63 protein-coding genes, 1 tRNA gene and 2 pseudogenes (1 of these 66 only partly in view) are annotated in these 55803 nt (G+C 50.9%); 20 read left to right on the top strand and 46 right to left on the bottom strand.

Translation table 11 applies throughout. The annotated features are described in order from the left end of the window. From V0288_RS11165 to V0288_RS11060, 24 genes and pseudogenes are all read right to left on the bottom strand, one after another. A protein-coding gene (locus V0288_RS11165; RefSeq protein WP_332865172.1) for a phage major capsid protein crosses the window boundary here: on the bottom strand, nucleotides 1–342 show its beginning. It extends 1575 nt beyond the left edge of the window; the window shows 342 of its 1917 coding nt (coding positions 1–342); the start codon lies at nucleotides 340–342; the stop codon falls past the left edge of the window. Between the two features lie 67 nt (nucleotides 343–409). Then, a complete protein-coding gene (locus tag V0288_RS11160; RefSeq protein ID WP_332865171.1) occupies nucleotides 410–1951 on the bottom strand; it encodes a phage portal protein in 1542 nt (513 codons plus the stop codon). 3 nt (nucleotides 1952–1954) lie between these two features. After that, nucleotides 1955–2482, bottom strand: coding sequence for a hypothetical protein (locus V0288_RS11155; RefSeq protein WP_332865170.1), 528 nt, complete (start codon nucleotides 2480–2482; stop codon nucleotides 1955–1957). 44 nt (nucleotides 2483–2526) lie between these two features. Further along, nucleotides 2527–4299, bottom strand: coding sequence for a phage terminase large subunit family protein (locus tag V0288_RS11150; protein ID WP_332865169.1), 1773 nt, complete (start codon nucleotides 4297–4299; stop codon nucleotides 2527–2529). Between the two features lie 58 nt (nucleotides 4300–4357). After that, nucleotides 4358–4864, bottom strand: a complete 507-nt coding sequence (locus V0288_RS11145; protein WP_332865168.1) for a hypothetical protein — start codon at nucleotides 4862–4864, stop codon at nucleotides 4358–4360. Then, nucleotides 4861–5139, bottom strand: coding sequence for a helix-turn-helix domain-containing protein (locus V0288_RS11140; protein WP_332865167.1), 279 nt, complete (start codon nucleotides 5137–5139; stop codon nucleotides 4861–4863). The genes V0288_RS11145 and V0288_RS11140 overlap by 4 nt, the downstream gene beginning before the upstream one ends. A gap of 253 nt (nucleotides 5140–5392) precedes the next feature. Then, nucleotides 5393–5800 (bottom strand): hypothetical protein, encoded by a 408-nt coding sequence (locus tag V0288_RS11135; RefSeq protein WP_332865166.1) that lies wholly within the window; start codon nucleotides 5798–5800, stop codon nucleotides 5393–5395. Continuing rightward, nucleotides 5797–6156 (bottom strand): hypothetical protein, encoded by a 360-nt coding sequence (locus V0288_RS11130; protein ID WP_332865165.1) that lies wholly within the window; start codon nucleotides 6154–6156, stop codon nucleotides 5797–5799. The genes V0288_RS11135 and V0288_RS11130 overlap by 4 nt, the downstream gene beginning before the upstream one ends. Before the next feature lie 412 nt (nucleotides 6157–6568). Then, on the bottom strand, nucleotides 6569–7264 hold the full coding sequence (locus V0288_RS11125; RefSeq protein WP_332865164.1) for a deazapurine DNA modification protein DpdA family protein: 696 nt from the start codon (nucleotides 7262–7264) through the stop codon (nucleotides 6569–6571). Between the two features lie 83 nt (nucleotides 7265–7347). Then, the gene (locus V0288_RS11120) at nucleotides 7348–7956 is read right to left on the bottom strand and encodes a hypothetical protein (protein ID WP_332865163.1); all 609 of its coding nucleotides are present in this window, start codon (nucleotides 7954–7956) and stop codon (nucleotides 7348–7350) included. Beyond that, complete coding sequence (locus V0288_RS11115; protein ID WP_332865162.1) at nucleotides 7949–9025, bottom strand: helix-turn-helix domain-containing protein; 1077 nt, start codon at nucleotides 9023–9025, stop codon at nucleotides 7949–7951. The genes V0288_RS11120 and V0288_RS11115 overlap by 8 nt, the downstream gene beginning before the upstream one ends. A 69-nt stretch (nucleotides 9026–9094) precedes the next feature. Then, nucleotides 9095–9391: a hypothetical protein gene (locus V0288_RS11110; protein ID WP_332865161.1), complete on the bottom strand. Its 297-nt coding sequence runs from the start codon at nucleotides 9389–9391 to the stop codon at nucleotides 9095–9097. 17 nt (nucleotides 9392–9408) lie between these two features. Continuing rightward, nucleotides 9409–9735 (bottom strand): hypothetical protein, encoded by a 327-nt coding sequence (locus V0288_RS11105; protein WP_332865160.1) that lies wholly within the window; start codon nucleotides 9733–9735, stop codon nucleotides 9409–9411. Between the two features lie 2 nt (nucleotides 9736–9737). Further along, nucleotides 9738–10007 carry a hypothetical protein gene (locus V0288_RS11100; protein ID WP_332865159.1) on the bottom strand — a complete coding sequence of 90 codons (270 nt, stop codon included), beginning with the start codon at nucleotides 10005–10007 and terminating at the stop codon, nucleotides 9738–9740. After that, nucleotides 10007–11323: a hypothetical protein gene (locus tag V0288_RS11095; RefSeq protein WP_332865158.1), complete on the bottom strand. Its 1317-nt coding sequence runs from the start codon at nucleotides 11321–11323 to the stop codon at nucleotides 10007–10009. Before V0288_RS11095 ends, V0288_RS11100 begins: the two co-directional genes overlap by 1 nt. Nucleotides 11324–11366: 43 nt before the next feature. After that, nucleotides 11367–11663: a hypothetical protein gene (locus V0288_RS11090; protein WP_332865157.1), complete on the bottom strand. Its 297-nt coding sequence runs from the start codon at nucleotides 11661–11663 to the stop codon at nucleotides 11367–11369. Between the two features lie 28 nt (nucleotides 11664–11691). After that, nucleotides 11692–12078 (bottom strand): hypothetical protein, encoded by a 387-nt coding sequence (locus V0288_RS11085; protein WP_332865156.1) that lies wholly within the window; start codon nucleotides 12076–12078, stop codon nucleotides 11692–11694. A 3-nt stretch (nucleotides 12079–12081) separates the two neighbouring features. Further along, nucleotides 12082–12513: pseudogene (locus tag V0288_RS25125) on the bottom strand (DNA N-6-adenine-methyltransferase); the annotation flags it as partial. A gap of 460 nt (nucleotides 12514–12973) precedes the next feature. Continuing rightward, complete coding sequence (locus tag V0288_RS25120; RefSeq protein WP_422661960.1) at nucleotides 12974–13801, bottom strand: DNA cytosine methyltransferase; 828 nt, start codon at nucleotides 13799–13801, stop codon at nucleotides 12974–12976. Between the two features lie 389 nt (nucleotides 13802–14190). Beyond that, nucleotides 14191–14472 (bottom strand): annotated as a pseudogene (locus V0288_RS25115) (DUF3102 domain-containing protein); the annotation flags it as partial. Nucleotides 14473–14561: 89 nt separating this feature from the next. Beyond that, a complete protein-coding gene (locus V0288_RS11075) occupies nucleotides 14562–15002 on the bottom strand; it encodes an ASCH domain-containing protein (RefSeq protein ID WP_332865154.1) in 441 nt (146 codons plus the stop codon). Beyond that, nucleotides 14999–15277, bottom strand: a complete 279-nt coding sequence (locus V0288_RS11070) for a hypothetical protein (RefSeq protein WP_332865153.1) — start codon at nucleotides 15275–15277, stop codon at nucleotides 14999–15001. Before V0288_RS11070 ends, V0288_RS11075 begins: the two co-directional genes overlap by 4 nt. Next, entirely contained in the window at nucleotides 15274–15477 is a 204-nt protein-coding gene (locus tag V0288_RS11065) for a hypothetical protein (protein WP_332865152.1), read from the bottom strand. Before V0288_RS11065 ends, V0288_RS11070 begins: the two co-directional genes overlap by 4 nt. Next, nucleotides 15474–15785, bottom strand: a complete 312-nt coding sequence (locus tag V0288_RS11060; protein WP_332865151.1) for a hypothetical protein — start codon at nucleotides 15783–15785, stop codon at nucleotides 15474–15476. Before V0288_RS11060 ends, V0288_RS11065 begins: the two co-directional genes overlap by 4 nt. Before the next feature lie 151 nt (nucleotides 15786–15936). Between V0288_RS11060 and V0288_RS11055 the strand changes: the two genes are divergently transcribed. From V0288_RS11055 to V0288_RS11025, 7 genes are all read left to right on the top strand, one after another. Beyond that, nucleotides 15937–16308: a helix-turn-helix domain-containing protein gene (locus V0288_RS11055; protein ID WP_332865150.1), complete on the top strand. Its 372-nt coding sequence runs from the start codon at nucleotides 15937–15939 to the stop codon at nucleotides 16306–16308. Between the two features lie 27 nt (nucleotides 16309–16335). Beyond that, entirely contained in the window at nucleotides 16336–16704 is a 369-nt protein-coding gene (locus V0288_RS11050) for a helix-turn-helix domain-containing protein (RefSeq protein ID WP_332865149.1), read from the top strand. A gap of 18 nt (nucleotides 16705–16722) precedes the next feature. Beyond that, a complete protein-coding gene (locus V0288_RS11045; protein ID WP_332865148.1) occupies nucleotides 16723–17232 on the top strand; it encodes a BRCT domain-containing protein in 510 nt (169 codons plus the stop codon). Further along, a complete protein-coding gene (locus V0288_RS11040; protein ID WP_332865147.1) occupies nucleotides 17233–18300 on the top strand; it encodes a site-specific integrase in 1068 nt (355 codons plus the stop codon). Between the two features lie 54 nt (nucleotides 18301–18354). Further along, nucleotides 18355–20499: a phage tail protein gene (locus V0288_RS11035; RefSeq protein WP_332865146.1), complete on the top strand. Its 2145-nt coding sequence runs from the start codon at nucleotides 18355–18357 to the stop codon at nucleotides 20497–20499. Between the two features lie 79 nt (nucleotides 20500–20578). After that, complete coding sequence (locus tag V0288_RS11030; RefSeq protein WP_332865145.1) at nucleotides 20579–20902, top strand: hypothetical protein; 324 nt, start codon at nucleotides 20579–20581, stop codon at nucleotides 20900–20902. After that, nucleotides 20903–21742 (top strand): hypothetical protein, encoded by an 840-nt coding sequence (locus tag V0288_RS11025; protein ID WP_332865144.1) that lies wholly within the window; start codon nucleotides 20903–20905, stop codon nucleotides 21740–21742. Here the strand turns inward: V0288_RS11025 and V0288_RS11020 are convergent. The 6 genes from V0288_RS11020 to V0288_RS10995 all read right to left on the bottom strand — a co-directional run bounded on the left by V0288_RS11020 (nucleotide 21739) and on the right by V0288_RS10995 (nucleotide 25761). After that, nucleotides 21739–23334 (bottom strand): DUF2460 domain-containing protein, encoded by a 1596-nt coding sequence (locus V0288_RS11020; protein ID WP_332865143.1) that lies wholly within the window; start codon nucleotides 23332–23334, stop codon nucleotides 21739–21741. The genes V0288_RS11025 and V0288_RS11020 overlap by 4 nt on opposite strands. Next, complete coding sequence (locus tag V0288_RS11015; RefSeq protein ID WP_332865142.1) at nucleotides 23331–23801, bottom strand: NlpC/P60 family protein; 471 nt, start codon at nucleotides 23799–23801, stop codon at nucleotides 23331–23333. Before V0288_RS11015 ends, V0288_RS11020 begins: the two co-directional genes overlap by 4 nt. 2 nt (nucleotides 23802–23803) lie before the next feature. Then, a complete protein-coding gene (locus tag V0288_RS11010; protein WP_332865141.1) occupies nucleotides 23804–24655 on the bottom strand; it encodes a DUF2163 domain-containing protein in 852 nt (283 codons plus the stop codon). Beyond that, nucleotides 24642–24830 (bottom strand): hypothetical protein, encoded by a 189-nt coding sequence (locus tag V0288_RS11005; RefSeq protein ID WP_332865140.1) that lies wholly within the window; start codon nucleotides 24828–24830, stop codon nucleotides 24642–24644. Before V0288_RS11005 ends, V0288_RS11010 begins: the two co-directional genes overlap by 14 nt. Beyond that, nucleotides 24827–25489: a M23 family metallopeptidase gene (locus V0288_RS11000; protein WP_332865139.1), complete on the bottom strand. Its 663-nt coding sequence runs from the start codon at nucleotides 25487–25489 to the stop codon at nucleotides 24827–24829. The genes V0288_RS11005 and V0288_RS11000 overlap by 4 nt, the downstream gene beginning before the upstream one ends. 185 nt (nucleotides 25490–25674) lie before the next feature. Then, nucleotides 25675–25761, bottom strand: a tRNA-Ser gene (locus V0288_RS10995). Nucleotides 25762–25843: 82 nt separating this feature from the next. On the opposite strand from V0288_RS10995, the gene V0288_RS10990 reads away from it, so the two are divergent. From V0288_RS10990 to V0288_RS10980, 3 genes are read left to right on the top strand one after another with little or no spacing between them, the layout of a single operon-like run. Beyond that, a complete protein-coding gene (locus V0288_RS10990) occupies nucleotides 25844–26770 on the top strand; it encodes a homogentisate phytyltransferase (RefSeq protein WP_332865138.1) in 927 nt (308 codons plus the stop codon). Beyond that, nucleotides 26767–29007, top strand: coding sequence for a hypothetical protein (locus tag V0288_RS10985; protein ID WP_332865137.1), 2241 nt, complete (start codon nucleotides 26767–26769; stop codon nucleotides 29005–29007). Before V0288_RS10990 ends, V0288_RS10985 begins: the two co-directional genes overlap by 4 nt. Nucleotides 29008–29030: 23 nt before the next feature. Then, a complete protein-coding gene (locus tag V0288_RS10980; RefSeq protein WP_332865136.1) occupies nucleotides 29031–29939 on the top strand; it encodes an ion channel in 909 nt (302 codons plus the stop codon). On the opposite strand, the gene V0288_RS10975 is transcribed toward V0288_RS10980, so the two are convergent. From V0288_RS10975 to hemC, 9 genes are all read right to left on the bottom strand, one after another. Further along, complete coding sequence (locus V0288_RS10975) at nucleotides 29927–31570, bottom strand: CocE/NonD family hydrolase (protein ID WP_332865135.1); 1644 nt, start codon at nucleotides 31568–31570, stop codon at nucleotides 29927–29929. The two genes, V0288_RS10980 and V0288_RS10975, sit on opposite strands and share 13 nt — an antisense overlap. Next, nucleotides 31567–32046 (bottom strand): cupin domain-containing protein, encoded by a 480-nt coding sequence (locus V0288_RS10970; RefSeq protein WP_332865134.1) that lies wholly within the window; start codon nucleotides 32044–32046, stop codon nucleotides 31567–31569. Before V0288_RS10970 ends, V0288_RS10975 begins: the two co-directional genes overlap by 4 nt. A 49-nt stretch (nucleotides 32047–32095) precedes the next feature. Beyond that, nucleotides 32096–32938: a dihydropteroate synthase gene (gene folP / locus V0288_RS10965; protein ID WP_332865206.1), complete on the bottom strand. Its 843-nt coding sequence runs from the start codon at nucleotides 32936–32938 to the stop codon at nucleotides 32096–32098. A 7-nt stretch (nucleotides 32939–32945) separates the two neighbouring features. Beyond that, nucleotides 32946–33551 (bottom strand): cob(I)yrinic acid a,c-diamide adenosyltransferase, encoded by a 606-nt coding sequence (gene cobO, locus V0288_RS10960; RefSeq protein ID WP_332865133.1) that lies wholly within the window; start codon nucleotides 33549–33551, stop codon nucleotides 32946–32948. A gap of 194 nt (nucleotides 33552–33745) precedes the next feature. After that, nucleotides 33746–34204 carry a type II toxin-antitoxin system VapC family toxin gene (locus tag V0288_RS10955; RefSeq protein WP_332865132.1) on the bottom strand — a complete coding sequence of 153 codons (459 nt, stop codon included), beginning with the start codon at nucleotides 34202–34204 and terminating at the stop codon, nucleotides 33746–33748. Beyond that, complete coding sequence (locus tag V0288_RS10950) at nucleotides 34204–35040, bottom strand: hypothetical protein (protein ID WP_332865131.1); 837 nt, start codon at nucleotides 35038–35040, stop codon at nucleotides 34204–34206. The genes V0288_RS10955 and V0288_RS10950 overlap by 1 nt, the downstream gene beginning before the upstream one ends. Before the next feature lie 99 nt (nucleotides 35041–35139). Beyond that, nucleotides 35140–37209: an AAA family ATPase gene (locus tag V0288_RS10945; protein ID WP_332865130.1), complete on the bottom strand. Its 2070-nt coding sequence runs from the start codon at nucleotides 37207–37209 to the stop codon at nucleotides 35140–35142. After that, the gene (locus tag V0288_RS10940; RefSeq protein ID WP_332865129.1) at nucleotides 37206–37379 is read right to left on the bottom strand and encodes a hypothetical protein; all 174 of its coding nucleotides are present in this window, start codon (nucleotides 37377–37379) and stop codon (nucleotides 37206–37208) included. The genes V0288_RS10945 and V0288_RS10940 overlap by 4 nt, the downstream gene beginning before the upstream one ends. A 141-nt stretch (nucleotides 37380–37520) precedes the next feature. Then, nucleotides 37521–38483, bottom strand: coding sequence for a hydroxymethylbilane synthase (gene hemC, locus V0288_RS10935; protein ID WP_332865128.1), 963 nt, complete (start codon nucleotides 38481–38483; stop codon nucleotides 37521–37523). Between the two features lie 206 nt (nucleotides 38484–38689). Between hemC and V0288_RS10930 the strand changes: the two genes are divergently transcribed. Continuing rightward, nucleotides 38690–39625 carry a hypothetical protein gene (locus V0288_RS10930; RefSeq protein ID WP_332865126.1) on the top strand — a complete coding sequence of 312 codons (936 nt, stop codon included), beginning with the start codon at nucleotides 38690–38692 and terminating at the stop codon, nucleotides 39623–39625. Nucleotides 39626–39762: 137 nt separating this feature from the next. Here V0288_RS10930 and ileS read toward each other — a convergent pair whose 3' ends face one another. Beyond that, nucleotides 39763–42621 carry an isoleucine--tRNA ligase gene (gene ileS / locus V0288_RS10925; RefSeq protein ID WP_332865125.1) on the bottom strand — a complete coding sequence of 953 codons (2859 nt, stop codon included), beginning with the start codon at nucleotides 42619–42621 and terminating at the stop codon, nucleotides 39763–39765. 120 nt (nucleotides 42622–42741) lie between these two features. Here ileS and V0288_RS10920 point away from each other — a divergent pair, with 120 nt between their 5' ends. From V0288_RS10920 to V0288_RS10890, 7 genes are all read left to right on the top strand, one after another. Next, nucleotides 42742–43314 carry a Uma2 family endonuclease gene (locus tag V0288_RS10920; protein WP_332865205.1) on the top strand — a complete coding sequence of 191 codons (573 nt, stop codon included), beginning with the start codon at nucleotides 42742–42744 and terminating at the stop codon, nucleotides 43312–43314. 30 nt (nucleotides 43315–43344) lie between these two features. Further along, complete coding sequence (locus V0288_RS10915; protein ID WP_332865124.1) at nucleotides 43345–43488, top strand: hypothetical protein; 144 nt, start codon at nucleotides 43345–43347, stop codon at nucleotides 43486–43488. A 3-nt stretch (nucleotides 43489–43491) separates the two neighbouring features. Next, nucleotides 43492–43941, top strand: coding sequence for a hypothetical protein (locus tag V0288_RS10910; RefSeq protein ID WP_332865123.1), 450 nt, complete (start codon nucleotides 43492–43494; stop codon nucleotides 43939–43941). A gap of 48 nt (nucleotides 43942–43989) precedes the next feature. Then, nucleotides 43990–44226, top strand: coding sequence for an exodeoxyribonuclease VII small subunit (xseB, locus tag V0288_RS10905; protein ID WP_332865122.1), 237 nt, complete (start codon nucleotides 43990–43992; stop codon nucleotides 44224–44226). Between the two features lie 96 nt (nucleotides 44227–44322). Continuing rightward, nucleotides 44323–45825: a hydroxysqualene dehydroxylase gene (locus V0288_RS10900; RefSeq protein ID WP_332865121.1), complete on the top strand. Its 1503-nt coding sequence runs from the start codon at nucleotides 44323–44325 to the stop codon at nucleotides 45823–45825. A 105-nt stretch (nucleotides 45826–45930) separates the two neighbouring features. Next, complete coding sequence (locus V0288_RS10895; RefSeq protein ID WP_332865120.1) at nucleotides 45931–46266, top strand: hypothetical protein; 336 nt, start codon at nucleotides 45931–45933, stop codon at nucleotides 46264–46266. A 3-nt stretch (nucleotides 46267–46269) separates the two neighbouring features. Continuing rightward, nucleotides 46270–47814: an FAD-dependent oxidoreductase gene (locus V0288_RS10890; protein WP_332865119.1), complete on the top strand. Its 1545-nt coding sequence runs from the start codon at nucleotides 46270–46272 to the stop codon at nucleotides 47812–47814. A 36-nt stretch (nucleotides 47815–47850) separates the two neighbouring features. Here V0288_RS10890 and V0288_RS10885 read toward each other — a convergent pair whose 3' ends face one another. The 3 genes from V0288_RS10885 to V0288_RS10875 all read right to left on the bottom strand — a co-directional run bounded on the left by V0288_RS10885 (nucleotide 47851) and on the right by V0288_RS10875 (nucleotide 49277). Beyond that, nucleotides 47851–48132, bottom strand: coding sequence for a type II toxin-antitoxin system RelE/ParE family toxin (locus V0288_RS10885; protein ID WP_332865118.1), 282 nt, complete (start codon nucleotides 48130–48132; stop codon nucleotides 47851–47853). After that, nucleotides 48129–48344: a hypothetical protein gene (locus tag V0288_RS10880; protein ID WP_332865117.1), complete on the bottom strand. Its 216-nt coding sequence runs from the start codon at nucleotides 48342–48344 to the stop codon at nucleotides 48129–48131. Before V0288_RS10880 ends, V0288_RS10885 begins: the two co-directional genes overlap by 4 nt. A gap of 84 nt (nucleotides 48345–48428) precedes the next feature. Then, nucleotides 48429–49277, bottom strand: a complete 849-nt coding sequence (locus tag V0288_RS10875; RefSeq protein ID WP_332865116.1) for a PIG-L deacetylase family protein — start codon at nucleotides 49275–49277, stop codon at nucleotides 48429–48431. Between the two features lie 112 nt (nucleotides 49278–49389). Here V0288_RS10875 and rsmI point away from each other — a divergent pair, with 112 nt between their 5' ends. Then, the gene (gene rsmI / locus V0288_RS10870) at nucleotides 49390–50226 is read left to right on the top strand and encodes a 16S rRNA (cytidine(1402)-2'-O)-methyltransferase (protein ID WP_332865115.1); all 837 of its coding nucleotides are present in this window, start codon (nucleotides 49390–49392) and stop codon (nucleotides 50224–50226) included. A gap of 75 nt (nucleotides 50227–50301) precedes the next feature. On the opposite strand, the gene V0288_RS10865 is transcribed toward rsmI, so the two are convergent. Together V0288_RS10865 and V0288_RS10860 are read right to left on the bottom strand one after the other, a co-directional pair. After that, the gene (locus V0288_RS10865; RefSeq protein WP_332865114.1) at nucleotides 50302–50574 is read right to left on the bottom strand and encodes a LapA family protein; all 273 of its coding nucleotides are present in this window, start codon (nucleotides 50572–50574) and stop codon (nucleotides 50302–50304) included. Continuing rightward, nucleotides 50571–52067 (bottom strand): endo-1,4-beta-xylanase, encoded by a 1497-nt coding sequence (locus V0288_RS10860; RefSeq protein WP_332865113.1) that lies wholly within the window; start codon nucleotides 52065–52067, stop codon nucleotides 50571–50573. The genes V0288_RS10865 and V0288_RS10860 overlap by 4 nt, the downstream gene beginning before the upstream one ends. Before the next feature lie 151 nt (nucleotides 52068–52218). Here V0288_RS10860 and V0288_RS10855 point away from each other — a divergent pair, with 151 nt between their 5' ends. After that, nucleotides 52219–54705: an O-antigen ligase family protein gene (locus tag V0288_RS10855; RefSeq protein WP_332865112.1), complete on the top strand. Its 2487-nt coding sequence runs from the start codon at nucleotides 52219–52221 to the stop codon at nucleotides 54703–54705. 54 nt (nucleotides 54706–54759) lie between these two features. On the opposite strand, the gene V0288_RS10850 is transcribed toward V0288_RS10855, so the two are convergent. After that, nucleotides 54760–55803 (bottom strand): calcium-binding protein (locus V0288_RS10850; protein ID WP_332865111.1); only part of this gene is annotated, 1044 nt, incomplete at its 5' end.

Below are 55803 nucleotides of genomic sequence, written 5' to 3'. Positions count from 1 at the left end.
GTCTTCCACGTCGATTCTGAAGTCTTGAACGCTGGGCTTTTTCGACCAGCGCGTTTCCGCGTACAGCCGTTTATCGTCCCCCAACCAAATCCGTTCGACCTTGCCGAGAACCACATCCATTTTGTGATTCCATAGCCAATTCATTCCCGAAACCCGGCTTAAATCGAACGCGCCCGGTTCGTGGCTGAGAATTTCCCTATACCACCAGCGATCGACCGGTTCCTCCGAAGAAAAAGAAAACGTTATTCTATCCGAAGATCCCTCTACCGCCCGAACTTTTGCGGTGAATTCTCTCGTGAAAATCTTTCCCGTTTCCGGCGCTTTAACCTGAGTCGCGACCATAGTATCCCTCTATTCCTTACCTCGATCGTAAATTCGGACAAAACTCGAATCGGAAATACTTTCCGATTTACTCCCGATTCCAAAGCGCCTGATTCCGCCGATACTGCCGGATCAGCATTTCCTGTTTCCACGCCTTCTCGCCAACGATCACCGGTTCCTCACTCACGGGCGCGGGAGTGCTATCGAGCGGGATTCCGTACTGTCGGAACAATTCCAACTCTCTCGCGCGAGTCTTGACCATTTCCTCCAGATCCCGCCCGTTCTCCGCCGCGATGTCCGTCAGCGTCGTGAACCCGGCTTGAACCGATAGCAGATTCGCCGCCGCCTCCTGTTGGGGATTGACGTAACTCCACCCGCGCGGCGTGAATTTAGGCTTGCAGTAAAAAGTCCGGTTCTGAAAATAATCGTCGATCTTCACCCGCCCGGAGAGAACCGCCTGATCGAGCCAAATCTTATAAAGCGGCGTGAGAAAATCATCGATCACCCACCGCTGTAAATAGCGGTAACAGTCCTGTTCCTGAAGCTTCGCCGTCCGCGCCGACGAGAAATTCACCTGGGAATAATCGCCCGTGAAACCCTCGTAACTCGGGCCGAGGGAAATCGCCGCCGATCGCAGGAGAGAATTAATAAATTCCTTCCCGTTATCATTCGGGCTAGTCGGCGCGAATCCCTGAAATCGTTCCCCCGGCGCGAGATACTTAATGATTCCGGGTTCGAGATCCTCGATCAACCCTTCCTTATTTTCCAAATCGCCCGATCCGATTAATTCCGGATCTCCCGTTTCCACGGTAGCCGCGACGAGTCCTTGTACTCGCGCCTGCATGATTTTGGCTTCCTCGAATTCCCCGAGTTGCCTCATCCGGGAGATAGCGGCGTGAAGCCACGGAACCCCGCGCGACTGGCCGGGGCGATCGGTGATGAAAAAGTGAATAACCTCGTCCGCGGGAATTCGTACTAAACGAGCGTTCCGGGTCGCGCTCCGAAAACGGGTATCGCCGGGGTGGTACGGGTAACAGTGGTAAGCGACGGGACGAAGCCACTCGTCAAACTCCACCCCCATCTTCACCACGTTGTCCCCGTAGTTCCCGATCGTGTGGGTCTCGCAAAGCTGATCCGCCTCCAAAACTTCCACCGCGAGCGAGACCGAAGACCCCGCGAACGATCGACGGACAAGCCGGAACAGGATCTCGCCCGATTCCGCCGCCGACTTGATCGCGAGACGCTGGATTCCCGCGAAAGTCAATTTCCCGGCCGTGTGACAGTACGCCGCCTCCTGCCACTCCTGCCACGCCTCCTCTATCTGCGTGTTGATCGCGTCGTCGAGGCGATCGCCCCGTTTCCGTTTCACCTGAGACTGAAAGCGAATCCCCGACGCGCCCACCACGTTATCGGGAATCGTGGTATAGATCGCCCTCTTGATATAAGGATTGTTCCGCACGAGGTCGCGCGATCGGTTCCGGAGCGCGGGCAGGTCGGTCAATTCCGAATCCGCCGAAGCCGAGGAAGTTTTCCAATCGAAAGTAGCCCGCGTTCGGCGCGCCGCGTCGTATCCCCGCTTTTCCGTGACGGGAAGGGGAGATTTTTTCTTTTTCTTATTCTTTTTCCCCATATCCTACCTAAAGCGAATTTTAACGTTCGACGATCCGTTCTTTTCCCGCGCCACCCGTACCCGTAACTGGGTTTCCCTCGCCATTAGAATTTCGAGATCCGCGCGGGTAAACTCCCGCTCGTGAATCTTGTACGACTGGCCGCCGCTCAGAACGTGGGCGATCGCCTTCCGAACCTCGGCTAATTCCCGTTCCGCCTCCGATCGCCCGTCGTAATTGTCCGCGGTCGCGAGATTGGCGGCCACTTCCAACCGCCCGGAACCGACCGTGATCCTCACGTTTATCCCCCTAGTAACGAAGGCTTGCCAGTAGTAAGCGCCGGGGGCGAGATCCGCGGTTTGAGCGGGGGTTAGAGTCGAGAGAAAATCGCCTCCCTCGATCGTGGCGGTCACGTTAACCGGCATTCCCGACGCGCCCCGAATCGCGTAATTTAATTCGTACCCCGCCGAGGGAGGGTAATCAGGCAAATGATCCGACCAGCTTACCGAGTCGCCGGCCACAATTTTGGGAGGAATTCCGAGAGTGGGTGTCATGATGCGCGCGCGTGAGTTCCTACCTCGATCGTAATTTCGGACAATTATCTATCCCGAAAATTCCGCCATCGCTCCCGATCGACCCACGGTTTCCGTTCCCGTGGCGGGGGAGACGGTGGCGGATCTTTCTTCTCTTCCGCCGGGGGAGGCGGGAATAACGCCGCTTCCAACTTATCCCAGTTAATCCGCAACAATCCCGCAAGGTGGGCGGCGGCGTAAGCGTAAACCAGACAATCCAGCGCCTCGTTCCTCGGACGGATCTTCACCCACTCCCGCTTAGGATATCCCTTCAAAAATTTCGTGACCACCTTCTCCGCGCACAACTGCTGAAAGTATTCATCCTCCACCCCTTGATAGAAGTGCAAGTATCCCGCCCTCGGTTCGGCGAGGCGTAACCGGGCGTAAATCGCCGACTTCACCGTATCCGTTCCCACCGGCCACCGGCTGACCCCTTTCTTCAACGGCTTCCCGTTCGTCCCCTTCACCTCCTGAAGCGACGGACGACCCACCACCGGACGACCCGCGCTAGTAGACCCGGCCACCGCGTAGCACCGGGCGCGCTTGCGGGTGAAGCTGTAGACCCGATCGGGCAGATATCCCGTATCGATCGCCATCGCCGAAATCGCCAATTCCCCCGACTCGTGCGTGTAGGTAGCGCCGAGAATCGCGTCCAATTGTTCCCACACCTCCTCTTGAAGCGGATCGCCGTACAGCACGACATGGTAGATCAGCCACGCCTCTTCGCCCCGGCCCCACCCCCAGATCGAACACTCCAAGCGATTCGCCTGAACATCCACCCCCGCCGTCAACAGGAGAGCGCCCCGCGGAACCGACAGAGGCCGATAGGGTTCCGCCCTCGCCATCAACTGCCGCCACTGGAGAGCCTCGCCCCCCTCCTGCTCGAACGGCAATCCCAGCGAAGTATTCCAAAAAGCCTGTAATTGATTCTTATCGTCCTTCGCGTCGAGATAATCCCGAACAATCTCGTGAAACTTCACCCACGGGCTATAAGCCTCCCAAATATGGAATCCCGGTACCGAATTTTTCCGCTCGGTCGCAACCCACCGACCCGCCGCCAACATCGCCGGCTTATGAGCGTCGGTAATGCGCCCCTCGCAGTGTTCGCACTCGTACCACGCGGTTACTCTGTCGGAATCTTTCTCTTCCTCCCACTTTACCCGCTCCCAGACGAATCGCTGTTCTTTCGAGCAATGGGGACAGGGAACGAAATAATACCGCTTATCCGACTTCTCCCACAGTTTCTCGATCCGCGAGACCCCCTTGATCGTCGGGGTCGAAACGTAGAAGATCCTACGGTTCCAAAACGTCACCGTTCGCTTGACCGCCAGAGTCACCGGATCGCCTTCCGCCCCCGCGCTGAACGGGTAAGCGTCGATCTCGTCTAACAGCATGAACCTCTTCGGTCGCGAACGGAGAGACGCGGGAGAATTCGCCCCCGACATCGTGAGTTGTCCCCCCGGAAAAGACTTATGGAGGATAGCGTTCTCGGAATCCTTCGATCGCCTATCCTTCACCAATCCGTTAAGGATAGGAGTATCCCGTAACATCGGCGCGATCCGGTCTTTAGAAATCGCCTCGGCCATATCGATCGTCGGTTCGACCAACATCGACGGGGCCGGATCTTGGCTCATATAGTAGCCGAGCGTGTTCAGACAAATCTCGGTTTTCGCGACCTGAGCCGATGCCATCCACACCGTCTCCCGATAGCGACCCACCGTATCCATGATCTCCCGCGTGTAGGGAACCCGCGCCGTTCTCCACTGGCCCGGTTCCGCCGAAGCCTCCGGCGAGAGCATCCGGTAACGATCCGCCCACTCGGAGATCGACAGCGTGGGAGGTGGTGGCCAGAGCGCCTTACCCTTCCGCCCTAGCCTCTCCCTCGGATTCGCTAGATTCCCCCTCGTCTTCAAAATCGATCCGGCTTAGTTCCCAAAGTGCCTCATCCACCCGATCCTTCAAATATTCCTGAACGGCGATCGGATCGCTCATCGCCGCCAATTCCGCGGCCGCCTTAGCGGGAAGACCGAGAAGACGTTTCCGACACCTGCCGATATAGTCCTCCCACGCCCTCTCCGCCGCCGCCACCTCGAACAATTCCCCCGCCCTCACCGCGTTCTCTAACTCCACCTTATCCGCTTGAGCGGAAGTGAGCCGCGTTTTCTCCTCAAAGTAAGCGGATTGTCCACCTTTCCCCGACTTTTTAGCCTTTTCCTCCTCTAATTGACCCTTATAATACTCGATAATCCAAGCCGCTATCTCACAAATATCCTCGCTTTTCGGCAATATTCCCTTATTATTCCAGAAACTAACCGTAGACTCGGGAATTTTCAGCTTATTCGCAATAGTTCGGAACGCGATCATAATTTCTTATACTGCCCGACTCGCTTATAAATCCGCTCGATCGTACTGGGCTGAGTATCCCACCAACTGGCGACCTCGCGATAAGTCCACCCCTGATCCAGCATCTGCCGAATCCTCTGCCGGGCCACCGCGTTCTCCTCCCCCCCGAACCGAAGCTCTCGCCCCCGCACCTTACACTCCGCCCCCCGTTCCCGCGCCCTCCTAAGCCGGGAATTATTAAACTCGATCCGCCGCCGCTGTTTCTCCAAAACCCGCTGTAAAGAGGCATCCATCATACGCGCAAAACGCTCTATACATTTCTTATTATTCCCGATCGCCGCCAAAAACATCAACAGTGGTTAAAAAAATCCCAGTCTCTAGAAAAACCGCGCGGTTTCGCGATCTGCGCGGTTTTAACCCTGGGAAGAACCTACGCAAAAACCCACCGCTAAGGGTGGGTGAATGGTCTCGCGTTATGTTGGGACAAATGAATGTTACTACATGGCTTTTTCCTCGCTCGCTAACGTTGTAGAATCGCAACCTCATAGGCTAATTATAGCTTATGCCAAGCTTGGTAAAAACTTGGCTTTTTATTTCGCTTAGTTCGGAAGGGAGCATATCGGCTACATCCGTATCGGGGCATAAAGGCAGATCTAACCCCCGTAATTTTCTCGCTATTCTAAAAGCGAGCGATTTTCTTGATTCGTTCGGATAAATGTAAAACCCTCTCTCTTCAAGAGATTTAATCGTTTTCGGATTTAACCGAAAGATAATTATTCCCGATCGAGCGTGAGTAACATCGTAGTCACCAAAACAATCAACTTGGGCGAGCCAGTTCCCGAACAGATAGCCCTTCAAAACGAACGTAACCTTTTTGTCTTTTGCCCATTTTGCAGAACCGTGAATTTTTAGCTCTACTTTAAATCGGTTACGATTTCTTCTTTGTTTGCGTTTCATTGCATTAGCTCCTTGTATTCCAGTTCTTGTTTAATCTCTTCGAGAAATTTATTAGGCTTCAAACCCTGATCGCGTAAACGCTGGTAAGTGATTTCGGAAATAACCCCCTGATATGCCAAAAAATCGAAGGCGTGTTTCGGAATAAGGTTAAACTCGATCGCTAGTAGAAAAATATCCCGCGCGGTCAGCTTACCCGTTTTTTCTCGAATCTCTCGCGCTCGATCGGCTAAATCGAGCGCCACGTAAGAGCGAACCAAGTAATACACGTCACGCCATTCTTTTCCCCTCAATTGCCCGTCCAGATTTTTTAAACGCTCGGTTAAAGGGTGTAAAACGATCTGTCGTGAATCGGTCATAGCCGCTAGACTCCGTATTTTTCTCGTAGGGCTTTGCACTTCTCGAACAGAGAATCGGAATATCTGGGGATAACTGGATCTTCTGAATCGAAGGTAATCCAGTCGTATTCGCTCTCCCATCTTTTGGTTTCTTCGTTGAACGTGATAATTTCACAGTCACGCATTTCTTGAATTAATCCGCCTAACGGCATACAATGACCTGTCTTTTGCTGAATCACAGTGAACAGGCGAGAGCAAGACATACAGTGCTTAAAAGTGTGGATCTCTCCGTCCCATTTGCCTGTTGTGTATTCGTACTGTTCTCCGATCTGGATCGGGGTGTCACAATCACTGCACGTATGCTCTTTTCGGGCTTTCCGAAAAATGGCGTTACTAAATTCGGGAAGTTCGTAATCACAATCACACATTGCTTTTATTCTCCATGGTTTTGATAAAAAATCGAATGCTCGGTTGGCGGAAAAAGGCTTTGGGCATATTCGATCGCTTTATTCGGATCATTCGCCCCATAATACTTTTTCCCCGATCGCCGCCCAATGGGTAGCAGTCCGTGCGCTTGACTGTCGGCACTATACAGCAAATCCCAAATCAAGGGATTCGCAAGCGCGGTTTTTTTCAATCCGAAGCCGTGAAGCTTTAAGTCAGGCCGGGCAGTTTTTATCGCTATCAATATCGCCTCGACAAGAGCGGGTCTATAGTTGCGCTTGCAAATCGAACCGACTCCCACCCATTGATTAAGGGAAAGACGATCGCCCCACGATTCTAAATGTTGTAAATATTCGGAGATTTCGTAGCCTTGCACGACTGGCATCAGGTAAACTTCGCCCCCGATTAAATCTAAAAGGCGATCATACCGCTTGATAGTCAATCTTTGATGGTCGGCAACGGATAGCCCCGTGGCCAATAAAGCGACTTCCTCACACATATAGTCTTGAGTGACAGCGGCGAGAAGCTTTCCGTTAGTTTTCCACCGCTTAATTTCCGAGGCGTATTTCTTTGCAGAAAGATGTCCTCTTCTTGAGGTGATTCGGGTAAACGCGCCGCTATCCATGATCCACTCGTTGATGGGGAAAGAAGAGCGGCGATCGAGTAATCGGTTAACGGAAACCATGCACCGCTCGAACTTCCCACACCCAGACGGCCCGTTAACTGGCTGATGCCAGCCTATAAAAAATTTATCCATTTTAGTTAGTCTTACTCTCCTGTATTTTCCAAAACCCGATCGACCCACTTATCGCCAAACATCTTTTTCCCGTTTTCCCGAAATTGGGCTAACGCTTCCGAAGTCCACGGCTTCCATTCCTCGGTTTTGGGTTCCTCGATCGCCGCCTTGAGCTTCGGCGCGGGGGGTTCGACCACTTTGGCGGCGATCGCCCGTTCGTACATGACCCAACGGGAAACGAATTCTTTCGAGACGAACGAGTGAAGCTTATTCGGGTCTTCGCTGGCGAGGCGGGGGAATCCGCCGATCGATGCTAGGGCTTTATCACCTTGAAGGGATAGCAGAATGTCGTCTGTATTTCTGCTTTTCGAGGCGTTAACGCACTTCTGCCACTCTTCCCAGGCCAAGACCTCACGAGAGCCTTTAAAGGCTTCTACGACCTGTTTAGGCGAGGGAAGGAATTCAAAATGAACGAGGGCGCACTGTAACGCGGGCTTTAACTCCGATTCCGAGAGGTTGGCCGAAAGATACTCGTACCAAGCGGCGAAAGCCAGAGAATTTCCGAGAATCTTGTCGGATTGTTTATCGTAAGCGTCGAGAAAGTCGCCCAGATACGCTAAGAAATTAGCCTGATCAAGCATTTTCCACCTCCTTTTCGGCGAAATATCGGGCGGCTGTCTGTTGTAGCCGGTCTTTGGTGTCCGATCGCCGTTGGGCGATCGCGTCGTATTTCATCCCCTGAAATCTGCCTAAATTGCCGCTTTCCCATAGAGTGAGAACGCGTCTATCCTCCGCGTCGGGAGCGCCTTCCATAATTCGCTTCAGCGCGGCTTTGGCTATGCCCGTGACTTGTCCGGGGTCGAGTTTTGGGGAAGTGGCCCGAATGTAATTCCAAAGCTGGGAATAAAATTCATCCTGCGATTCGATCGACTCGAACGGACTCCCGACCAGCGATTCCGCGAGAGCTTGCTGTTTTTGGTAGGACAGGGCCGATCGCCGGTTGCCGAAAAACGGGTCAACGGGCGCGAGGGCGGCGGAAGATTTGCCTTCTCCCGGATTTTGAATTGGCACGGGAGGATCGATCGATTCTCTGCCGGTAGTCGGGGGGCGATCGCCTGCGAAGCTTCCGGGATTTTCTGAAATCACTTCAACATTGATCGAGGGTTCGCTCTCGTCCCCCCGTTGGGGGGTAGGGGGGTGTTTATCTGGATCTACTTCGGATGGATCTGTTTGAAGTGGATCTACTTCAATATATGGGGGTGATTTACAGTCACCCCCCCGGTGATTTACAGTCACCCCCCCCGGTGATTTACAGTCACCCCCCCGGTGATTGTCAGTCACCCCCCCCGGTGATTTATAGTCACCGGCAGAAGCCGATATCAAGTCTTTTAGATCGTTGATCCAATAGCTATTAGTGGTATCCGCGCCGCCTTTTCCCGATCGACTTTCCCGCTCGATCAATCCCTTCTCAATCAATTCCTGAATCGCTCGCATCGCGCGCCGTCTCAGGCTTTCGGGTTTGACGTTCGGAGAATCGGCTTTAAAGCAGTGTTCCCCGATCGATGCGTAACTGGGGAACGCGTTACCGTCTTTCCCGGCGCGTCGGCAGAGGTGAACGTATACCCGGAACGCGTCCACGCCTAAATCGAAATCGTCTAGGGCTAAGTCGAGCCAGATAAATGGTTGCTGTCTTCTCGATCTGATGGTCATCGTAGCTACAATTGAAAGGTATGTTTTTCCAGATAAAGAATCGGGGGGCTAGAAGCCCCTTTTTTGTTGCTAAATCGCGCCCGTTATGTCGATCGGCGTGTCCTCGCCATCTTGAAAAATGAGCTTTGCGGAGGTGATAGCGAATCCGCAAGTGTATAGCTCGGATTTTCGATCGATCGCTCTCGACACCATTTCGTCATACTCGCCTAAATAGATTTCGGCGGTAAAAGAACCGGTGTGAGTGAGTATAAGTTTCCAGTCGGCGGCAGTATTGACGGAAGAAGTGTATAAGCCGGTAAAATCCCGAAATGCTTTCGCCGCCGTCTCGAATACCGAGAAATCGATTTTGGGTAAAGAAAAGCTCATAAATGTTGCCGTGTCGTCTATAAGGTTGCCCATAGTTCCTGCAAGATTAAGGTTATCTCGATCAAGTTGTCTTCGATTTCTATCGCTTTTTTCAAATCGATAAGGGTTTTAAGTCTGTCTAGGTAGACTTGGCTATCGGCGCAGTTCGATCGAATTCGTCCGATATATTCAAAAACCCTTTCTTTTGACGAGCATTCGACCGAGCAGGCTTTTTGTACTTCGTCATTGACCACGCCGTAAAACGCATCGAATTTATTCGTTCCTTCCATTGACTCTTTGAACTCGCTCAATAGGTCGCAAGCAACACTGAAAGGAACTGGGATATAAAGCATTGATTCGCTCATAGTTACCTCATATACGTTTGGAAATTTGCAGTTTTTTCGAGACGGGTGGCGAGATTTTTCATGTACCACCATTTCAGATCGGATTCGCTAAGAGCGGTGTATAAGACTCGATCGGGCGATTCTTTGATCTGGTAAGACTTGACCCTGATCGTTCTCTGACGAGGTTTTCCGTGAGAGATTCGCTGAACGGTAACGGGGTCTTCTCTTACCTCGACGGTTAACCCGTTCGCCTCGATCTTTTCGAGCATTTCCTGAAGGGTTCTTTTCGCCATTAGAATTCCTCTACTCCCGCCACTTTTTCGGCGGTTTCTAATAGGGTTTTCTGTAGGTCGGTAAAGAATCCCGACACGTTGAGCGCGAGCGCTTGGACGATCGCCTTCACGGTCGAGGCATCCCGATCGCCATCCAATCTGTCCCCGGCTTTCCAGAGGAGCGATAGGCGTTCCTGTAAATCCGACATGAATTGCCGCTGGTCGGCGGGGTAGTCGATTTCCTTCAGATCGAAGTGATGAAAAACTTCTTCCTGCCCTAAAGGACTATGGCAGGTACAGGAAAAATCGTTCACATCCCGTACCACGAACCAGCCCTTTTTGCCTTTGGCGGTAACGATCGCCCCGACCGTGTAAGGGTTCGGAACCGGATCTCTCCGTTGGAATTCCTTGACGACCTTTTTGACCACCGCTTCCGAGGGGACGCGGTTGTTCGCCCGTTCTACCGCTTCTATCCAGACCGACTGGCGATCGTCCTTGGTGAGCGCGGACAGGGGACGGATTTGGGTTTCCGCGGTGGGAAGGGGAAATGAGATTTGATGTCCGCTATTAGCGGACATTTCCGCGAGTTCGTCGTAAATGGCGGCCGCTTTAATTTGGCAATAGGCGTGAGTTTTCCGCCATCCGAACCGATCGAGGACGTAATTCTCGAAGGTTTTCCACTTATCCCGATAGAGGGCGCGGTCTCGGATTTCGGCGAGCGCGGTTCCGGCCTCGTAGAACCCGATGGCGATTTTCCGCTCTAACCGGGTTCGATCTTCCAGTTCGTCGTAGGTCAGTTCGCCCGTTCCCGTATCAAGCGAAATATTTCCTCGTCTATCTGGAGTTTCGCCGCCCGTTTCACGTCCTCGTTCGTCGTATATCGATATTCGCCCCGCTGAATCTTCAGGGATATGCACTTGAAACTCAATTTCGCCGTTATTATCAGCAATTCGAGCCTGATCCACGTTGCTTGTGTCATTTTTGTACCAATCCTCTCCTTTTTGCTGGATTCTGCCTTGATTTTTGAGACGTTTTAGGGCGGTATTGACGCAGGGAACCGAGGTTTTCAGGTAGACGGCGATCGATACCGGGTCGATACCGTCGGCGGGTATCAGTTCCAGCACTTCCGCATCGTCGGGGATACGGTTCCCGCGGACTCGTCGCCAGTGTTCGGGGTTTTCCTCGCACTGTTCTATCTGTCCCTGTTTTAAAAGTTCGTTGAGGCGGGAGCGGAGATCGGCGAGTTTTTGTATCCCCGTTTCTATGGCGAGTTCGGTTTCGCCGATTCCAGATTCGGGGATTCGATCGAGAACTACCGATAAGGTTTTTTTCAACATGGTTACAACTGGTAAAAAATGGGATTCAAAAAGCGGCTAAAGGTTATTCGTCAGTGTAAGTATGGCGAGCGAATCTTTCGGGGATGCCCAAGGCTTGTAGTATTTCCCATTGCTTGCGATCTTTGCCGACTTCAATTCCTACCTCGTAATATTTATTGGCGGTATTCGTATATAAAACTCGAACCCATTCCACTTGTTCGTCCGTCAGTCCTAGCGATCGAGGAATCTTGAGCCTTACTTCTCCGTCGCAATCAATAAAAGTAATAAAGTTGTCGTCAAGTTGTTCAAAGTGGTGAATTTCATTTTGTCCAAACATATTAACCTCACTTGTGGTTTGCATTTTGTAGGGTTCAAAAAGCGGAATAAAGTTATACGTTCTGCCACATACGCCCGTTTTTAATCGAGCTTATCGTCGCCTCTGATACGTCGAATTCACGCGCTAAAACCGCTTGTTTTTCACCCGTAACGAGGCGATCCTTAATTTCTTTCGCTTGCCCTCGATTTAATTTCTTCCCTTTTTCATTGAATAGTTGGCAAACTTCAGTCCGAGAAGAATATTTCGCCTTAAAGCAGGGAAATTGCGATTGATTGCTAAACGCTTGGCGCATGATTTGGCTTGTGCCGGGAACCGCCAATACGGCTACCACTTGCCAATCCGAACTCGGATAGATCTCTTCGATGATCCACCAGCGACGGCAAAAATAGATCCGATCGCCGATCGCCCATTTTCTAGAAACGATTAATTCTGGTTTCATGGCTCAAGCTCCTTTGTAAATGTCACCTTTACGGCGAAAAACTTTGATGAATTTTTCGGGGTCGTCTCCTAGGTAGAAAACCGCGTTCGGGAATTGTGCGGGATCTTCGTTGTTTACAAAGGTTATTCGCCCCCTCCAAAAGCAGACGTAATAGCCGTAAAAACGCGAGAACCATTTCGTATCGGTTTTTGCGGGAACCAGGGCGATCGCCTCTTTAACGCGTCCCACCTCATACGCCCATACCAATTTCTCGACCCACTCGCCGATCTCCCGCCCGTAGGGGGGATTCATAAATAGGGTTTCGGCTTCCCAATTCTTATGTAGCCCGTCATCCTCTTTGGTGTAGTGGCGGTTGGCGGGAACGTTTTTCCCGAGATTAGAACAGGGATCGAGGCCGATCTCGCCCAACACTTCGAGAACGAGGTCGAGAACTTCTTTCGGCGTGTAGTGTTCGGCGGATTTCGAGGGCGATTCACCGTTAAATGGGTCGTCTTCGAGTGTTTCCAATCCATCGATCGCGATCCACGTTTTTTCGCCTTTACTCCACTCGACAAAAGCGAAATTTTGATTAAAATCGAGAATCTTTCCCAGCATTCCGGGAATCGTCGGGACTCTTACGCGATTGCCTACCTGGAAATCAGATTCCGTAGTTGTCGTGGGCAAATAAAGCTCAAACGACAAATTAAAAACTGAAGCCCAATACGAATTCTGGTCAGAAATTAACGGATCTTCGCTCCATTCCTCATCCTCTTTTTTCCACTCTACGAACACGGCTTCATTTTCTTCGTCGATTTCAAGGACTCTTCCGCACATTCCTGGATTTTTCTCGTCTTTCACCAAATCTCCGACATGAACGAAGAAAGTTTCGTCATTGTCATTGATAAACCAGTGAAAATCAGATTCCGTAGTTGTCGTGAATCCAGAGGATTCGATCGAGGGCGCACTTAGCGACTCGCCAATCAAGGCTATTCCCCAGGGCCGATCGACGCTGTTTAACAGTTGCGTCGCCGGACGGGATTCCAATGGGTTCGTCCAATTCAAAGGCAGACTGAAGCTTTTCTCTAGATATAGGGGGTTCAAAACTTCGTTCGATGCCAGAATTCCGATATCTTTCAGATGCGCTTCGAGCCTGCTCTGCCCAGGAGACTTTTTCCCATCCGGGGCGGACAGCGCTCCGGGAGACGGCAACCAATAGTAATCGTTGCCGGAAAAAGGGGCTTCCAAAAGCCCAACTTCCGATACACATCCATTGAGCATCAAACCCGAACTTCGCAAGGCTTTCGACGAACTTTCGGAAGTAACTTCCGGGTTCGTCTCCGGGTTTGAAGGGACAGGAGAGCAATCCGGGGACGTTCTCGAAAGCGAGATATCGGGGCTTGAGGGTTTTGAGGACGGTGAGCAGTCCGGGGATTCCGTCGCGGGGGTCATCAACTCCTTTTCGGTCTCCTTGGAGGCTGAAGGGTTGGCAGGGAGGGGAGGCTGTAACGAGGTCGATTCGCTCCCGTGTTCCGCCGGGATTTCGCTTGTAGTAGTCTTTCCATCGGAACTCGTAAACGTCTCCGGCGATTTCCGCGTCGGGGTATCGAAGTCCGAGGATTGTTTGACAGTTTGGGTTGTTGTCGGCGGCGAATCGGAGTTTGATCCGTTCGGTGAGGACTCCGGCGAGGGGGAATCCGCATCCGTCCCCGCTGTAGAGGTCAAGTTCGTTGAGTTGGTCGGACATTGAGTAAAATCAAGTTGAATGTTAATTTCGGAGTTAGGAACGCGGTGGGTATGACTTATTCGCCCGTTTCGCTCCTTTTTTGAGTGAAAATAGACGATCGAATGGTTTAAGCCGATCGGGTAAAAGTATTGGCACTCCTCACCGTCGAGCCAAACCTTATCCCACAGCTTCAACCCGTGGGGCGCGTAGCTCTCTTCCTCAAGGGAGGGTTTTTCCAAGTCCGATCGAGCGAACCCCTTTTGCGTCCCATCACTTTCCAGTTCGGTGATGATGTACTTATTGCCGAGGGTGATCACGGCGGCAAACTGATCCTTCAGCTTTCCGGTTAGGATTTTCGCCCGATCGCCCGGTTTCCACTCGTATTTTTCGGCGATCGCCTTCACCTCTTTTTCCCCGATCGATTCGGTCTTCGCGCGCTCGATCGCTTCGGCGCGAGCTTCGTCGGGTAGGGAGGGGGAGGCGAGAGCGTAGAGGGCGGTAGCACCGATTTTCAATTCGGAAATATTTTCCGATTTGAATCGAGTGTGAACGTTCATGAAATTCCGCGCCGTTCGATCGGTCCACTGGAACTCGGCTTTTAACCAGTCGCCAAATTGCCCGTGTTCTAGGCGGTCTTTCACCTCGTTCAGCTTTCCGCCTATGTCGATGATGTCCTGGGCGGAACGCCGCATCAGGGTTTTGATCTCGTCCGTGCGCTGGCGAACAACGATCCGCGTCTCCACGTCGAGGTCTTGATAGTCGAATAGGGATAGTTGCGTGGTCATGTTGCCTCACGTATTTTGATGAGGTGGTCGGGAACGTCGAACAATCCCAATTGACCGACAACGGGAAACGGTTCGATTCGCTTAATGTCGGTCAGCATCCACGCGAATCTGCCTTCCGAGTAATCGCCTAAAGCTAGTTCCATCTCGGATAACTGGTTTTCGATCGATTCGACTGGGACACAATCCGCGAGAGTGACGACGGCGATCGCGTGGCCGAGGGGTTGGGATTCGATACCGATATAGTTAAGAAAACTTAGCTTGTCAGGGAAAGCGAGGTACAAATCTCGATAAATCTCGTGTAGTTGCTTCGTATGCTTTTTTCCAGCACAGATTAAGAGTTTTCCCCGGTAATTGATGTTCTGCTTTCGGGTTTCGTTGTGCTTGAGATTGTAGGCGATCGCCCAAGCCCATCCCCCAATTACTGAAAGTGCTTTCATAGCCGAATCCTCGTGATGGGTTGACCGTTCTCCCCGATCGCCCGCTCGACCATATCCGGGTTATAGGCGCGCCAGATATCGGGGATTTCTTTCTCGTACTCTTCGAGAAACACTTGGAAAAAGGCTTTCGGGTCGTGATGTCCGAGACAGTAAACCTCGGTTAACTGCCCGAATGCTTTGTTTTTGTCCTGCTTACGCCGTTCCCGCATGGTGTAGCGGATCGGGCAGATACTGACCTCGGTGATAACGTTGTTAACGAGGGTTAAAAGTCTCATAAAACGATCCTCGTGATTTTGGTTCCGTCATTTAGGCGGGTGCGCTGTACTTCCCCCAGGCAGGCGGTAAGGGCCGCGGGTTCGATCGAGTAGCGGTCTAGGAAGGTTTTGAAGAATTCGAGCGGGTCTACGTGGGAAAGGCAGTAGACGATCAGGAGTTCGCCCGTTTCGGGCTGACGGATTGCGAGAAGGTCGATCACGATATTTTCTCCCATTCTTCGATATTGACGTAATACCGATAACTTGGCTCTTTTCCGTCCGCTCTTGCGGTGGTTTGTACCTGTTTCCAGTGAATTCCTTCTTTATACGGAGATTCTTTTGGAAACGCTTTTGCGTGTTTGATTCGATCGCGCAAGGTTGCGACCGAAATATTGAAAGTTTCGGCGGCTTGCGCCACGGGAACAAATTCTTTGAGTTTGACGGTTGCAAGAATCCGGGCGATCGTTTTATCTTGCCGCGCAATCTTCTGTTCGAGAGTCGAAATCCTCTCTGTTAGGGATGTAGACATAATTCATAGTGGTTTAACTGCTGTTGTTACTTTAACAGAAGCAACGAGCGAAAGTCAATCATTTTGTCCACATTTAGCGAAACCGCACAAAACCGATGACAAACGCTCAAAATGTTGTTATTATTAAATTGTTGTTGGTGACAACGATCACATGGAAGACCGAAAAATCCGCCTGCAAAAAATGCTCGCAGAACTGGCTAAGAATTATTCTTCCGAATCGGAGTTAGCCAGAGCGATGGGAATTCCGAGACAAGCTTTCGGAACCTATGCGCGCGCTGAATCTTTCCCGCAAGGAGAAAATCTGCAAAAAATCGCCAATTTTCTCAATTTAAGCATTGATGAATTGATGGGACAGCTATGGGAAAAAGAGAGATCGCTAAAAACTAAAGAAAAAGGGGCGACTTATCAGGTAAACAGCAACAAAGCCGAAGATCTAATCCCGATCGCCGCCCAATTGCCCAATTCAGAAAAGCTCGCGCTCGTTAAATACTTAGTTAACTCGCTTGATGTAGCCGTATCCTGAAATGAAAAGCCCTATCACGAAAAAGCTATGGTTTCGCAGAAAGAAAAACTACAGAACCTGCTTAAGACTCACGTAATTAAGTGCGGGTCTCAAACCAAGCTGGCTGAGCAAATCGGAATTAAAGCAGGAACTTTAAACACGTATCTTCGAGGGGAATCTTACCCGGATACTGGAAACTTGAATAAAATCGCTAAATATTTGGGGGTTTCTCTTGAGACCTTAGAAGAGCAGTTACGAAAGCCCGATTCTCCGAAATCGATAAAAGTCAAGGAAAAAAAGGCGATTTATCAGGTTGATACCTCGAAAGCTGAAGGATTATTTCTGATATGCGCTGATCTGCCAGCAGAAGAAAAAATTCGTTTAGCCAAACACCTGCTAGATGTAGCCGTGAGTTAGAATACCAAGTTATAAATTATGCCTAAAGCTAAAAAACAGCCTGAAAACGAGGCGAAGGAAGCCAAAACAGAAGAATTTAACAAAAAAGATATTCTCGACCTCGCCGCCGAACAGTGTAAATATTTTATGGAATCGCTCGAAAGCGGCGATATAGTGCGGGGGAATGAAATCTTAAAAACCTTGAAAGTCTTGTTAGACGCGGGAATTAACGAGATCGACAAAACCGAGCTATTCGATCGGGTATCGATCGAACACGTCGGAAAGCTTTTCTGTCTGACCGGCGATTTCAGCTTCGGTTCGCGGCGTGATTCCGAGGCGGCCGTCACCAACTCCGGCGGCGTTCTCGAAAAAAACGTCACCACCAGGCTCGACTATCTTATCGTCGGCACGAAAGATAATCCCGATTGGAAACACGCTAACTTCGGCAGAAAAATCGAGAAAGCGATCGAACTGCGGGAGAAAACGGGGAAACCTCTCATAATTAGCGAATCCGACTGGATAGAGTCTATAAAAAGCGAGGGACGGTAAATGCCCGCGCCGAAACCGTTAACCCTAGAAGACCTAAACGCCGAACTCACGCGGGTGAAGATCGTGGCGATCGGCGAAAAACTGTACCTTCGGGCGACCCTGCCGAAAAAAGACGGAACCCCCGGAAAACAGCAGTATAGAGTTAAAACCGAGCTTTCCCATAACCAAGACGGGCTAAGAATCGCCCGCGAGCGCGCTAAACGCCTCGAATCGGATTTAAACCTAGAGAGATTTCAGTGGTCGGACTGGTACGACATCCCCGAAGATGGCGGGATCTACGTCGCCGACGCGCTGGAAAAACTGACCAAATGGTACTGGGAGACCCGAAAAAAAACGATCGGACGGGAAAAAGCCTTCAAAGAGAATTACTTAAGATTTCTTGGCCTGCCCGCGAAAGCCGTCCTAACCACTGACCTGATCCGCTCCCATCTGGTAGACAATTACGAAGCCGACAGCTTTTATCGCAAGCGCGCCCACCTTGCGCTCGGACTCCTAGCCAAATCCAACGAAATCCCCCTTCCCAGCGATTGGAAGTATCTTAAGGGAAAATACAAGCCTAAAAACGATTGGTATATTCCGACCGAAGAGGAAATTGAACGAATTTGGCGGTCTATCAAAAATCCCGGGTGGCGTTGGGCGTTCGGGGTATTGGCCACTTACGGATTGCGCCCTCACGAATTATTCCACCTCGACATTTCAAATTTTCCCCAACTCAGAATTCTCGAAGAAACGAAAACCGGCGAACATATCGCCTATCCCATCCTAAAACGCTGGTTTTACGACTTTAATCTTGCCGAGTACCGATTTCCCAACATTTCCACCGAAAACAAGTGCAATCAGGATTTAGGGGAAAAAATATCGGCGAAATTCTGGGATATGAAACTCGGGTTTACCCCGATGTCTCTTCGCCACGCCTACGCTCTCCGATGCGCCCGGCTGAAGATCGATTCGCTGGTCGTTTGTGAATGGATGGGCCACAGTCCCGATGTTCATAAAAGATACTATTTCAAACACATCCATAAAAGAGCGATGCAAGAAATCTATGATTCGATCGACGATGACCGCTAAAGCCTAACCCTGTCCGAATTTACATTGATACTATCGGCGATCGATGTAACCAGCGTGACCACAGAATTTCTAATCGGCGGCGCGATCAGCCTCGGAGCCAGCGCGATGAGCGCCCTATTCGGCTCCGGGCGGCGCGAGACCCAACGGATCGGAAAACAGGAAAACTTCACCGTCCCCCGATCGAGCTTCGGCGACTATATCCCCGAGGTCTGGGGACTCGGGCGCGTCGGCGGGATTCTAATCTGGGCGGAGTTCCCCCCGGAAGAAAGAATTCGCAAATCCGGCGGCAAGGGGCCGAGCGGTAGCGCGACCGAAAACTACAACTATTTCGGAAACTGCGCTTTCCTTCTCGGCACGAAAACCACGGCGATCGAAGAAATTTACCTCAATAGCAAACTCGCGTGGAAAAACGGCGAAATTTCCGCCGCTTTCGCCGGTGCGAGCTTCCGTATCGTCAACGGAACCAACAGTCAGAGCGTCGATTCCATGTTAGAAGTCGCCCTAGGCGATCGGGCGCTCACCTACCGAAACCGAACGATCCTATATATCGAGGGACTTCCCCTAAAAGAACTGGGAGACGCTTACCCCCAATGTTCGGCGATCGAACGGAACGGATTCCCGAAACTTTCCGAGGTGATTCGGGATATCTGCCTTCAATCCCCCCGACTGACCGCCGACGATATCGACGTTTCGGAACTGACCGACATCGATGTAACCGGATTCCAGATCGATCGGGAGACCTCGATCGCCGAAAAACTCCAAGCCCTCCAGAAAGCCTACTTTTTCGACCTAATCGACACCGGGCGAAAACTCCGTTTCCAACGGCAGTATCGCCCCTCCGCGAGCCTCTTCATTCCCGATGCCCACCTCGCCGCGCGCGAAGAGGGAGGGGAACGGGGGAGGAAATACCGCGAGACCCGCGCCGACCCCACCGAACTCCCCACCCGGTACATCGTCAAATTTCTCGACGTGAACCGCTCCCTAGAAGCGAACACCGCGGAATCCCTCACCTTCCCGACCGCCGATAACGTTCGCGTCGAAACGATCGACTACCCCGGCGCGCTCACCTACGGCGAGGCCAAATCGATCGCCCATAAAGCCCTCTGGCTCGCGTGGACGCGGGCCCGAACCCAAGAAATCAGCCTCCCGCCGAAATACGCCGCCCTCGAACCGGGGGACGTGATCGAGTTCAATATGGACTCGATCCGGCAGAAAGTGCAGATTAATTCGATCGAATACGGCGCGAACCATCAAATCCTCGTGAGATCGTGGGCGTACAACCCCGCGATCTTCGATTTCGCCTCCACCGCCGACGCGACCTATAACGAGACCGCGACGGCCACCCAGGGAGAAGCGATCGATCTCCAACGGGAGATCACCGGGAGCGTCACCGTCTCCAGCGGCGAAACGGTCTACGAACTAGGAACCGATTACACCGTCTCCGGCAATCAGATCATCCCCGTAATCGGCGGGGCGATCGCCAACGGCACGAACCTAACCATCCGCTACGAAGCGCCGGAAGAACCGCGAGATAAACCCCTCGCCACCCCCTCGGATACCCTCCTAGAAATCCTCGATATCCCCCGCGCCTACGAAGATGATTTCCCCGTCAGTTCCTCCGGTTTCTCCGGCGGACTATACGCTCTCGCAGACGGCGGCACGAACTGGCGGAACGCCTCCCTATTCCTCTCCCGCGACGGCGGAACCACCTACGATTCGGCCGGAACCCTAGAAACCCGATCGATCTTCGGAACGTGCGAGACCACATTCGACGGAACGAGCGTCGATATCCGTCTCCCGTTCCACGCGGAACTAGAATCAATTTCCACCGAATTATTCAACCTGGGGAAAAACCGAGCCTTAATTGGCGAGGAAATTCTCGACTTTCAAAACGCCTCCCTACAGGGCGAATCGAACGGCGATCGCGTCTACCGCCTCACCGGCCCCTTCACCCGCGGACTAAGCGGAACCCCCACCATCCACGCCGCCGGGGAAAGTTTCTATCTCCTCTCCGGCTACCTCCTCAAACTTCCCGGAAGCGCGTCCGACATCGGGAAAACTTTATATTTTAAAGCCCTCACCACCGGGCAGGTTTTAAGCGACGTTTCCCCGGTTATTATTACGGTGGTAGGGCGATCGACCCGCAACATTTCCGAAGATTTTATTCTCGACTACGAGAAGATAAGAGCGTTTTTATAAAAAATCCTCGATCGCTACGCGCCAGCGATCGAGAATGGCCGTTAACTAATCATTATGTTTTCATCATATCTTAAAAATTATGCCTTTCACCAACTTCACCCCCAAATTTCTCGGCGGCGCGACCCTCGGAATTATTACCAGTGTTTACACCGCTCCCACCGCTACAACTACCCGCGTCGAACACTTAATAATCTCCAACGGTTCCACCCCCGGAACCGTGACCGTGGTTTTTTACGATAGTTCCGCCGCTGTCGGTTACGAGTTGATCAACGGGGTATCGATCGCCGCGAATGGCGTTCTCGAACTGGCGAATATAATTCTCGATCCGGGCGATCAAATCCGTGCCGCCGCCATCACCACCACCGACGCAAAAATCACCCTATTCGGGCAGGAGATAAGTTAAATGTTCGCCAGTCGATCGACCCGATTTAATCCCTATTCCCTCCGCACGAATTTAAAAGATAACGGGGAAAATCAAATTATCATTGCGCCAGATATCCCGAATACCGCACTTTTTCGGCGGGATCTCGGCATTATTACCCCATCCACGGCGATCGACCCTTTTGCATCAAACGTCGTTTTTTTAACCTATTGCAACAAATTAGTTAAAACGAACGGGGCGACGTTTACAGATGAGACGGGAAAAACAATAACCCTTTTTAGTGCCGGTTCTGTCCCGGCGAGAAGTTATATCGGCGGGTACAAATCGGGTAATCTTTTCTTTCCCGGTTTTAGTGAAAATGTTAACTCTTCTTCAAATTTTTGCCAAACTCCTCCCCATCTTAGTCTTCAATTTGAAGATAACGACTGGACTCTTGAATTTATTGTCAGTTCGGAAAACTGGTACAATGGAACGAATTATTACGGGGCGATTTTTCTCGTTCAAAGGAATTTAAGCGATCAGTTCGGGCTGGAATTTAGTTATTACAATAACAATTTAAGAATCGGCCCGACAGGTGGATTTAACGCCGATACGAGAATTTTTCCGTGGACTCCCTCGAACAATCGAATTTATTATATAGCCGCCCGTAAAATCGACGATATTTTACAAATCGCTATTGATGGAATTCAACTAGGAACGGATCAAAGTTGGACGACTCCAATCCCGAACGTCACCAGTTTCTATTATTTCGGGCATGACGGATTTAATACTGGCGGACTAATATCAATACATGGAATCAGACTTACTAATGGCGTGGCGAGAGACATATTTAATATTCCCTCTACCCCTTGGGTCTATTAGCCCTCGCAGGTAATCGTAACAGTAATCGTTAGATTATCTATTCCAAAAATCGAGTAATTAAAGCCTGACTCTCCCGAATTACTATTCGCTCGGTAGAAACCGAATGAAAGCGGAACATTCGGCACGATCGGAACTCCCATCGTGGCGAGATCGACGGTTGTACTCTGGCGAATCCACTCGGAAGGCGTACCCGTGACCGATCCCGCAAAATAATAATTATTATTCTGTTTTACAACGATCCCGTAAGCCTGTCCCGCGCTTCCCATCGCGCTCGTCTCTAGTAGTTTCGAGTCCTGAGCGATCGTTACCGAAATGCGCTCGGACGCGGAAGCGGGGATGTAATACCAATCCTTGAACCAAGCGGAAGTGACCCCCGCCTCGGAAGCCCCCCCCCAATCCAACCGAATCGCGGCGAATTTTCCCGGATTGCCCCCGGTAGACACCAGAGATAAATTCGAGGAAAAGGTCGGGCCGTTATTTAACGGCTCTAATAATTCGCGGTTCCAACGGAGAAACGAAAAATTGTCGGCAAAAATAATCGTTTTCGGCTCACAAACCCCCGCACCCGCGTCGATCGAGGGAGCGATCGCCGTCAACGGCACACCCGACAGATTGAAGAACGCCCGTCCCGTCCCCCGCTCGTAAGCGTCGAAACGGAAAGCGATCGCGTCTTCCCCGAACCGCACCGATCGGGGGAAATTCTCGGCCCGATCGAGATACCGAAATCCCACCGCGCGCCCCCGACACACCCGGAACAGAGCGATCAAATACTGCAACTCTTCAAGATCTAAAGTTCTCTGCCCGATTTCCCACGCCCCTTTCGGATTGTCCCAATTCGCTATCCGGCGCTCGTAACCCGACACGAGTTTATCGATCCGCGTGTCGAATCGGTTCCCGCCGATCGTCCCGTAGTCGTACCCGAGTTCGATCGTGTGGTCGAGAAACGGCGGAACCGGATCGATCGGCAGGAGAATCGCCGGGGGATCTCGCACCTCTACCAACGAAGTCCCCTCCCAGTTATAAATCTTCCGCCCCGTCCCCGGCTCGAACACCTCGAACCGTAATCGAATTTCGTCCCCCTCAAACCTCGTTGGAACATCAAATTCAAAGTCGGCGGTAATCGCCCCCGCGGGCGCGGCCGAGAAAGTTATCACGCCCGTCAAAGTGTTCACCGTCCACCCGCTCACCCGTTCCACCCCGTCCACGTAAACCTTCACCGTTCCCTCGACCGGCTTAGTAATCGGCCGTTTCACCGTCCACCCGGCCACGGTGTAGGACTTATATAGCTGGAATTGGGTGGTCACGCCGTCGCCCGTGCCGATCGCCTGCCCGATCGCCTTCCAGTCACTCCAATCCTTGAATCGGAATCCCTGGTACGCTCCCTTCCTCTGTCGCTGGAAATCGATAATATATTCTAATTTTTCGTCCCGATAGCCCCGCTCTCCGAGGTTAAACCTCAAAAGCGGTTGTTCCCAACCGATCGATCGCTGTTCCCCCGCGCCGCCTTCCTCGATAATCCCTGTCCGCGCCGTCAGCGTCGCGAGCGTTCCGTAATCAATGCCGAGGTTTAATCGATCGTTTAGAAAGTTCATACCACCCCCGGAAAGCGGAACGCCGAGTAAATTAAATTTCTCCAATAATCATCGAGCCGATGCTCGACGCAAGCCTTAGCCAATCGATGAGTGTGGATAATTGACGCGTCTTCCATCATCGAAAATATCCCGCAATGCCGCCAATCCCCCTTCTCGAACATTAAAATATCGCCAGGACGGGGACGCTCGATCGGCTCCCCGCAAACTTTGCGGAAAAGCTCGAACATCTCCACGCCTTCCGATCGCCGCCCGTAGCCGTCCACATCGAAATCGCTTAATCCGAGTTCCCGCGCCACGCAGATAACTAGCCCGGCACAATCTATCCCGATTCCTTTCACCCGCCCCTGATGCACGTAAGGCGTTTTCAAATAAGAGCGCGCCGTGACAATAATTTCTTGATAGACTCCCGTTATTATCAATTCTGTCCAGTTTTCGATAATAACTCTCGGTTTATTATCGGTAGCCATTTTTACGCCTCCTGCCCGATATACGCGTCTAACCCCGGTAAATCATCCTCAGCCCCGAAATTTGGCTGATTATTAAACAATCGACAATCTTCTAACCGTTTTTGACAGTTGGGAAACGCGCGGAAATTCTCGCCCCCGACAAGGGGAACCGGAAGCGCGGCCGGCAGGAAAAACTGAGTTCCCGACTGCTTAAGGATCGGCACGGTCAATCCGTCATTACCCCCGGAGAGAAAAATAATCTTCCCGCCCGTGTAGCGATCGACCGGCGGCGCGACCGTCGCGAAAAACGAGAGCGGTTCCAGCGCGTTATTAACCGTGAGCGTTTCCGCAAAAGCCTCGACATTAACGGTACAGCGTGAATCCCCCAGGTCATTCCGACAGGTTTTCGACGTAGAATTCGAGATTTTCCCCTCTAAAAACCGAGATAATCCCATAATTTCCGCCGTGTAATCCCCCTCGCTGTAGGAAACCTTCCCCAGCGATCGCACGGGTAAAATTAAATGCCTCGGCGGATTCGCCGATAAATCCGCGGGTAAATCGAGGTAATTCACGATAAAAACCTCGATTCGAGCGTAATCGAAAAGCCCTATCCGTAAATCCGCCTCGGTAATCCCGTCCTCGCTCAATAGCCCCGAGAACTGAATATTGTTCGCTTGGAAATTTAAATCCGCCTGAAACGCCGTAGGCGAGAGACCGTGGATCGATCGATAGGTCGTCCCCGCGAAAGTGAGATCCCGATCGAACTCCGTCAACCCAAACACCTCGCCATCGGTACGAACGAGCCGAGCGCACCGAGTCACGGTGCGAACCTCCGCCGAAAGAGCGGCCGAGAAACTAGAGTCAAGAATTTTCATTCTTCATGTAACCCCTTGCCAAATATCCGAAAAACCCGCTAACCGTCGCAATCATAATCTCTTTCAAGATATTCAGCCCGTCCGGATGAAAATGGCTGTAAACCAAACAAGAAACGACAATTATCGCCACCAGTTTCGCCGGATCGAGTTCCCGCCGCGGTGGTTTCCAGTTCATACGATCGGATTGATTTTTCGGATCGGATCGATCGCTTCCCCCCGAACCCGAATTTCAAAATGCAAGTGCGGCCCGAACGAATGCCCGGTATCGCCCACCTCCCCGATCTTTTGCCCTTTCCTCACTTGAGCGCCGGGAGCGACATCCACCCGCGATAGATGCGCCGATCGAGTCTCGAACCCCTCGGCCGGATGCGAGATGTAAACAACGTTCCCGTACCCACCGCCACAAGAGAAATTCCCGACCCGACAATTGCATACCGCCGTCGTCACCGTCCCGTCCGCGACCGCGTAAACCGGCGTACCGGTATCCGCGGCGATATCGATTCCCCGGTGCATTCCCCGCGCGCGCGGGCCGAAGGGGGAGGATATCCAGCCGATTCCTTTCGTGGGGAGAGAAAATCCCGCCGTTCGATCGGGCATTTCCAAAAGAATCGATAGGCTACTAGCCCCGACGGCCTCCGGCCGATCGAGATAATGATCCTTTTTAAATCGCCCCCATGCCGATCGGGTTCGAGTTCCTAGAATACCGTCAACCGTTCCCAACTCGTACCCCTTCCGTTCTAAAAGCTCTTGCAGTTCACGGACAAAAGCGGGGTCATGGTTAGTGCCTAGATCGATCGTACCTTTGTTCTCGATTAGCTTTTTCAGTTCGCTCATAAGATTCGGGAATTTTCCTCGATCGTGAATTCGGAAACTTCCTCGATCGTAAATTCGGACAGAGCGCGCCCGTCTGTCCTTTGCCTAAGTCTTGCCTAATTTCGGGTTAACAAGAGTGTGCAAAACCGTACACTATCGTTAACCCCGATCGGGGGCTAACGATAGTGTGGATTCGTTGAAAACAACGGAGAGGGTGGGATTTGAACCCACGTTAGGTGTTACCCTAAAGTAGATTTCGAGTCTACCGCATTCAACCACTCTGCCACCTCTCCAGGAGGGTTCGGGTCTAAATGACCATTCTAGCAGATCGCGGAAAGATTACAATCTAGGGAAATTCTCCTTCGATCGATCTCGATGAGTCAATTCGCTTCTACCGTTCCTTTTTCCCGGCTTCAATCCCTGTGGAAGTTCTCCCGACCCCACACCATTATCGGCACTTCTTTAAGCGTTCTCGCTCTCTATATCCTTTCCGTCGCCGGTATCGAGAATTTTCCGCTCTCTCGCTATGTCTGGCAAGCTCTCCTCGCCTGGATCGCCTGTCTGTGCGGGAATATTTATATCGTGGGCTTGAACCAGCTAGAGGATATCGCCATCGATAAAATTAATAAGCCGGATCTACCCCTCGCGTCCGGCCGGTTCTCGGTGAACACCGGTCGGGCGATCGTCCTCGTCACGGGAATTCTCGCCTGTATCCTCTCGCTTTTCGGGGGATTGTGGTTGTTCGGAACGGTTAGTCTGAGTCTGGCGATCGGGACGGCGTATTCCCTGCCCCCGGTTCGCCTGAAACGCTTTCCCCTGCCCGCCGCGCTCTGTATCCTGACCGTTCGCGGGGTGGTAGTCAATTTAGGATTATTCCTACACTTCCGGACGGTAATGGGGGAGAATGGAGCGATTACCCCTCCCGTATGGCTGTTAACTCTCTTTATCCTTCTTTTCACCATCGCTATCGCCATCTTTAAAGATGTCCCCGATACGGAAGGCGATCGAACCTACCGGATTACCACCTTCACCCTCCTCCTCGGTAAGTCGAAAATCTTAAGGATCGTACTCTTGACAATTTCCCTTTGTTATGCACTGATGATCGGGGCGGGCTTGGCGCGATTGCCGGGGATGAATCCGCCGGTTCTCGTCGTCGGTCATCTCGCGTTGTTACTCCTGCTCTGGTGGCGCGCTCGCGGGGTGAACCTGGAGGAAACAACAGAAATCACCGATTTCTATCAATTTATCTGGAAATTATTTTTTCTGGAATATATCTTGTTTCCGTTAGCCTGTTTACCGTGAAAATCTATCCTTTTCTAGCGGCGATTCCTTTTCTCTGCATCGCGGGAGCGAGCGCGCCCGATAGTTCTCGCCTCGACCCGCGAGCGTTCACGGGGAATATCAGCCTGACGCTAAAACACGGGATCTGGAAGCTCTGGGAAGAAAAACCGACCTATCAGGATATTACCCTGGATCTCTCGTGCGATCGGGGGAAATGCCAGCCGGAAGTCTGGGGATACGCCCCGAAATACAACAAGGAAGTCGATCATCGGGGAAATTTAATCTCGGCTACCCTCGATAACGCGTGGCGGCTGAGGCTGAAAATGGACATCCGATCGCACCCGTGGAGTGACGAGATCCGCGAGGGAACCTACGCGATCGAGTTGGTTCCCCATAACGGCGAACTCTTGGGAAGTTACACGGCCAAGGTGGGGGGACGGGAGTTACAGAATCAGGTTCGGGGAACGATTTCCCCCGCGTGGCCGACCCCGGTGACGGATCACCGATCGCTACAACCGGGAGAACACCCGCGGCTGATTTTCCGGGCCTCGGAAATCGAGAGTTTGCGGGAAAAAGCGCGTACCCCGCTCGGACGGGACGTTTTAAACCGATTAAACGCCAGTCTTCGCGAGAAAATTTACTACGATGGCTACGTTCCCAACGGGGGTTATCACGCGACCGGCTATTGTTTTCTGGCGCTTTTAAACGACGATCGACAAAAAGCGGATATCGCCTGGGAAATCCTCGAAAAAACGCGGGCGAATCGCGGTAGACGGGTTCTAGAGCAAGCGCCGATCGTCGCGGGGGTCGCGCTCGCCTACGATCTCTGTTACCCTCTCTGGGGGGAAGACAGACGGCGAGAACTGACGAAATGGCTCTCGATCGAGGCGAAAAAGCTGTTAAAAGGGGGATCGCCGAAAGACGGCTGGAATGGAGACCCGGCGAGCAATTGGAACGCGCGGGCGAGAGGGGCGGCGGGATTGGCGGCACTAGCGATCTTAAACGAACCTTTGCCCGAAGATAAGTTATATTCTCCCGAAAATTCGGTGATAATGGCGAAACGTCATATCGATCGCTATTTCCAGCGGGCGATCGGGAGCGGGGGATTCGGGACGGAGGGCGATCTATACACCACGGAACCGATGATTTTGAGCGTTTTTCCTTTTTTACAGGCTTATAAGAACGTGATGGGACGGGATCTCGTCACCGGTTCCCCCGCGGAAGCGTTGATACCTAACTATTTAACCCGTGCCGTCCCGAAAAAGGGCGATTTACCGATCCCGGCCTACGGCAGACACGCGACTTACGAGGGAATTTCCCTGTTCGCGATGGCTTCGGCAATCCTTCCCGATAGAAGTCTCCCGTCGGTGCGGTGGCGGTTGGAAGGGCGGGAAAAATCGCTGTTTAACCCCTATTACCCGCATATCGCCCCGTTTATCCTCGCGGGCGATCGCTCGAACGTTCCCCCCGCGAATCCCTCGAAAACGCTCGATCGGGTGTTAGCGGACAAAACCAAGGGGTTTTACGTGTTTCGCGATGGTTGGCGCGACGAGAACGATTTCGTGGCCAGTATCTATTTAAAACAGAGACGCGGGGGAGGATGGCGGTTTCCCGACGCGGGAAGTATCCGGATCTGGGGATTAGGGGGAGAATGGGCGACATTTTCCTCGGGAGGGGGAGAAAGAGAGGCGGAAAACGTGGTCGTCCTTCCCAATACTCGAACCTGGAATCGCGCCAAACCGATGGCTTTCCAAAGTGCCGAGAACGGATCGGGAGTGGTTACTTTAAAAACGGAGAGTATTCGCCTCGATCGGGGCGATAAACCCGCGGAAATCAGTTCTATTCGCTCTTTCGCCGTCGATTACAGTGGCGCGTCGGGAGCGCCGGGATTATTCGTTCTTTTGGACGCGTTTATCGGCAGTCTGGATGAACCGGAGTTTCGGGGGAGAACCTGGGTGATGAACACGACCGGACGGGTTACGATCGGGGGAAATGGTTTCACGATTACCGACGCGAACGGTGCTACCCTGCGGGGAACGTTTATCACCCCGGTCTCGGTACGTGTAACGGTCGAAAAGACGGAGAAGGGGGAAAGAATTCTCGCTCGGGGGGAGGATGATTTTCTGGTGGTGATGACGGTACAGAAGGGAAATCCCCCGGGAGTGAAGGTGTCGGGGACGGGACAGAACACGAGAATTAACGTGGGAAATCAGGAGATCTCGATCGATAACGGTAAGATCGTTTTAAAAAAATTCTAGGCTGGAAGTAAGCTTTTTATCCCATGCGTTCCCCGAAATATCTGACCCGATCCTTAAATGTCCGTCGATTCCGGCAGAATTTGCGGGGAGACGCGGATTTATCGCTCCGTCCCAGGCGCCGGGACGATATCTATCACTGGTTATTACGGATTCGCTGGCTTCCGTTTTTCGGCATTGTCCTGGGAACCTACGTGACGCTGAATTTCTGGTTCGGTCTGTTGTACCTGTTCACGAATGACGGGATCGCCAACGCCCGGCCGGGGTCGCTCGTGGATACGTTCTTTTTCAGCGTGCAAACCTTATCGACGGTCGGGTACGGTTCGATGTACCCGAAAAATCTAGCCGCGCAGGTACTTTCGGGAATCGAGATCCTTTTCGGGGTGTTGTTGATGGCGCTTTTGACGGGAATTCTCTTCGCGCGTTTCTCCCGGCCGACCGCGCGGGTAATGTTCAGTCGGGTCGCGGTGGTGGCTCCCTATAACGGGGTGCCGACGTTGATGTTCCGGACGGCGAATCGACGGGAAAGCCAGATTTTAGAGGCGAGAATTCAAGTAACGCTGTTAAAAACGGAGGTTAGCGTCGAGGGGCAACAAATGCGGCGTTTTTACGGGTTAGATCTCGTTCGATCGAGTAGTCCCGTGTTCGCGCTCAGTTGGCTGGTCATGCACCCGATCGATGAAAATAGTCCCTTTTACGGTGTTTCTCGGGAGGAATTAGAGCGAATGGACGCGGAATTATGGATTACCCTGACGGGAATCGATGAAACGTTCTCGCAGACGATTTACAGCCGTTACGCGTACTCGCTCGACGATATTTTCTGGAACGCGCGTTTCGTGGATATTTTCGTCACGCGGGAAGATGGCTCGCGGTTTCTCGATCTGCAATACTTCCACGAGATAACGGAACTAACCGCCGATTCTCAGCGAGAATAATCGAGCGGTAGGAGAATTTTAGTCGGAAAATCACCTTGACAAAATACGGCAATTGTGATTATAGAGAAATCGATCGATCGACTTTCGGCTGGAGTCTGTCCGGTTCCCGCGTTGACGGGATGCGCGGGAAAGCAGGAGGCACTGAGAGAGAGCCGTAAACGGTGGGCGCGGGGAATGGTGATAAAAGTTGCCTGTAGGGGAATCTGTAGCGGGGATTCGGGACTATTTACCCGGATATAGCCTTGGGAAATATTATATACCCGTCCGTCGGGGTGGACTTCCGAGAGAATGGCGCACAGGTCGAAGCTGGAAGCGTCCGCTTTGCAGAAAATTTCTACCGCGGGGATTCCGAGGAGGGTGAGGTCTTTTTCTAACGGTTCGGTGGTGTAGGTTAGTATATCGCTCCGGCAGTCCGGGGAGGAGCGATCGAAAACTCCCCCCGGTAGCGCGCTATGACCCCCGATCGACGGAACCGGCCGCCAGGGATCGTGTACGATGGTATCCTCGATCGAATTTTCTCCCGACTCCTCGCGTAATCTCCCGTCATCCTCGCGAATCCCGGCAAGTCCATCACTGGAGAGATAATAGATCTGCCGGTTTTCTGTCGGGAAATCGTCTAAATATCGCCAGCGATTCGCCCCCATTTCAAACAGAGACAGGGACGGTTTTTCGAGCAACTCGCTTTCTTTTCCCTTGAGGAAATAATCGAACCATTCAATTTGGATGCGATCGATCGGACTGATCGCCTCGTTGCCGTAGTCTTTTTCGCCGACTTTTCGACCCCAGGGCAAATGTGTCCACGGCCCGATGATTAACTTTTGGGGATAGCGGGAACGGGTTTTCATTTCCCCGTATAATTTTAGTGTCCCGCGGAGGTGCGGATCGAACCATCCCCCGATATGTAACATCGGTCGATCGATATTTTCGAGTAAATTTTTTGGGGATAATTTCGTCCAATATTCATCGGGTTCGGGATGGTTTAGCCAATCGTGGTAGAAAGAATCGGGGGCGAGTTCTTGGAGGATTTTCGGGCGCGCGGGAATCGGATCGAATAGCGGTAAATTTCGGGAGGCGAGAAATAGTTTTTGATACGCCGATTCATCGCCTTGTAATCGTGCCGTTTCTGTCGCTAATTGAATCGCCCACGCGAGATTATATTGTAGATGGAAAGCTCCGTTCTCATACGCCCAATCGGTATATAAATCATGGGCGATCATCGCGGGACAGAGGGTTTTTAGCGCGGGATGAGCGGTAGAGAGGGCGTACAATTGGGTCATTCCCTGATAGGAAAAGCCATACATTCCCACCTCTCCCGTACTGTTCGGGAGTGTTGAAACCCATTCTACTGTATCGAATCCATCCTCGATTTCATTGGTGAATAAAGTAAAATCTCCCGTCGAGGTTCCCCGTCCGCGCACATCTTGAATGACGACGATATAACCGTGGGAAGCGTACCAACTCGGATGCGCGTAAACGACGGTAGAGGCGATCGATCGACCGTAGGGTTGTCGCATTAATAAAACGGGAAAAGATCCGGCGCTCTCCGGACGATAAATATCCGCGTCTAACCGAATCCCGTCGCGGGTGAAAAAACCGGCACTTTCTTTCGTTACCGAATAGCGATCGATCATATTTGTACCGTTATCCCGCGACCGACTCCCATCAATACCTCTAGATCCTCCGCGTCTAACTGTTCGGGAACTCCGTTGCGAATTAATTCCGAAAAGTCTTCATTGGGAACCATAAAACAGAGCGCGTACAGTCTCCCGGTTCCCACGTTCCTAATCTCGTGAATTCCCGTCGGACGCACCAATAAACTATCCCCCGGACGTAAAGGAATCGGTTTGCCGTCACAGATCGCCATCCCCTCCCCTTTGAGAATAAAAAACATCTCGACCGCGAAATGATGGCGATGGGTGGGAGTCCGTCCGCGGGGATCGAAAATTTCCACGCACACGGTTAAAGAGTCCCCGGCGACGGTAGAATCGAAGACGATCGCCAGACGGTTCGTATCATCCGGACTAATGCGAAATACCTGATAATCGTGCGGCGATCGAATCACGGGAAGCATACAATGATCGCTCGTTAATTCGCTCTGGGGAGTCATAGACAGTCTCGATCGAGGTTGCGATTACCTCTAACAGTAGCAAAAATTTTTAGGTTCGCCGCCAGATCGCGTCCGCGACTTTACAGACATCCACCGTCACCGCGACATCGTGAACCCGGAGGATATCCGCTCCGGACTCGATCGCCGCACAGTTCGCCGCCGCCGTCCCCCATACTCGCTCTTTCGGGTCTTCTTTGCCTGTAATATGCCCGATAAAGCGTTTTCTAGAAACTCCTACTAGAATAGGACAGTCTAGCTCTTTAAATTGACGTAATTCTCGTATTAACTCTAAATTCTGTTCGTAGGTTTTGGCGAAACCGATCCCCGGATCGATGAGGATGTTTTCTCGCGGAATGCCTAATTGTAGGGAGATTTCGATTTGATTCGCTAAAAATTCCTTGATCTCACCGATTAAATCGCCGTAATCGGTGAGGGTTTGCATGGTGCGCGGGTTGCCGCGGATGTGCATGAGGAGGACGGGAACCCCGAAGCGCGCGACTGTCGGCAATAATTCGGGATCGAAGGTTCCCCCGGAGATATCGTTAATGATATCCGCGCCGGCTTCGATCCCTTTTTCGGCGACGATCGATCGCGTGGTGTCGAGGGAGATCGGGATCGAACTCTTCTGCCGTAACGCTTGGATGACGGGGATAACGCGGGATAATTCCTGTTCGATCGAGATTTCTTCTGCCCCCGGACGCGTCGATTGTCCCCCGATATCGATAATATCCGCGCCCGCTTCTATCATCTGTTCCGCTTGTTGTAGTGCGGTTTCGAGAGTAGTAAATTCCCCCCCGTCACTGAAACTATCCGGGGTAACGTTGAGAATTCCCATGACGTAGGTACGTTTTCCCCAGTCAAAAGTATGTTCGCGAATGGTGAGACTTTGCATGAAAAATTTAAAATTCAATCCCCGCTTGCGCTTTCACTCCCTGTTCGCGGAAAGGGTGTTTAATTAATTTCATTTCCGTGACGAGATCGGCTACTTCGATGATTTCCGGCGGCGCGCCGCGTCCGGTGAGGATAACGTGAGAATCCGCTGGTTTTCGGGCTAACCCGGCGATCACTTCCCGCGGATCGAGATAGTTTAATTTTAGGGCGATATTGATTTCATCGAGGAGAATCGTTCGATATTCGGGATTCTCGATGAAATTTAACGCTTTCTGCCACGCCTCGCGCGCTTTCTCGATATCCCGCTCGCGATCTTGGGTTTCCCAGGTGAATCCCTCTCCCATCGCGTGAAACTCGATCTGTTCTCCCCACGCGCTGAAAATCTTCTGTTCCGCGGGTTCCCACGCGCCTTTAATAAACTGCACGATCGCCACTTTATAGCCGTGTCCGAGCGATCGGAGGACGATTCCCAGCGCGGCGGTCGTTTTTCCCTTACCGTCGCCCGTATTGACGACAATTAAGCCTTTCTCGGTGTTTTTTTCGGCGAGGCGTTCCTCTTGAATCGCCTTGCGGCGTTGCATTTTCTCTTTGTACTGTTCGGGGGTGAGTTGCATTCGGGTTTCGATCGAGGGGAATTCTATGTAGATCCTAACTCGATCGGGTACCGGTTCGATCGACAGTACGGCCGATTCCCCGAGAAATCTTTTCTCGTCGATCGAAAATCGGCTGGCTGTAAATTGTTTACTTTCTCGTCAGTTCGATTTCACTCCGCTATGTTCTTTGATTTGACTAAATTTCTCCAGAATTTCTAGCCTATCTCTAACGGAGGGATGATAAAATCGGTAAACAGTTGTATCCGAAAGGAACTCCGGGATAAAGAATTGATCAAGCGTTGATCTAACGTTAGCAATGGCGCGTCAACTTGTTTCGATAAAGCGACATAACAACCATCATAAGCTTTGATACCGTATTCTAAAGCAATTTGAAAAGCTTCTTCTACTAAATCATTAGTAGAAATTACTTGAAAATTAAAAACCTTTAAGGCAGTTAAATATTCCTGAACTTGTTGAACTGTGTAAAGCTTCGCTCGAACGTATTTACAAAAAACATTACTACACTCAAGGTACAAAAAATCAGGAATAAAAATTTCGGTAGATGGATTATTTAAATGCTCGAATAATTGATTGGCTTTCGGAGTCAGCGCATCAATCATAAATAGCTTTATACAAATATTAGTATCGATCACGCATCGGAGGGAACCTGTCATTACTGGCGAGCCTCTCGAATCATTTCGGTACTATCGGGAAGTCCAAACTCGACTGGGTTCACTCTAGGACTATTCCGAATTCTTTCTAAAACTGCCGATATGGATTCTGCTGGTTTTTCAGGAGTTTTCTGAATAGTGCCACCTAAACTTTGAATCCAATTTTCAAGCTCGATCGAGTCTTTATCTGTCCAACCAGCCATTACTTCTGGATTTAAATTTAACTGTTTTATATATTCCTCAATCCGTAAAATAATGAGACTGCTATAACCTCTGGATTGAGTCACTAAATTTGACATCTCTATATCTTCTGCAAAATACTCTTTTATATTGCGCTCGGATAGAGAGAGAGCCTTCTTAGCACCCTCATAAATTTGTTTTAATTCGGATATAGCTAAAATCTCTATAAATACATCAACAACCTCGGCAACAAGAGCAAGCCCCGAAGTCACTCTTGCTACATCTTTACTCTGTTCATTTGTCTTTCCTTCGTTGATTAGAGATAAACCAAGAAATAAGTAAGAATGCGCTGTTAACAGATTGGTGAAATCATCTATCGCTCTAATAAGCTCTACAGCTTCAGGTTCATTTTTATACTGTTTCCATACAGCAAACCAAGCTTCATTTAACCGATTTAAAACTTCATTTCTCTCACGATAACTTCTTGAATCATCTTTGACTCGATTCCATAAATTTTTTGTTTCTTCTAGCAAATTCTCGATTATTATTTTATGCGAATCCGTTAAAACATTATCCAGACGTAGCTGGACAGCCTGAATATTTTCTAGAATAGCTTCGCCGATTCTACGCTCATCTCCTTTGACCTGAATATTATTCATACTGAATACTTCCCAAAGTACAAAAGAAAATTCATGACTAACGCCCCGATACCGTTCATTCTAGCGAACGATCGCTCTGGCCGGCAACCGTCAGCGAAATTACTCCCGGTGGGTGACTTCGATAATCTCGGTGTACTCGAACTCGTTGGGACTGCGTTTGACTAGAGGGTAAGTAACGCCACCGAGTTCGATCGCATCTTCCGGACAATCCAGTTTCGGGGAGTGATAAACGAGGACGTATTCTTTACCGATATACGAGGACATCTCCTCTTCTACCTCGCCGCGCCATTGGGTTTTCGTGGCTAACACGACTAATTGATTCGCGAGTCGCGGGATGATGTGGGCGACTTTGCGACGGTAGATGTGATCGAGACTGCCGAAGGGGGAATCCATGACGATCGGGAAGGTGCTACTATCGATGCCCATGAGGGTATTTTTCTGACTCCACTCGCGGACTCGATCGATAATCCCCCCGATAAAAGCTAAACTGAGAATCTGATTCTCTCCCGTCGATGCCGCCACGGGAACCGCTACCCCCGTCGTGTTTTCTAGTAATTTTAATTCGTACTCGCTACTGATGCGCGGGAGGTAGGGAGTGAAGGAGATCTCGCTAAAGATTTCCTGTACCCGTTTTTCGAGGGAGAGACGGAATTGATTTTCTAAACGTTTGCGGACTTCGGTAATTCGATCGATCGCGTCCTGTGTCGCCAGCATTCGCCGTTGGACGAGGTTCTGTTTCTCTTCTTTCTGCTGTTGCTTCTGAATCTGTTTTTTCAGCACTTCTAACGCTTCGGTAGCGATTTCTCGCTGGTTTTTATTCGCTCCCAAATCTAAACGGAGATCTTTTAAAGAATCCTCGATCGCATCTAAACGGGTTTGCAGATTTTTAATATCCCCGTCGGGATAATCGCGGAATTTATTTTTAATCTCGTCTAACTCCGATTCTACTAAAGATAGTTCACCGCGCACCTGTTGAATACTCGCCTGTTCGTCATCTACTTCCTGCCAGAAAGGGGAAATTCTTCCTTCGATTTCCGTGACACTCGATTCTAAGCGGATCGCCGCTTCTTCCACGTCGGCGATTCCCGCTTTATTCATCCAGTCGCGTACTTGAAAATAGGCGGGACTTTCCTCGTGTAATTCACTGCCGCAGATACATTGTTTTCTCTCTAGTAACTGTTGGACGAATTGCTGTTTAATCCCGCTGGGCAACTCTCCCCGATCGCGCAGTCGATCGATCAGTCCGTGAAACTTTTGATTTATATCATCGAGAAAAACAATATAAGCTTGATTGGAAATTAATTTCTTGACCTTTTCTCTCGACGAGACTAAATTCTGACGTAAATTCTTTTCTTGACTCTCTAACTTTATTTTTAACTGTTTTAACTCTTCCGCCCCGCTCACTTCCAATAGGTGAGCCGTGACGATTTTTTTCAGTTCTTCCTGTTGCGAGATTTCGGTGGTAAGAGTCTGTTGCTTTTCCGAGAGTTTTTCGAGATCCTGTTCTAACTTCGCTTCCTGCTTGACTAGCTTTTTGAGATCCGATTCCCCGAGATTTTTGAATTCATCCTGTAGGGATTTTTTCGCTTTTTTCAGGTGTTCGATCGAGCGGTCTAATACCTTCACTCCCAATAGCTCTTTCGTATCCTCCGCGATCGTGCCTTTATGGCCGTGTCGCAGTTGATGATCGATATGTTCCCCGTCGAAAAAGAAATAGCGGTGTAAACTTTCGGGTAAAATTTGATTGATAATATCTTCCGGTTGTTGCGGGGGAGGATACCAATTCCCATCATCCCCCGCGTAGAGCATAAAAAAGTTATTCTGACCGTATTGAATTTTACCGTTTACATCCTCGTAAACGAAGCATTTCCGCTTCACCTGATAGCGTTTACTCTCATGCTCGAAATTCACTTCCGCGGAACATTCTACCGAGGTTCCCGTTTGGACTTCGGTAATGGCGCGCTTGTTGATTAACAATTCCGGGGAGGCGAAAGCGTCGGTAAATCGCTCGTACAGTACCCAGGTAAACGCGTTTAACAAAGTGGTTTTTCCCGCGCCGTTATTGCCGTGAACGACCGTCGTGTTCCGTTGCCCGCTCGCGAGGTGAATCTCGGGCGTTTTCCCGTAGAACTGACGGAAGTTACAGAGCCGGATCGAGAGCAGTTTCATCGGATCACTTCTTTGACGATCGAGAGGACATCATCGTTGATATTGCGGGGATTGCGTTGATATAATTTATCCTTTTCCAGTTTCAAAACCCGCAGGATGATCTCGCGGGTTTCCTCCGGCGCGGTATCGATCGGTTCCTGTACTTTTTGCAGGTTACTATCGGTGTTCATGGGGAGATGTGGAGAGTGGAGAGTGGAGAGTGGGGAGTGGGAAATCAAGATAGAGAGGAGATAGTTTCGGGAAAAAATGGAGAGTTTCGAGAAATTTACTCCCTACTCCCTACTCCCTACCCTCCTGCCTCCTGCCTTCCCTTACCCTCTGCCGACTTCGGCGAAGATTTCCGCGAGAATTTCGCCCGCGCCGGCTTCCCGGACTTTGCGCGCTAATTCCTTTCCTAACTCTTCGGCCTGACTCGGTGAACCGCTAACGGAGTCTTTAATCAGCCGTTTTCCGTCGAGACTGGCTACCATACCGGTTAAGGTTAGCGTATCGTTGTCGATCGAGGTGTTCACCCCGATCGGAACCTGACAACCGCCCTCTAACTCCCGTAAAAAAGCGCGTTCGGCGTAGCATCTATCGCGGGTAGGAGCGTGTTCGAGGACTTTTAACACTGCCAAAATTTCCGGATCTTCGGCGCGACACTCGATGCCTAACGCGCCCTGTCCGACGGCGTGAAGGGAGATTTCCGCGGGGATCACCTGATGGACGCGCTCGCCGAGTCCCAATCTCTGCAATCCCGCCACCGCGAGGATAATCGCGTCGTATTCTCCCGCGTCGAGTTTCGCCAGACGGGTGTTCACGTTGCCGCGCACGTCTTTAAAGGTGAGGTGGGGGAAATGGTGACGTAGTTGCGCTAATCGTCGCAGGGAGGAAGTCCCGATTACCGAACCCGGCGGGAGGGTGGCGAGTTCGTAGGCGCGGTTTTTCTCGTTCACTACCAGGGCATCGGCGGGATCGACGCGTTCGGTGACGCATCCGAGGATCAATCCGTCCGGGAGATTGGTGGGGAGATCTTTGAGGGAATGGACGGCGAGATCGATCGATCCGTCTAGCATCCCGTTTTCTAGCTCTTTGGTGAATAATCCTTTGTCGCCGATCTTGGCGAGGGCCACATCGAGAATTTTATCGCCCTGGGTACTCATGGTCTCGACATCGAACTGTCGGTCGGGGTGGTGTTTTTGCAGTTCTTCCTGTACCCAGTAGGTTTGAACCAAGGCTAACTGACTTTTGCGCGAACCGATGCGTATACTGCGGGTGGGGCTAGAAACGGACATATCAAAGTGGGTGATTAACGAAACATCTATTCGATCGGACTCGATCTAGCCTATCGTGAGAACACCCCGTTATCGTAACCACCGCGATCGCTCGCGGCAAATAGTTACATTCTGTAATATTTTCGGAAGAGGGATTGATCGCGATCGCTGATCGACAGCCGAGAGTATGCTACTCTAGCGCGATTAGAGCGATAAAATCTATCGTGATGGAGATGATGACCGAGAATTCCCTCAAAAGGCTCAATTCGGGCTGTGTTCGTAATCTTGTTCTGTTGCTCCTGCTGATCTCGGGATCGGCTACAGCGGGCTGGTGGATAGGGAAAGCGTGGATCGATCGATCGCGCCCGACTCCCGCGTACCGGCCCGCGTTCACCGCGGGCGATCCGGCCGCTCCCTCGACGGAAAGCCAGCAGGAATGGCAGGATCGGGCGAAAATCCGGGCGCGTCGATCGGAACTGGGGATCGATAGTCAATTTTTCCGTCTTCTGGTAGATGAAACGCTAACAATTCAATATCCCGATCTCGGGGACGATGCGGCCGAAAAACGAAGGAAACGTTCCCTCGTATCCCTGGAACTGCTCGATCGATTGGCGGTTCTCGATGGCGCGATTCTACGGGAATTAGGTACTTACGGGGCAGAACAGCGTCGGGAATGGCGAAAAGCGGTCAACGAGCTTCATCTAGGTAGTCAGACTCTCTACGATCTCGCGGATGGTGGCTTTTTCGCCTTTTTCCCGGAAGTGACCGATCGACCGAGTTTCGATCGACCGCTCGGACAGGTTTGGAGCGCTTTCGCGGTCAGCCGATTACAATCGTTACAATCGGGTTCGTCCTATCGGAAAATCGAGACGTTAACCGAATCGGGACAGGAAATTATCGAGGGATCGTTAACGAAAGGAGCCGGGAACGCGTACTCGATCGATCTGCGATCGGGTCGGAATTTAACGGTAAATCTATCGACCGATGGAGACGTTACGATTTCTCTCTACTCGCCGACGGGAAGCGTGAAACTATTAGAAAATTCTAGCGATCGTCAATGGTCGGGACAGTTATCGGAAGATGGTTTTTACGAGTTAATTATTCTCTCGAAATCCGCGACCCCGATCACCTTCCGTCTCGATTTACAGGTCGCCAAACCGTGACGGGAAAATCCCGCTCTCGCGGGTTGGAACTATTGATTTTTCCCATTACAAGCCGGTCTATCTGTTTTTTTGAATTCGGTAGGATGCTCGATGAAAAAGGGTACTTTACGGTAGGGCAAAGTACCCGATCGAACTCGTTAAAACGCACCTTTCAACGCTTCATTACAACGCTCGCAAAGGGTCGGATCTTCGGGGAAAGTGCCGACGAGAGGCGAGTAATTCCAGCATCGATCGCATTTCTGTCCGTCCGCTTTCACGACACCGACGGAAACGAGATCCGATTCCCCTTTATATTCCGCGGTTTCGAGGGAATCGATCGAATCCACCAACTCTACCTGAGACGCGATCAACAAATACCGCAATTCATCGATCCGGTTGCCAGATAAACTATCGCTCGGATTCAACGTTTCTAACTGTTGTTTTAACTCTCCCGCGGGGACGTAGAGTAACACTTTCGCGTCGAGAGAAGCCCCGATCGCTTTCGCGTTTCTCGCCACTTCCATCACCTTATTCACCTCCGCGCGGATCTGGCGTAATTTCGCCCATTTCTCCGCGAGTCGCGGCTGATTCCATTGCGGATCGAGGTTCAACCATCCTGACTCGAAAACGGACTGGTAAGGTGTTTTATAGGGGAGATATTGCCAGATATCCTCGGCGAGATGACATAACACCGGGGCGATCGATTTGGCGAGATTTTCTAGGGCGATCGAGTAAACGGTCTGCGCGCTCCGACGACGGAAAGAATCGGGATCGGAGATATATAATCGATCCTTGGCGATGTCGATATAAAAGTTCGACAGATCGACCACGCAGAAATTCTGTACCGTCTGGAAAAAGCGGAAGAATTGGAAACTCTCGAACGCGTCCGTCACTTCCGTGAAAACTTCCGAGATCCGGTGGAGCATATAGCGATCGATCTCCGGTAACTCCTCGTAAGGAACCGCGTCTTTCGCGGGATCGAAATCGTTGAGGCTACCCAGTAAAAATCTCGCCGTGTTGCGGATCTTATTGCGGATATCGGCGAGTTGTTTAACGATATTCTGACCGATATTCACGTCGGAAGTGTAATCCACCGACGACACCCACAACCGTAGGACATCCACCCCGTAAGCCGGTTCTTTTTTCTGATCCTTGCCCCCGTTGATGATGCTGTAGGGATCGACCACGTTGCCGAGGGATTTACTCATCTTCCGTCCCTGTTCATCGAGAACGAAACCGTGAGTTAATACCGTTTTATACGGAGCGATCCCGTTCGCGGCCACGCTGGTTAATAAACTCGACTGGAACCATCCCCGGTGTTGATCCGACCCTTCCAGATACATATCCGCGGGATATTTTAATTCGGGTCGAGTGTTCAACACCGCGTTCCAACTGGAACCGGAATCGAACCACACGTCCATCGTGTCCATTCCCTTCCGGTAGGTGCGGCCGTTATTCCGATAACTTTCCGGTAACAGTTCCTCGATCGATAATTCCCACCACGCGTCCGAACCTTTTTCCGCGAAAATGGCTTGAACGTGGGCGATCGTTTCCTCGTTTAATAACGGTTCCCCAGTTTCCTCGTCGTAGAAAACGGGAATGGGAACCCCCCAACTCCGCTGACGGGAGATACACCAGTCCGATCGATCGGCTACCATCGGGGTGATGCGATTCTGTCCGGTCGCGGGAATCCATCGAACCGTCTCGATCGCTTCTAACGCCTCTTCCCGGAACCCTTCCACCGAGGCGAACCATTGTTCCGTCGCCCGGAAAATCGTCGGTTTTTTCGTGCGCCAATCGTAGGGATACTTATGTTCGTAAGCTTCCTCTTTCAATAACGCGCCTTTTTTCGCCAGTTCCACGATAATCGCTTCATTCGCGTCCTTGAGAACATTCAGACCCTCGAATTGTCCCGCTTCCGCCGTGAAATTCCCTTTTCCGTCCACGGGGGAGAGAATCGGCAGGCCGTAGCGTTGTCCCACCATATAATCCTCCTGACCGTGGCCCGGCGCGGTGTGTACCAATCCCGTCCCGGAATCGGTGGTCACGTAATCGCCCCCGATCACGATCTCGCTTTCTCTATCGAAAAGGGGATGACGGTAGGTAGTGTGTTCGAGATCTTTTCCTTGCACCGTCGCTTTCACGGTGAGGGAAGTGGCGAAAGTTTCCGCCAGTTTCTCGACGAGATCGGTGGCGACGATGAGATAGTTCGATTCACCGGTCTCGACCACGGAGTAATTCAAATCGGGATTTAACGCGACCGCGAGATTCCCCGGCAGAGTCCAGGGGGTTGTCGTCCAGATGGCGACGGATAGGTTCGGCAGGAAGGGGGTTAACGCGTCCGTCGAGACTTTGGTGACGGGAAACGCGACGTAGATACTGCGGCTAACGTGGCCTTCCGGGTATTCTAATTCCGCTTCGGCCAGCGCGGTTTGGGAACTCGGACTCCAGTGAACCGGCTTTAAACCGCGATAGATATATCCTTTCAGCGCCATTTTGCCGAAAACGGCGATTTGTGCCGCCTCGTACTCGGGAGTGAGGGTTAAATAGGGATGTTCCCAATCCCCCCAAACTCCATAGCGCTGGAATCCCTCGGATTGCTCTTTCCAAGTTTGTAGGGCGAAATCCCGCGCTTTGTGACGGAGTGTGAGCGGGGTTAGATTCTCTTTTTCCGCTCCTTTGAGGTTTTGCAGGACTTTTAGCTCGATGGGAAGTCCGTGACAGTCCCACCCCGGCACGTAGCGGACTTTATAGCCGCGCAGGAGTTTATATTTGTTGATAATGTCTTTGAGAATTTTGTTTAACGCGTGACCGATGTGTAAGGACCCGTTGGCGTAGGGCGGGCCATCGTGGAGAATAAAGACTTCTTGCGGGTTATTTTCCGATAATTTCTCGTAAATTTGATTTTCCTGCCAGAATTTCTGGATTTCCGGTTCGCGTTTGGCGGCGTTGGCGCGCATATCGAACCCGGTTTGCGGCAGGTTGACGGTATCTTTATAACTTTTCGCGTCGGTCACGGTGGTTATGCGGTGCGTCTAAGGTTTACTTCTTCCCATTGTATCGGTGAGCGGCGTGGGGGGACGGGAACGGCGGGAACGCTATAATCCGGGTATTCGAGAACGAGGGAAGTGATCGCGATGGCGACGAATCCGAATTTTTTCTATGTTTCTCCGGAAGTGTATTTAGAGGGAGAGAGAGTTAGCCCTATCAAGCACGAGTATCGAAAAGGTCGAATTTACGCGATGGTAGGTGCGAAAAAGCCCCATATTGTTTTATCGGCTAATTTAGCCAGAGTTTTAGGAAATCATCTCGATAATAGTCCCTGTCTCGTTCTGACTTCCGATATTAAAGTTCGGTTGGAAGAGGCGGATTGTTATTACTATCCCGATATCGCGGTAGTTTGTGACGAGAGGGAGATTAATAATACCGATGATTTTATTCTCTATCCGGTTCTCGTGATCGAGGTGTTATCGAAATCGACGGAATCATTCGATCGGGGCGAGAAATTTACCGATTATCAAACCTGTCCGACGTTAACCGAGTACGTTCTCGTTCACCAAGACCGGAAAAAAATCGAGTGTTACCGTCGCGACGAGTCGGGACTTTGGACGGAAAATATCTATACTTCGGGGGAGGAAGTGGAGTTCACGAGCGTGGGTTTTCGGGGTTCGATCGAATCGATCTATCAGAAAGTCCCCGGTCTGGTATAAAAGGATTTTATTCGAGGGAGAGAAACGGAAATGTCTTATCGCCAATTAACTTTATCCGAACTGAAAACTAATTTTAATTTGAGTTTTATTGAAGGGGTAGGACTTTTTGAAAAATCGCCAGAAGTTCAGCCCTCTCGTTTATTACAAGAAATTTTAGTCGATAATATTCCCTGAGCCGTGGCTATCGGTACGGAAAAGGCTCGATCGGAATTAATTGTTTCCCCAGTCTTGGTCGAATTACGAAAACATTTTCAGAAAAAGATCAGTTTATTTTCTGGCATTGAATTTAATATCGATCCCGATCGAGGGTTAACGGGTATCTGTGATTTCTTAATCGGTCTCTCCGAGGAACAGTTATTCGTCCAAGCACCGGTGATCGCGTTAGTCGAGGCGAAAAATGATAATTTAAAATCCGGGATCGGGCAATGTCTGGGAGAAATGTTAGCGGCGCAGATTTTTAATGAACGGGAAAATCGATCGATCGAGACAATTTACGGCGTGGTGACGACGGGGACTATCTGGCAATTTCTCTCGTTAAACTCTCGATCGGTCACGATAGATCTAAGAGAATACGCTATCGGTAAACTCCCGAAAATCTTCGGAATTCTCGCCAGTTTTCTGGTATAATAGGAAAGGTTTTTGAAAGTTTATTTTTCCGTACTCCCTCGCGCTACTATGCCTCGATCGAAAAAAGAAAATAACTGGAATTACGAAGAAAACGTCGCTAGAGTAGAAGCGATTATCGATAATATCGAAAACGGAACCCTACCGCTCGAAGCCGTTTTCGAGCAATTTTCCGTCGCCACCGAACAACTGCGACAGTGCGAGGAATTCTTACAGAAAGGTAGGGAGAAAATGGAACTCTCGATCGAAACCCTAACCGCCGAAACCAACGAGGATATCGAATTCTAAAACCGATCCTCCCGTCTTCCCCGATCGCCCCTTTTTGACGAAAACACGTCATAATCGTAAAGGGACGCGTAAAACTTCAGATTCGGGGAAAAAACCATGACGGAACGGAAAAAAGTGGCGATTGTCGGCGCGGGATGGGCCGGATTGGGGGCCGCCTATCATCTGGTAAAACAGGGCTATGACGTGACAGTACTGGAAGCCGCGCCCTATCCAGGTGGACTGGTGGCGGGATGGAAAACCCCCGGCGGTCGTTCCGTGGAGGGCGGAATTCACGGTTTTTGGTATCCCTACGCCAATATTTTCCATCTCGTTCGGGAATTAGACTTAAATCCCTTCACCCCTTTCACTCGCTCGTCCCAGTATTCTCCCGCGGGGTTAGAGGTAGAATCGCCCATTTTCCAGAACGAACCGCGATTACCCGCGCCGTTAGGTACATTTCTCTACACTCGTTTTACCCGATTACCGTTGCTCGATCGACTGTCCGCGCTTCCCCTTCTCTACGCGGTGATCGATTTCGACAACTCCGATGAAGCCTGGCGACGCTACGACAAGGTAACGGCGAGAGAACTCTTTAAACAGTTCGGAGTTTCGGCGAGATTGTACGAAGATGCCTTTGAACCGATGTTATTGGTCGGTTTATTCGCGCCGGGGGAACAGTGTAGCGCGGCGGCGACGCTGGGAATGCTGTACTACTTTATCCTCGCCCATCAGCCCGATTTCGATGTGGTGTGGTGTCGGGGAACCGTCGGGGAGAAGATTTTCGCGCCGTTAGTACGGGAGATCGAAAAGTCGGGAGGACGGGTTTTAACGAATAAACGGGTGACGGATGTGGTTCTCGACGCGACGGGACAAGCGACGGGGGTGGTGTGCGGTACGGAAGTTTTCGAGGCGGACGCGGTGATATTCGGGGTGAGTGTGAGCGGGATGAAGAAAATCGTTTCAGAAAGTAAGGTTCTGAGCGAATATAAAGAGTTTCGGGATTTGAGTAATCTGGGCGGGATCGATGTTTTGGCGGTTCGGTTGTGGTTCGATCGGAAAATTCCCGTTCCTCTGCCCTCGAATGCCTGTTTCGGCTTCGATCCGACCACGGGCTGGACTTTCTTCGACCTCAACGCGTTACACGACGAATATCGCGAGGAATCGGGGAGTGTTATCGAGGCGGATTTCTACCACGCGAACCAGTTATTGCCGATGAGTGACGAAGAAATCGTTCGCAAGGTGCAGAAGGATTTAAGCGTCTGCGTTCCCGAGTTCGCTAATGCGAAGGTGAGCGATTACAGTGTCATTCGGGTGCGTCAGGGTGTGACTCACTTCGCCCCCGGTAGCTATCAGTATCTTTTGTCGGCGAAAGCCGGGATTCCGAATGTATTTATGGCGGGAGATTGGATTATCACCGATCACGGCTCTTGGTCGCAGGAAAAAGCCTACGTGACGGGACTGGAAGCGGCGAATCTGGTGATCGATCGCTTGAAAACGGGCGAAAAAGCGGCGATTATCCCCGTAGAACCCGATGAACCGCATATTCAGGGACTGCGATCGCTCAATAAAATGTTCCGCGGTTCGATCGAGCGTTTCCTGCCCGATTTTTGGCTACCATAGTGGGTATCGATCGGTAGTTAAGATAGTATCGAAGTTTTACGATTCCCTTGATTTTCGAGGCGAAATCGTGAAGAATAAGCGTGATTCCCGCGAGAGAGGTTAACAATGTTTGGAAAACCGCCGAAAGAACCGAAACCCCCCGAAGTAAAAGATCTGCCCGATGTGGTCTTCCCGATCAAGCAGAATTCCCCGACGAACGAGAGTACAATCGAGAACGAGATCGTTCCCGTCCCACAGCCGGAAGTGGTGACGGTAACGGAGAAAATCAGTCAAATTCTCTCTCCCTATTTCATCGTTCTCGTGGGGTTATTTCTCTACGATCGCAACGGTTTTATCGGATTTATTTTAATTTCCGCGGGGGTTCTCTCGATATTCGGATTCCCTTGGAATAATCTACCGAAGTTCATAGAAGAGATTAAAAAGTTCTTTCGTTCTAATTAGAGAATGTCTGTAGTTGAAACGATTTTAACCTGCGTAGGAGATCGAACCCTGGAGCGACTTCGATCGACCGATAAAATCTGGCGATCGCTCCGTCTCGAAACTCCCCCGATCCCGTCGGTAATTACCGAGAGTAAGGAATCGATCGGGGAAACGGATCTCGACGTTTTGATCTGCGGGGGAACGTTGGGAATTTTTATCGGTTCCGCGCTCCAGAAACGGGGTTTACGCGTGGGATTGGTGGAGCGGGGAATCCTGCGGGGGAGAGATCAGGAATGGAATATTTCCCGCGCGGAGTTAACCAATTTTCTGGATCTAGAACTATTAACCGAAGAGGAATTACATCGCTCGATCGCCACCGAATACAATCCCGCTAGGGTAGGATTTTATGGAGGATACGAACTTTTCGTTAGAGATGTTTTAAATATCGGGGTCGATCCCGTTTATCTGCTAGAAACTTTAAAACAAAAATTTCTGGAAGCGGGAGGTAGATTATTCGAGAATACGGGCTTTTCCTCCGCGGTGGTTCATCCCGATGGCGTGGTAGTGAACGCGGGAGAAATTAGCCTGAAAACCCGTTTAGTCATCGACGCGATGGGACATCCTTCCCCGATCGCCCAACAAGCGAGAAAAGGCGGAAAACCCGATGGTGTGTGTTTGGTTGTCGGCAGTTGCGGCCGCGGTTTTCCCGATAATGAAACGGGGGATTTGATATATTCCTTTACCCCAATATTGAACCAATGTCAATACTTTTGGGAAGCGTTTCCCGCGAGAGATGGACGGACGACCTATTTATTTACCTACGTCGATACCCATCCCGATCGCTTTAGTCTAGAGTTCTTCATGGAAGAGTATTTACGACTCTTACCGGAATATCAAAATGTGGAGATCGATCGGGTACAGTTCGAGCGTTTTCTCTTCGGTTTTTTCCCCGCGTATCGCGAGAGTCCTTTAAAAATGCCGTGGGATAGAATTCTAGCGATCGGGGATAGTAGCGGTAGTCAATCCCCCGTTAGTTTCGGTGGTTTCGGAGCGATGGTACGGCATTTAAAACGCTTGACTTTCGCGATTGAAGAGGCTTTAGAGGTAGATTCGCTGGATCGATCGAACCTCGCGCTTTTACAACCCTATCAACCGAATATATCGGTAACTTGGCTATTTCAAAAAACGATGAGTGTGCCGATGGATGCCACCCCGAATCCCAATCAGATTAATGATTTAATGAGCGGGGTTTTTCAGGTGATGGATAAGTTAGGAGACGAGGTTTTAAAGCCGTTTTTACAGGACGTGGTGCGCTTTTCTTCCCTGTCGAGAACTTTACCGCTAGTGAATCCGAAATTAGTCCTACCGATGATCCCGCAAGTGGGGGTTAATCCCTTTCTCGATTGGACTCGACATTATGTTAATCTCGCTTTATACGGGGGATTATCACCCTTGGGGGAATCGTTAAAACCCGTGTTAGAAAAGTTACCGGAAAAACAGCGTTATATCTATCACCGTTGGTTAGATAGCTGGAAATACGGATCGGGAGGAGATTATCACGTGGATTGAGTGTGTTAGAAAAATAGCGATAGAATAAAAAATGGATTAATACACCTCGTCATGGGTGCCTACATTAAGCAGTAAAATAGTTTCTTCTCCGTCTTCAACATTATCAGCAAATTCAAATAAAATACGGTAGCTATAATCGATAGAACATGACCAAACATCGGAGAGATCTCCCTTCAGTTTATGGGTATGTAAGCTGGGATGGAAAGGGTCTTCAGATAATTGGCGTAAAGTTCGCTCGATCGGGATTCTAAGATTCGGGCTTTTGCGAATTAGACGTTTGAAGGAGCGAAGAGATCTAGGAGTCCAACCGATTTTCATGGTAGATCTAATTGTGTTAGGAATTCATCGATCGAACCGAATTGTACATTGCCTTCCGCGAATTCCTGACGAACTTCTTGAACTTCTTTCACTAAATTAGCTCTTCGCTGTTCCTGTAAGCGTTTTTGCAGGATATCGAGTAAAATCTCTTGATCTTCGAGGGGTAAACTCTCGATCGATTCGATAACTTGCTGAAAATGTGATGTTTTCATTCTCGTACAGGTATTGTCTAGTTGATCCTTTATTGTAGCTTTTTATCCCCGATCTTTCCATACTATCTCCAGACTCCCGATCGCTTACTCCACTCGCGCGAAATACTCTTTATCGAAGATTCGGAAGTAGAGAGAGGGGGGAAATCGATCGAAATAGGGTTGCATATCGTCGAAGGTCGATCGTTGCGATCGATGCAATAACATCGCGTCCCGTTTATAAGCGCCGAATTCGGTAATTTTTACGGCTAGAGTGGGAGAGGGTAAACCGTTTTCCGTGAGAGTCGGGTAATTTTGTTTGAAATAATCCGAAATCTGCATAGCCGTCTCGATCATCGGTCGCGGTAACGTGATTTGATACAGTCTTTGTACGGGAAAATTGTTTCGACCTTTGTTACTCTCGAAAATTTCCTTAACATAGCGCGCGATCGCGACGTGATCGGGATGCCCGTATAAGCCGATTTTATCGTCGTAAGTGATAATGACAGAGGGTTGATAGCGATCGATCTTTTCCTCGATCACCGATTTCAACACTTCCGCGGGGATATCCTTAATGCCACTATCGGGAAAATCGAAAATCTCTAATCGATCGATATCCAGCAGTTCACTCACCGATTCTAATTCCCTCGATCGCAATTGACCGAGTTCTCGTTTTTTCCGTACCGGATCGGACTCGTCCACCAGTCCATTTGTCGTACCCGCTTCCCCACGAGTGAGAGTGATTAAAATCGTTTCCTTTCCCTGACGATTTAGCGCTTTTAACGTCCCCGCGCAGGTGATCTCGTCGTCGGGATGGGGGAAAACGAACATCACGCGATTTCCGGGAAAATCCAACCCCACCGGGATGGAATCATCCTGTAAGCGACTCCGCAGGAACCAGAAACCCGCGAAAATGAGGATAACGAGAATTAGCGGTAGGAAGAAAAACCAGTACATAGAGAGGAATCTTTTCATCGATCGAACGTTTCTTTCTACTGTACAAGCTTGGCGGATTCTTGACTATGATAGAAGGAGAATAATTTTTCACCTTCAGGGATAGGGATAACCGATGAGTGTAGCGGGAAAATTGTACGTGGTGGGAACCCCGATCGGTAATTTAGAGGATATGACCTTTCGGGCGATCGAGACGTTAAAAAAAGTAAATTTCATCGCGGCGGAAGATACCCGTCACACGGGCAAGTTATTACAGCATTTCCAGATCGCCACCCCGCAAATTAGCTATCACGATCATAATCGGGTTTCCAGGGAAGGGGAGTTATTAGAAATTCTCTCGCGGGGACAAGATATCGCCCTCGTTACCGACGCGGGAATGCCGGGGATCTCCGATCCTGGATACGAGTTAATCCATGCCTGTTTACAAGCGGGAATCGAGGTAATTCCTATCCCCGGAGTGACCGCGGTAATCACGGCTTTAGCCGTGTCGGGACTCCCGACAGAACGCTTCTGTTTCGAGGGATTTTTACCGACGAAAGAGAAATCGCGAAAAGCGAGATTAGAGAGTTTGCAGGGGGAGGAAAGAACGATGGTTTTCTATGAAGCCCCCCATCGAATCGTTAAGACGATCGAGGATTTTCGGGAAACTTTCGGGAAAGCGAGAAAGATTGTTTTAGGACGGGAATTAACGAAACTCTACGAGGAATTCTGGCGCGGTACGATATCGGAGGCGATGGATTATCTAACGGGAAAACAACTCAAGGGAGAGTTTACCATCGTCGTCACGGGAACCACGGAAAGCGATACGGTACAACTTTCCGACGAGGAATTAAAGCGAGAATTGAAGCAAATTATGGAAAAAGGAATCAATCGATCGCAAGCCAGCCGACAACTAGCACAGGTAACGAATTTTTCTCGAAGTTATTTATATAAATTAGCCCTAGAAATTTAACGGTATGCTGGCGAGAGATATCTATCACGATAACGTTCCAAACAATTCGTCATCTCGTGACCGAATCATCCCGATTTAAAAATCAAACTCGTCGAATTCCGTATCCCGCGGGGAAAAACGGCCGCGCGGGGGTCTTTTTGACTTTCTCAAAAACACCGGGATCAGGGAACCGAGAAAGAATCCCCCCCCCAAACAGAACGATAATAAAATCCCCGCGGGTAAATTAATCGACTGGAATTGTAAGAACTTTAGCGAAACCGGTTTCACATTTTGAATCGCGAAAACCGCCATCGTCACGATCCAACCCGCGACAATAGAAGAAGCTAGAAAATTCGTGATCGTGTTCATCCTATTCCTCGCCACTCGTGAATGAGTTCCTGTAATTTTAAATAGCCTAACTTCGGGGTCATATCCTTGCGAACTAATCCCCCGTTCGGCCAGAAATTGCCGTTATCGGTGAGATCCCACCAACTAATCGCCTCGATATAGGATTTACTATAACAGAGCGTGTAGAACTGTTCGATCCATGCCGCCTGTACCTCCTCACTCCAGGGTTTTCGCCATCTTCCCGCGGGTTCTTTCAGATAGGAAGTCTCGTCGATTTCGGTGGAGGAAGAAACTCCCAATTCGGTGATATGAATCGTTTTTCCCAATCGGCTAAAGCGGTCTAACAGTCGATCGATCTCGAAGAAATCCCGATCGGGATAGTATAATTGTAGCCCGATCGCCTCGAACTCGATTCCCGCGTCGAGAATCGATCGCAAATACTCGAAAGGACTATGCTGGGGCGGTTGATGATAGGCCACATTTTCCGCCCATAGACAACAATTATTCACGATCCGAAACACTTCCGGATTCCCGCGACGCGATTCTACGGCCGCGATCCGGGTTAACTCGATAAACTGTTCTAGGGAAAATTGTAATTCATTCGCCCACGCGAGTCCGTTCGCCTCGTTTATCACGTCATAATAATTGATTTTCCCGCGATAGTAGGCGGTTATCTCCCGTACCCGTCGCGCCACGAGATCGGTAATCTCCGCGAACGATTTTTCCCGTATCTCTTCCGGAAAACCGATCTCGTGAAACCAGACGAGCGGGTGTCCTTTCGGCGTGATATCCTGCGAGAGTAGCCAATTGACCGAGGTATCGACACTCGCGAAGTTTTTTTCGCCTAATTTCGGTTCAAAATATCGCCAATAGAAAGGAACCGTTGCGAAATCGAAAAGATTTTTAAACAGTCGATCGTATTCCTCACCTTGCTGGGGGTGGCCGAAAAAATTACAGCCGAAGAGATAATCCGGACGGGGAGACTTTCGGGCGATAATCTGACTCGCTTTACTAAAAACCGCCTCCTCTCCCGCGTACAAGCTTTCATTCAAACTTAGATCGCAATATCTCGCTCTTTCCTTACTATCCTCCGCCTCTCTCCCCCGATTCAAATACCTTTCCGCTTTCTCCAAGCGTTGGAAAATTTCCGGGGAAAAGGAAAACCCCTGTTTCCGCCAGAGTTCGATCGAACTCCTCACCCGATAGAAACGCGAGTCCGCGAAAGCCAGATTGAGATTTAACGGGAAATCCGCCCTAGAATACCCCTCACCCCGATTATCCGCGTAGAGAAACACCTCGCCGAAATCCGTCACCGATAACTTTAGCGCGATCGCGAACGGGATATCGGGAAGCCGCGAGAGAAGTTTTCCGGGTTCCACCACCCGCGGGGGATTGGGAATCGGTTCATCGTCGAGAGTGAGAAAATAAAGCTGGTCGAGAGGTTTACGGGCTAACGGTTCCCCTTTGGCAGTAAAAGCGGTCATCTCGACCATCGATTCCGTAATTTCTGCCATTTCCGCCCTCGATCGAGACACAACAGCGACCGCGAGAGTAAATCCCCCCCCCAGTTGTAAAAATTGTCGCCGGTTAAAAGTAAAGTGCATCTGTCCGATTTTCCCGCCGATCGGGGAATAGTAAAAGGGTGAATTCTCGTCTCTCCAGGCTATGGCCGCGACTACTCCCGATATTCCTACCGCTCGCGTTTGGTTATTACTCACCGCTTTCCTCTACGCGGTTTTTACCCTACTTCCCGATAGTCATAGCCTGATGGTATCGTGGCCGTGGGTCGCCGTCTGGCAAATCGGCTTACTCTGTCCCATTTTATGGCTTTTATTGACGATCGCTCACCGGGAGAAATTCCCCTTCCTCGGTAACGGCTTCGATATAGCGATCGCCATTCTAGCGCTAGGCTTACTCGTTTCCAGCCTTTTCGCCGAATTTCCCCACCCAGCGCGCTGGTACAGTTGGGCGACCCTCGGCGCGATCGCGGCCCTGTACGCCCTAAATCAATGGATTGTTAGCGAAAATTCAGAGCGAAGACGATATAGAGCGTTAATTTTTCAAGGTTATCTCGATCTAACCTTTATTATTCTGAGTTTATTTCTTTGGACGACCCAAACCCTATTACCCGAACTAGCGAGAATTGACGGACTCCGAAAACTAGGCATCAATCTATCTTTCGATTTCTCGGTTTTAGAATTACGCAACTGGGCGCCCCTGGGACATCAAAACTACGTCGCGGGCTATCTCGTCCTCGCGTTGCCGTTACTGGTGGGATTGGCGATTCTCGCGCGAGACTGGCAACGCTGGCTATGGCTAACGGGCGCGGCTTTAGGCGTTCTCGACCTCTACACCACCAGTTCGCGGGGCGGTTGGTTGGGGCTGGTGGGCGTTTGCGCGTTCGGATTGGGAATTTTACTCTTTCCAAGCAAGATCCCTCGTATATGGGTAGGGTTAGCGGGATTAGGAACTTTTAGCCTGTTATCGCTTTTTATCTTCGCCAATAATCGCCTAAAAACCGTTATCACCTCCACGCTTCAAGGAAACGGCGATTCGGAGTTTTCCTATCGCCAGATTAATGCTCTCATCGGTTGGCGCATGGGGAGCGAACATCCGTTCACCGGGATCGGCCCCGGTAACGTCCCCCTCGCTTACCAGAAGTATCGCCCCTTCACCGCGGGACGGTCTTCGGAATGGATCTATCAACTGCATAGCACCCCCGCGCATTTGTGGGCGGAATTGGGTATATGGGGCGTTGTAGTACCCGCGATATTAATTTTTCTTTTAATTTATCATTTCCGCCGTTTCGGGGCTGACGGCGAGCCTAGAGAGCGAATCCTCTCCCGGTGCCTCCTCGCGGGTTTCTTCGGTTACGGGCTGGTCGGTCTCACCGATTACCAGCTAGATAATATCTCGATCGCCGGAACCCTGACGCTCTATCTCGCCTGCCTGACCTCCTCCCTGCCGCGAGAGGATAAAAAAACGGTAATCCCCGCGAAATGGATCGTTCTCGCGGGAATCGGCCTCGTTATCGCGATGGTTCTCTGGCTGGTTCCCGTCCATCGCGCCTGGCAACTCTCCAGTATCGGGTTCACGTACCTACGCGACAACAAGATCGAACCGTTTAGAAAAGCGCTCGTTCGCGCCGGGGAGTTAGCCCCCCGCGAACCCTATTATCCCTATCAATTAGGCTGGAATTTGGGAAATCCCGCGCTGACCGGCAATAATCCCAACGCCTCGGCCGCCGCGATTCAAGCCTTCCAACGCGCGAACCGGATTTCCCCCTACCTAGAATTCGGTCATAGTAATCTCGGTTGGCTATTGCTGAGAACGAACCCGGCGGAAGCGACGCGCTCTTTTACCGAGTCCGCGCGACTGATTCCCGCGAAAAGGGGAGTTTTCGACGGATTAGCCCGAAGTTTACTGGAACGGGGCCAAAAGGATCTGGCGATCGACGCGTTAGCTTTAGAAGGTATCCGCGATCCGCTTTTTATCACCGCTCCCGTCTGGCGATCGCCGCGACTACAACCCCTCTATCAAGCTCTACTAGATCGGATGGAAAAGATTTACGACCAACTGTTAAACGGTAATCCTTCCCCCGCGTTACGGAATTATCTCCTCTCTAGTCGGGGAACCCTGCGCTGGTGGCGGGGAAACGGGGCGAGAGCGGCCGAAGATTGGCAAAAATCGGGCAATTCGAGCGGATTAGCCTTATTAGAGCGAGCGGCGGGAAAATCGATCGATCTCGCCACCCTCCCGGCCGGGATGAACTCGATCTTGCCGGTATGGGACAACCCGACGCGAAGACTCCCGTTACTGCGCCAAGCGTGGTTACGGTCGCGCCAAGAAGTTTTATCGCCCGATATCGAGCGACAGTTACTCGAATCTTTGTCCGGTTCTCCGAATCTCGATATTTGGCTCCGGGAAAAAGCGCCTGCCTTGCCCTATAACCGCCAGAGAACCGGATTCGGGGTGAATATTCGGCACCTCGACGGGCCGCAACCCTACGATTTCGCCCCCGTTTTCGAGAATTTAGCGGTTTCTACCTGGTTTAGTGAACTGTTCGCCTCGCCCGATTATTTCCCCGAATTCGACACGGCCTTACAACCGTTCCGGGAGGAATTACTGGCGAAAATCGGGAAATTATCCTAAAAAAAAGGGGCCGATCGATCTTCGGCCCCTTCCGTCGATAACGAGCTTACCGGTTTAAACGATGACCGAGAAATTGCTCTGGCTGATACTGCCGAGACTCGTGCCGGTTAAAGTCGCTAAAAGAGTCGCCCCCGTGTTCAAGAAAGCGGTATTGAACGTGTTACCCGTGTACCAAACCTGTACGTTCGAGCCACTGCTAACCCCTAACACCGCCGCGCCAAAAGCTCCCGCGTTCCGGGCCGCGTTCGCCGCCGACGATAACGAGAAACCCTCGCCGTAGCGATTGGAGGTCAGAGTACCTAGATTCAATCCCGAGAAACCGGAAAAACGAAGTTGGATTCGATCGAGAAAGATAAAGTCAGTAATCGTATCTCCCCCTTCGGAAAGGTTGTTATACACGAAGGTATTGACTCCGAATCCCCCCGTCAGGAGATCGGCACCCGCTCCCCCCGTGATAGTATCGTCGCCACTACCCCCGTTGATCGTGTCGTTACCCGCGTCCCCGGAGAGGAAGTTACTACCGCTATTGCCGGTGATGACGTTGTTATTGCCGTTGCCCGTCCCGTTGATATTGCCAAAGCCGGTCAGGGTGAGGTTCTCGATGCCGAATCCGAGGGTATGGCTGACGGAGGCGGATACCGAGTCCACTCCCCCCAGGGCATCGTTAAAGGTTTCCGCCACGATATCGCCGAGGTTATCGACAAAGTAGGTGTCGTTTCCATCGCCACCGTTCAAGCTATCGGCTCCGAGACCGCCATCGACGGTATCGTTTCCATTCCCCCCGTTGATGGTGTCGTTGCCCGCTCCCCCGTCGAGGATGTTATTACCGCTATTGCCGGTGATGACGTTGTTATTGCCGTTGCCCGTCCCGTTGATATTGCCAAAGCCGGTCAGGGTGAGGTTCTCGATGCCGAATCCGAGGGTATGGCTGACGGAGGCGGATACCGAGTCCACTCCCCCCAGGGCATCGTTAAAGGTTTCCGCCACGATATCGCCGAGGTTATCGACAAAGTAGGTGTCGTTTCCATCGCCACCGTTCAAGCTATCGGCTCCGAGACCGCCATCGACGGTATCGTTTCCATTCCCCCCGTTGATGGT

The sequence above is a fragment of the Pannus brasiliensis CCIBt3594 genome, assembly GCF_036688125.1.
Classification (GTDB): domain Bacteria; phylum Cyanobacteriota; class Cyanobacteriia; order Cyanobacteriales; family Microcystaceae; genus Pannus; species Pannus brasiliensis.
This window is presented reverse-complemented; position numbering and strand designations above follow the sequence as displayed.

Bases quoted from the DNA above. Each gene is read 5' to 3' on its own strand.
- V0288_RS11160 (WP_332865171.1), bottom strand. From the start codon at position 1,951: ATGGGGAAAAAGAATAAGAAAAAGAAAAAATCTCCCCTTCCCGTCACG.
- V0288_RS11155 (WP_332865170.1), bottom strand. From the start codon at position 2,482: ATGACACCCACTCTCGGAATTCCTCCCAAAATTGTGGCCGGCGACTCG.
- V0288_RS11150 (WP_332865169.1), bottom strand. From the start codon at position 4,299: ATGCTCTCGCCGGAGGCTTCGGCGGAACCGGGCCAGTGGAGAACGGCG.
- V0288_RS11145 (WP_332865168.1), bottom strand. From the start codon at position 4,864: ATGATCGCGTTCCGAACTATTGCGAATAAGCTGAAAATTCCCGAGTCT.
- V0288_RS11140 (WP_332865167.1), bottom strand. From the start codon at position 5,139: ATGATGGATGCCTCTTTACAGCGGGTTTTGGAGAAACAGCGGCGGCGG.
- V0288_RS11135 (WP_332865166.1), bottom strand. From the start codon at position 5,800: ATGAAACGCAAACAAAGAAGAAATCGTAACCGATTTAAAGTAGAGCTA.
- V0288_RS11130 (WP_332865165.1), bottom strand. From the start codon at position 6,156: ATGACCGATTCACGACAGATCGTTTTACACCCTTTAACCGAGCGTTTA.
- V0288_RS11125 (WP_332865164.1), bottom strand. From the start codon at position 7,264: ATGGTTTCCGTTAACCGATTACTCGATCGCCGCTCTTCTTTCCCCATC.
- V0288_RS11120 (WP_332865163.1), bottom strand. From the start codon at position 7,956: ATGCTTGATCAGGCTAATTTCTTAGCGTATCTGGGCGACTTTCTCGAC.
- V0288_RS11115 (WP_332865162.1), bottom strand. From the start codon at position 9,025: ATGACCATCAGATCGAGAAGACAGCAACCATTTATCTGGCTCGACTTA.
- V0288_RS11110 (WP_332865161.1), bottom strand. From the start codon at position 9,391: ATGAGCTTTTCTTTACCCAAAATCGATTTCTCGGTATTCGAGACGGCG.
- V0288_RS11105 (WP_332865160.1), bottom strand. From the start codon at position 9,735: ATGAGCGAATCAATGCTTTATATCCCAGTTCCTTTCAGTGTTGCTTGC.
- V0288_RS11100 (WP_332865159.1), bottom strand. From the start codon at position 10,007: ATGGCGAAAAGAACCCTTCAGGAAATGCTCGAAAAGATCGAGGCGAAC.
- V0288_RS11095 (WP_332865158.1), bottom strand. From the start codon at position 11,323: ATGTTGAAAAAAACCTTATCGGTAGTTCTCGATCGAATCCCCGAATCT.
- V0288_RS11090 (WP_332865157.1), bottom strand. From the start codon at position 11,663: ATGCAAACCACAAGTGAGGTTAATATGTTTGGACAAAATGAAATTCAC.
- V0288_RS11085 (WP_332865156.1), bottom strand. From the start codon at position 12,078: ATGAAACCAGAATTAATCGTTTCTAGAAAATGGGCGATCGGCGATCGG.
- V0288_RS25120 (WP_422661960.1), bottom strand. From the start codon at position 13,801: ATGTCCGACCAACTCAACGAACTTGACCTCTACAGCGGGGACGGATGC.
- V0288_RS11075 (WP_332865154.1), bottom strand. From the start codon at position 15,002: ATGAAAGCACTTTCAGTAATTGGGGGATGGGCTTGGGCGATCGCCTAC.
- V0288_RS11070 (WP_332865153.1), bottom strand. From the start codon at position 15,277: ATGAGACTTTTAACCCTCGTTAACAACGTTATCACCGAGGTCAGTATC.
- V0288_RS11060 (WP_332865151.1), bottom strand. From the start codon at position 15,785: ATGTCTACATCCCTAACAGAGAGGATTTCGACTCTCGAACAGAAGATT.
- V0288_RS11055 (WP_332865150.1), top strand. From the start codon at position 15,937: ATGGAAGACCGAAAAATCCGCCTGCAAAAAATGCTCGCAGAACTGGCT.
- V0288_RS11050 (WP_332865149.1), top strand. From the start codon at position 16,336: ATGGTTTCGCAGAAAGAAAAACTACAGAACCTGCTTAAGACTCACGTA.
- V0288_RS11045 (WP_332865148.1), top strand. From the start codon at position 16,723: ATGCCTAAAGCTAAAAAACAGCCTGAAAACGAGGCGAAGGAAGCCAAA.
- V0288_RS11040 (WP_332865147.1), top strand. From the start codon at position 17,233: ATGCCCGCGCCGAAACCGTTAACCCTAGAAGACCTAAACGCCGAACTC.
- V0288_RS11030 (WP_332865145.1), top strand. From the start codon at position 20,579: ATGCCTTTCACCAACTTCACCCCCAAATTTCTCGGCGGCGCGACCCTC.
- V0288_RS11025 (WP_332865144.1), top strand. From the start codon at position 20,903: ATGTTCGCCAGTCGATCGACCCGATTTAATCCCTATTCCCTCCGCACG.
- V0288_RS11020 (WP_332865143.1), bottom strand. From the start codon at position 23,334: ATGAACTTTCTAAACGATCGATTAAACCTCGGCATTGATTACGGAACG.
- V0288_RS11015 (WP_332865142.1), bottom strand. From the start codon at position 23,801: ATGGCTACCGATAATAAACCGAGAGTTATTATCGAAAACTGGACAGAA.
- V0288_RS11010 (WP_332865141.1), bottom strand. From the start codon at position 24,655: ATGAAAATTCTTGACTCTAGTTTCTCGGCCGCTCTTTCGGCGGAGGTT.
- V0288_RS11005 (WP_332865140.1), bottom strand. From the start codon at position 24,830: ATGAACTGGAAACCACCGCGGCGGGAACTCGATCCGGCGAAACTGGTG.
- V0288_RS11000 (WP_332865139.1), bottom strand. From the start codon at position 25,489: ATGAGCGAACTGAAAAAGCTAATCGAGAACAAAGGTACGATCGATCTA.
- V0288_RS10990 (WP_332865138.1), top strand. From the start codon at position 25,844: ATGAGTCAATTCGCTTCTACCGTTCCTTTTTCCCGGCTTCAATCCCTG.
- V0288_RS10980 (WP_332865136.1), top strand. From the start codon at position 29,031: ATGCGTTCCCCGAAATATCTGACCCGATCCTTAAATGTCCGTCGATTC.
- V0288_RS10975 (WP_332865135.1), bottom strand. From the start codon at position 31,570: ATGATCGATCGCTATTCGGTAACGAAAGAAAGTGCCGGTTTTTTCACC.
- V0288_RS10970 (WP_332865134.1), bottom strand. From the start codon at position 32,046: ATGACTCCCCAGAGCGAATTAACGAGCGATCATTGTATGCTTCCCGTG.
- folP (WP_332865206.1), bottom strand. From the start codon at position 32,938: ATGCAAAGTCTCACCATTCGCGAACATACTTTTGACTGGGGAAAACGT.
- cobO (WP_332865133.1), bottom strand. From the start codon at position 33,551: ATGCAACTCACCCCCGAACAGTACAAAGAGAAAATGCAACGCCGCAAG.
- V0288_RS10955 (WP_332865132.1), bottom strand. From the start codon at position 34,204: ATGACAGGTTCCCTCCGATGCGTGATCGATACTAATATTTGTATAAAG.
- V0288_RS10950 (WP_332865131.1), bottom strand. From the start codon at position 35,040: ATGAATAATATTCAGGTCAAAGGAGATGAGCGTAGAATCGGCGAAGCT.
- V0288_RS10945 (WP_332865130.1), bottom strand. From the start codon at position 37,209: ATGAAACTGCTCTCGATCCGGCTCTGTAACTTCCGTCAGTTCTACGGG.
- V0288_RS10940 (WP_332865129.1), bottom strand. From the start codon at position 37,379: ATGAACACCGATAGTAACCTGCAAAAAGTACAGGAACCGATCGATACC.
- hemC (WP_332865128.1), bottom strand. From the start codon at position 38,483: ATGTCCGTTTCTAGCCCCACCCGCAGTATACGCATCGGTTCGCGCAAA.
- V0288_RS10930 (WP_332865126.1), top strand. From the start codon at position 38,690: ATGGAGATGATGACCGAGAATTCCCTCAAAAGGCTCAATTCGGGCTGT.
- V0288_RS10920 (WP_332865205.1), top strand. From the start codon at position 42,742: ATGGCGACGAATCCGAATTTTTTCTATGTTTCTCCGGAAGTGTATTTA.
- V0288_RS10915 (WP_332865124.1), top strand. From the start codon at position 43,345: ATGTCTTATCGCCAATTAACTTTATCCGAACTGAAAACTAATTTTAAT.
- xseB (WP_332865122.1), top strand. From the start codon at position 43,990: ATGCCTCGATCGAAAAAAGAAAATAACTGGAATTACGAAGAAAACGTC.
- V0288_RS10900 (WP_332865121.1), top strand. From the start codon at position 44,323: ATGACGGAACGGAAAAAAGTGGCGATTGTCGGCGCGGGATGGGCCGGA.
- V0288_RS10895 (WP_332865120.1), top strand. From the start codon at position 45,931: ATGTTTGGAAAACCGCCGAAAGAACCGAAACCCCCCGAAGTAAAAGAT.
- V0288_RS10890 (WP_332865119.1), top strand. From the start codon at position 46,270: ATGTCTGTAGTTGAAACGATTTTAACCTGCGTAGGAGATCGAACCCTG.
- V0288_RS10885 (WP_332865118.1), bottom strand. From the start codon at position 48,132: ATGAAAATCGGTTGGACTCCTAGATCTCTTCGCTCCTTCAAACGTCTA.
- V0288_RS10880 (WP_332865117.1), bottom strand. From the start codon at position 48,344: ATGAAAACATCACATTTTCAGCAAGTTATCGAATCGATCGAGAGTTTA.
- V0288_RS10875 (WP_332865116.1), bottom strand. From the start codon at position 49,277: ATGTACTGGTTTTTCTTCCTACCGCTAATTCTCGTTATCCTCATTTTC.
- rsmI (WP_332865115.1), top strand. From the start codon at position 49,390: ATGAGTGTAGCGGGAAAATTGTACGTGGTGGGAACCCCGATCGGTAAT.
- V0288_RS10865 (WP_332865114.1), bottom strand. From the start codon at position 50,574: ATGAACACGATCACGAATTTTCTAGCTTCTTCTATTGTCGCGGGTTGG.
- V0288_RS10860 (WP_332865113.1), bottom strand. From the start codon at position 52,067: ATGGCAGAAATTACGGAATCGATGGTCGAGATGACCGCTTTTACTGCC.
- V0288_RS10855 (WP_332865112.1), top strand. From the start codon at position 52,219: ATGGCCGCGACTACTCCCGATATTCCTACCGCTCGCGTTTGGTTATTA.